The sequence below is a fragment of the Burkholderia arboris genome, from assembly GCF_902499125.1.
Lineage (GTDB): Bacteria > Pseudomonadota > Gammaproteobacteria > Burkholderiales > Burkholderiaceae > Burkholderia > Burkholderia arboris.
This window is the reverse complement of record NZ_CABVPX010000005.1, coordinates 111,646-169,316: the sequence shown is the minus strand read 5'-3', so window position 1 is coordinate 169,316 and position 57,671 is coordinate 111,646. Positions and strand designations below refer to the sequence as shown.

The following is a 57,671-nucleotide window of genomic DNA, read 5'->3' as shown; positions in this document are numbered from 1 at the left end:
GCACCGGCACCGTGAGGCCACCGTCCGTCTGCGTGGCAACCCCCATGTGCACCGCGCCGTAGCGCGTGACGACGCCCGCTTCGTCGTCGAAGCGCGCGTTGATCTGCGGGAAGTCGCGCAGCGCGATCACCATCGCGCGGATCAGCAGCGGCAGCGGCGTGAGCTTGCCGCGCGTATCGCCGTAGCGGCGATTCAGTTCCGTGCGCAACGATTCGAGCTCGGTGACGTCGATTTCCTCGACGTAACTGAAGTGCGGAATGCGGCGCTTCGCTTCCTGCATCTTGCGCGCGATCGCACGCCGCAAGCCGATCACCGGCACTTCGGTTTCGTCGTTGCGTTCGTCGTAGCCGTGGGCGTGCGACGGTCGCGCCGCGCCGCCACCCGTGCCCGCATACGCATCGAGATCCGCATGCAGGATCCGCCCTGCTTCACCGGTGCCCCGCACATAGCGCAGCTCGATGCCCATGTCCCACGCGCGCTGACGCACGGCCGGCGACGCAAGCGGCCGTTCGCCCGGCGCGAGCGCCGCGCGCGGCTGCGTCGCAGGTTCCGCACGGCTCGGCTTCGCCGGAGCGTGACTCGCCGCCGGCCGGACAGGCGGTTCGGCCGGCACGTCGGCCACCGGCTTCGACGGCGCCGCCGCGACCGGTGCGGTTTCCACCTTTGATTCTCGCACCGGTGCACCGGCCTTCAGATTGCCGCCGCCTTCGACCTCGAGGCGAATCAGCTCGCTGCCGACCGCCATCATCTCGCCGATCCGGCCGCCCAGCTCGATCACCTTGCCCGTCACCGGCGACGGAATCTCGACCGCCGCCTTGTCGGTCATCACGTCGGCGAGCGGCTGGTCTTCCTTGATCATCTGCCCGACTTCCACGTGCCAGGCCACCAGCTCGACCTCGGCAATCCCTTCGCCGATATCCGGCATCTTGATGACATGAATCCCCATCTCACGCCTCCATCACGCGTCGCAACGCTTCACCGACCCGGGCCGGGCCCGGAAAGTACGCCCATTCCTGCGCATGCGGATAGGGCGTGTCCCAGCCCGTCGTGCGCTCGACCGGCGCTTCGAGGTGGTAGAAGCAGTGTTCCTGAACCAGCGAAACGAGTTCCGCGCCATAGCCGCAAGTGCGCGTCGCCTCGTGCACCACGACGCAGCGCCCGGTCTTGCGGACCGATGCGACGATCGTGTCGAGATCGAGCGGCCACAGTGTGCGCAGGTCGATCACCTCCGCATCGATGCCCGTCTCCTCGGCCGCGGCGAGCGACACATGCACGGTCGTGCCGTACGTCAGCACCGTCACGTCGTTGCCGGGCCGCACGATGGCGGCCGTATCGAGCGGCACCGTGTAGTAGCCCTCGGGCACCGCGCTTGCCGGATGCTTGAGCCACGACGTGACGGGCCGCTCGTGATGGCCGTCGAACGGCCCGTTGTACAGCCGCTTCGGCTCGAGGAAGATCACCGGATCGTCGTTCTCGATCGACGCGATCAAGAGCCCTTTCGCGTCGTACGGATTCGACGGCATCACCGTGCGCAGCCCGCACACCTGCGTGAACATCGCCTCCGGGCTCTGGCTGTGGGTCTGGCCGCCGTAGATGCCGCCGCCGCACGGCATCCGGATCGTCATCGGCGCGATGAACTGGCCGGCCGAGCGATAGCGCAGCCGCGCGCCTTCCGACACGATCTGGTCGGACGCCGGGTAGAAATAGTCGGCAAACTGGATCTCGCACACGGGGCGCAGCCCGTACGCGCCCATCCCGACCGCCGCGCCGACGATCCCGCCTTCGGAGATCGGCGCATCGAACACGCGCGACTTGCCGTATTTGTTCTGCAAGCCTTCGGTACAGCGGAACACGCCGCCGAAGTAACCGACGTCCTGCCCGAACACGACCACGTCGCTGTCGCGCCCGAGCATCACGTCCATCGCGGAACGCAGCGCCTGGATCATCGTCATCGGCTGCGTCGCCGTATCTGTCTCGTGTTGCGCCATGATCACGCTCCCAGTTCCTGGCGCTGACGGCGCAGGTGCGCGGGCAGCTCCTTGTACACGTCGTCGAACATCGAAGCCGGCGACGGAATCCGGTCGTCGGCCAGCGTGCCGTATTTCTCCGCTTCCTTCTGCGCGGCGATCACCTCGGCTTCGAGCTCGGCCGTCAGCGCGTCATGGGCGCTGTCCGACCAGATGCCCTTCACGATCAGGTGGCGCTTGAAGCGCTCGATCGGGTCGCCGAGCGGGAAATGGGACCAGTCGTCGCTCGGCCGGTACTTGGTCGGATCGTCCGACGTCGAATGCGCACCCGCGCGGTACGTCACCCACTCGATCAGCGTCGGGCCCAGATTGCGGCGCGCGCGTTCGGCCGCCCAGCTCGACGCCGCGTAGATCGCGAGGAAGTCATTGCCGTCGACGCGCAGCGACGCGATCCCGCAGCCGACGCCGCGCCCGGCGAAGGTCGTGCCTTCGCCGCCCGCGATCGCCTGGAACGTCGAGATCGCCCACTGGTTGTTGACGACGTTCAGCACGACCGGCGCGCGATACACGTGCGCAAACGTGAGCGCTGTGTGGAAGTCGGCTTCTGCCGTCGCGCCGTCGCCGATCCACGCGGACGCGATCTTCGTGTCGCCCTTGATCGCGGACGCCATCGCCCAGCCGACCGCCTGGATGAACTGCGTCGCGAGGTTGCCGGAAATGGAGAAGAAGCCGGCTTCGCGGTCCGAGTACATCACCGGAAGCTGGCGGCCCTTCAGCGGATCGCCTTCGTTCGACATCAGCTGGCAGATCATCCGCTCGAGCGACACGTCGCGCGCGATCAGGATGCTCTGCTGCCGGTAGGTCGGGAAGCACATGTCGCCGTCGCGCAGCGCCATCGCGTGCGCGGTGCCGATCGCCTCCTCGCCGAGGCTCAACATGTAGAAGGAGATTTTCTTCTGGCGCTGCGCGATCATCATGCGCGCGTCGAAAATGCGGGTCTTGAGCATGGCGCGCAACCCGGCGATCAGCCGCGCATCGTCAAGATCGGGGGCCCACGGGCCGACGGCCTTGCCGTTGTCGTCGAGCACGCGCACGAGGCTGCGGGCGAGATCGGCGGTGTCCGCCGCGGCTACGTCGATCGGTGGGCGGCGGACTGCGCCGGCCGGCGATAGATGCAGATAGGAAAAGTCCGTCTTGCAGCCCGGGCGCCCAGTGGGCTCCGGCACATGCAGACGCAATGGCTCTGACAGGCTCATCGTGTCGTCTCCACGCTCGATTGTGTCTCACGCTGTTTGGGAACGCGCGACCGGTTGCCGGCCTGCGCGCGGGCTGACGCGCGGATAGGCGCGTCAACCTTGGAAATCTATGCCTTGCCGCGCCGGACGTCGATGCCCAAGCCGCTCGATTGCGGTGAGCAGATTTGCCATGGCGGGTACGGGAGGGCCAGCGGGCCGGGTTGCCGCGGCGGGCGGACACGCGTTGCCGTGCGGCTTCGAGCCGGGTCCGGGCGGGAATGCGCGGGCGGCCGCGGTCGCTACCGGATGCGTCGGACGAAATCGGCGGCCGGCCCCGCAGCGGGACACAGCCGGTCCCGGGCTGGATGCCGCGCCCGGAGGATCGCGATCGATCGGGCCCGCGTCATGCCGGTCACGCGCGGAGGCGCTTCACGTGAACGCAACCCGCGCTGGCCGGGGGCATGCGTCCCCGCATCCCCCGGCGCCTGTCGGCTTTCAGTGGTGCCCAGCGGGCGTGAACACGCCGCGAAAGCGCATCTTCCCCGACGCAAGACGGTCGTACGCTTCGGTGGCCTGGTCGAGCGCAAACGTCTCGACGATCGGCTTGACCTTGCCCCTGGCGGCAAGCTCGAGCACCTCGCTCAGGTAGCGCAAGCCGCCGTGCGTCGACCCGATGACCTGCTGACGCATCATGTGGAACGGTTTGCGCTGCGACGCGATCGAGAATGGCTTGCTGAAGTCGAGCCCGCAGAGGATCACCCGGCCGTCGACCCGCAATCCGGCCATCGCTTCCTCTGCAGTACTGAACTCGTTGGTCGTGACAAGCAGCACGTCCGCACCGCCCGCCTCGCGAAGTTCCGCGCCGTTTGCGACGACCTGGTCGGCGCCCAGCCGGATCGCCAGGTCGCGCTTGTCCGCCGAGTGCGTGATCGCGATGGTCTCGAAGCCGCACGCGCGTGACAGTTGCAGCGCCACGTGCCCCAGTCCGCCGATGCCGAGCACGGCGACCTTCTCGTGCGGTTGCGGCGCCGCATCGCGCAAGCCGCTCCACGTCGTATAGCCGGCGCACATCATCGGCGCGGCATCGACGTACGTCAGCCCGTCGGGCAACAGCACCGTCCCTTCCGCCGCCACGGCGATGTACTCGGCATGTCCGCCCTGCGACGCAAACCCGGTGGTCCGCGGCGTGTCGCAGTTCACGGCCGTCTGGCCGGAGAGCGGGCGATTCTCGCGACAGTACGCGCAACGACCGCATGCGGACTGCACCCATGTCGTGCCGATCCGGTCACCCACCCTGCGCGCATGCACGCCCGCGCCCACTTCGACGATTTCGCCGACGACCTCGTGGCCGGGCGTCTGCGGGTAAATGTCGCCGCCGAAGCCTTGCGTGGCCCAGACGTCCGTGTAGCACATCCCGGACGCATGAACCTTCACCAGCACCTGCCCCGGCCCGGCTACCGGAACCGGCACTTCCTGCACTTCCCAGGGCCGATTGGCGCCAGTCATCACGACCGCCTTCATCTTCATTGCTTGCTCCTTGTTCAACCGAACGTCGGGTTCATTGCGCAGTCCGTCAGCCCGCGCAGCCGCTGCGTCGCCGCGACCGCGGCCGGCCGTTGCAATGACGAACGCCCTAGTCTAGAAAAGGCGCATTATCATGACAATCTCGCCAATCTTTACGCCCAGATGAATTCAGCTCATCAATTGAAAAGCGGCGATCTGTTCTCGCTCAACGTGTTCCTTGTCGCGGCAACGCACCTCAGCTTTCGCGCGGCATCGATCGAGCTCGACGTCACGCCGTCGGCGATCAGCCATTCGATCAAGAGCCTCGAGCAGCGCCTGGGGGTTCGCCTGTTCAACCGCACGACCCGCAGCGTGTCGCTGACGGATGCCGGCGAGCGGCTCGTCGAGAAGCTCCGCCCCGCGATTTCGTCGGTTGCCGACGCGATGCTCGCGGTCGACGGAATGCGCGACACGCCCAGCGGCACCGTGCGCATCAACGCCAGCGAAGGCGCGATCCGCATGGTGCTGAAGCCGGTGCTCGCGCGCTTCCTGCGCGACTATCCGCAGGTCCATCTCGACATCGTGACCGACGGGACACTCGGCGACATCGTCGCCGGCGGATTCGATGCGGGGATCCGGCTGGCCGAGGCCGTGCCGCAAGACATGATCGCGGTGCGCGTGTCCGAACCGGTGCAGTTCGCCGCCGTCGCGTCACCGGCCTATTTCGCCGCACGCGGGCGCCCCGCCGTGCCGCAGGATCTGCATCGGCACGACTGCATCCGATTTCGCTTCGACAGCGGCGCGATCTACCGCTGGGAGTTCGAGCGGCGCGGTGTCGTCGAAACGGTGAATGTCGGCGGCCCGCTCACGCTGACCGATCAACCGTTGATGGTCGACGCCGCGATCGACGGCATCGGGATCGCGTTCGTACCCGATCATCTCGTCCGCGCTGCGCTCGACGACGGACGGCTCGAACGCGTATTGACCGACTGGTGTCCGGTCATGCCGGGACTGTGCCTGTACTACCCCGGGCATCGTCATGTTTCCGGCGGGCTGCGTGCGCTGATCGAGACGTTGCGGGTTCGATCGGCGGGCGCCGATCCGGCACTTGCGCGGTCGGGGCAATGAACCGCATGCACACCTAACGATGCCCCACATCCAGCATGTAGCCTTCCCCGCGAATCGTGCGAATCAGGCGCGGCTCCTTGATGTCCTCGCGCAACTTCTGACGCAAGCGTGATATCTGCACGTCGATGCTGCGGTCGAACGTGTCGATCGACTTGCCGCGAGCGGTATCCATCAGGTATTCGCGGCTCAGCACACGCCCCGGCGCGGCAAGGAAGGCGTTGAGCAGGCGAAACTCCGCGTTCGACAACGGAATGACCGTATTGTCGGCAGCAATCAGGTGACGGCCGATTTGATGCAGCCGCCATCCGGCGAAGCGGCTTTCCTCCTGCGCCCGCGTCCGGCCTTGCGTTTGCGCGCGTACGCGGCGCAGGATCGTCTGGATGCGCGCGACCAGTTCACGCGGCTCGAACGGCTTGACGATGTAGTCGTCGGCCCCCAGTTCCAGCCCCACGATCCGGTCGGTCATCTCGCCGCGCGCGGTCAGGATGATCAATGGAATCTCCGAAGTCGCACGAATCTCGCGGCAGAGATTGAGGCCGTCGTCGTCCGGCAGCATCAGGTCGAGCACCACGAGATCGAAGCCGCCCTCGCCGAGCGCGAGATGCATTTCCGCGCCGGTGCCGGCTTGCGCGGTCGTCATGCCGAAGTCTGCAAGGCAGTCGCACAACAGGCTGCGAATCTGCGAGTCGTCGTCGACGACGAGAATACGAATCGCTTTGTTCACGGCGTCTTGTCTCCGATGTTGCGGCGGTGAGGTGTGCCCCGCACTCATTATTGCCCGCCAATATAAGGGCTATTTGCACGAATTGTTGCGGCCTTGAAATAATTGCCCCCGCACCTTGCCCCGCAAGGTCATGCGGAGAAATCGGGACGCCTGACGAGGATTCACGTCATGGATAACCCGCCCGGTATTTTCCCGGAGACGCGCTCCCGCGCGTCGTCCGCCTGTGCCGCCCCGTCTGGTTTTGCGCGTCGTGCCGCGATATTGCCCAACCGGAAAGACTTTGTGTCAGCGCGGATACAAAGCCGATATGAAACAGAAATGCCCGGGTTTTAACGTGGCTCCCAAGTCATCTCGACGCAGGAGACACGCGGGACATGAACTACGCACAACCCAAGCCACCGGTCCGGCGCATTGGCGGCATCGCCTTCGTGGTCGGATTGCACGCGGCGATCGTCTACGCATTGCTCACCGGTCTCGCGACGAAAGTCGTGGACGTGATTCGTCAGCCGATCGAGACGCGAATCATCGAAGAGATCAAGCCGCCGCCCCCACCACCGCCACCGAAGCGGATCGCGCCGCCACCGCCGAAGCACGTCGCACCGCCGCCGCCGTTCGCGCCGCCGCCCGACGTGCATGTCGCCGCGCCTCCATCGCCGAACGCGATCGCCACGCAGTCGGCCACGCCTGCGCCGTCAGCCCCCGTCGCGCCGCCGGCGCCGCCCGCCGCTGCCGCGCCGGTGTCGACGAGCGTCGGCGTGGTGTGTCCCAACTCGACACAAGTCCGCGCCGCGATTCGCTATCCGCGTGAAGCGCTCAAGGACAACCTGACCGGCGACGTCGTCGTGACGTTCGTGGTCGGCACCGACGGCAACGTCAAGGACCTGAGCGTGACCCAGTCAGCCGCGCCCGTTCTCGACAGGGCAGCAGAAAACGCCGTTCGACAGTTCCACTGCGTCGCTCAGGGCGAGGAAGTCCGCGTGCAAGTGCCCTTCTCTTTCAAGCTCGATTGAAGGCGCCCGCGACCGCCGTTCCTTTTTTCATGCCAACGCATTTCAGGAGACATTCATGATCAACCGTACCCGCAAGGCCGCCTTGGTGACGGCCCTGTTCCTCGCGGCCAGCGCCGCCCACGCCGCCACCGATACGGTGACGAACCCCTACGGCCTCGATGCGCTCTGGAAAGGCGGGGACTTCATCGCGCGCGGCACGCTGCTCATTCTGGTCGTCATGTCGATGGGCAGTTGGTACATCATCGTCGCGAAACTGCTCGAGCAAACGCGGGTGCTGCGCCGCGCGAAGGCGGCAGAGAAGGGTTTCTGGAAGGCGGCCAATCTCGGCGAAGGCACGCGTCAACTGGACACCGGCAGTCCGTTCCGCTTCATCGCCGAAACAGGCCTCGCAGCATTCGACCACCACGAAGGCGCGCTGCTCGAACAGGTCGACCTCAACCATTGGGTCGCGGCCGCCATCGAGCGAGCGACCACGTCAGTCTCGAGCCGCTTGCAGGACGGCCTCGCGTTTCTCGGCACCGTCGGTTCGACCGCGCCGTTCATCGGCCTGTTCGGCACGGTGTGGGGCATTTATCACGCGCTGACTGCCATCGGCATCGCGGGCCAGGCCTCCATCGACAAGGTCGCGGGGCCGGTCGGCGAAGCGCTGATCATGACCGCGATCGGCCTGGCCGTCGCCGTGCCTGCCGTGCTCGGCTACAACTGGCTCGTGCGCCGCAACAAGGCCGTGATGGAACGCGTGCGCGGGTTTTCGACGGAACTGCACATCGTCATCCTGACCGGCACGACCACGGCCGGGGCCGCCGCCGCGACCAAGGCCGCTGCCCTCTCCCGCGTGGGGTGAACCATGGCCATGACCACAGGATCCCGCGACGGCGACGATCACGACGAGACCATGTCGTCCATCAACACGACGCCACTGGTCGACGTGATGCTGGTGCTGTTGATCATCTTCCTCATCACGATTCCGGTGGTATCGCACACCGTGCCGGTCACGTTGCCCAAGGAGACCGTGCAGCCGCTGCAAACGACCCCGCAGAACGTGATTCTCGCGGTGACGAAGGAAGGCGACGTGTTCTGGGACGAACGGCGCGTGCCCGACGCGGCAACGCTCGTCGAGAAACTCAAGGTGGTCGCGGTGCAATCGCCGCAACCCGAAGTCCACATCCGCGGCGATCTCGACGCGCGCTACGCCGCCATCGGCCGGGTCGTGTTTGCCTGCCAGCGGGCGGGCATCGTCAAGGTCGACTTCATCACCGAACCGCCGCCGCGCCAATGATCCATCCACACCGACAAGGAGTCCCGAGATGGCAATGACGATGCCCACCGGCAGCGCCGACGAAGCCGACGTGATGATCGAGATCAACACCACGCCGCTCATCGACGTGATGCTCGTCCTGCTCATCATGCTGATCCTCACCATTCCCGTTCAGACGAACGCGGTCAAGCTGGACATGCCGTCCGGCACCCCGCCGTCGCAACGGCAGACACCGCCCGTGGTGCAGATCGATATCGCGGCCGACGGCGCCATCGCATGGAATGGCGAGACGCTGGGTTCGCGCGAGCAACTGGAAACGCGATTGCGCGACGTGGCCGCCAACCCCGCGCCGACCGAACTGCATTTGCGGCCCGACAAGGCGGCGCCTTATCGCGCTGTCGCAATGGTCATGGCGTCCGCGCAGCGGCTCGGCGCGACCCGCATCGGGCTCGTGGGTAACGAGCAGTTCATGCAGTAACCGCTTCCTCATCACAGAGCCCTCATGTTCGACTCCAACCTCGACGTGCCCGCCCCCGTGGCGGGCCAACACCCGCCGTCGGATTCACCCGCCGGGCCGCTCGCGTGGTTCGGTCTGGCGATTCTCGTGATCGTGGCGTTCTTCGCCTTCGTCGACCGTCAGATGCTGATCCTGCTGACCGAGCCTATCCGCCACGATTTCGGGTTGACCGACACGCAAATCGGCCTGATGCAAGGCGCGGGCATCGCGCTGTTCGCGGGCGTCGCTTCGTTGCCGATCGGCTGGGTCGCCGATCGCGTGGACCGCCGTGCGGTGCTGGCAGCATGTGTTCTCGTCTGGACCGCTGCCACCGCAATCTGCGGCATGACCACCCACTTCTGGCAGTTGTTCATCGCCACCGTCGGGCTGGGGATCGGCGAAGCCGGACTGGTGCCGGTGATCTACGGCCTGATTCCCGATCTTTTCCCTGCCCGCCAGCGGGTGCTCGCCAATGCAATCTTCGCGCTCGCCAACCTGTTGGGCGCAGGGGCGGGGATGGCGCTCGGCGGCGCACTGATGCACGGCATCGCGGCGGTGCACGGCGCGTTACCGGCCGGGCTCGCCGATCTCGCGCCGTGGCGGCTCGCGTTTTTTGCCGTTGCGTTGCCTGCCCCCGTACTGGTCGTGCTGATTCTGCTGATTCGACCCGGAAGGCATGGCGACACGGAAGCATCCGCCGGTCGTCATCGGCCTTCCGCGCCGCTGCCGTCCGCACCGGTCTACTTCCGGCGTGAAGCCATCATGATGCTCAAGTTCTTCGGCGCCATCGGACTGGTCAATCTGTCGTTCGGCGGCGTGGCGACGTGGATGCCGGTCGTGGCGGTGCGAACCTTCGGCGCGACGCCGGCCGAAGCCGGCGGCGGCATGGGCGTGGCGGCGATGGTCGGCGGTATCGCGGGTTGCGTGCTCGGCGGCCTCGTTGCCGGCCGCATGAAAGCGCGCTTCGGCGTGCTCGCGCCACTGCGTGTCTGCGAATGTGGCGCGCTGGTCGCCGGTGGCCTGTCGTTCCTCTATCTGGCCGTGGGCTCCCTCACGCCGGTCTACGCGCTCTTCGGCGTGCAGCTCGCCTGCATGGTCGCAGGCATGGTGCTGTTTCCCACCATCATGCAGAACATCTGCCCCGCGCACCTGCGCTCGCGCGTGGCGGCGATTGGCGCGCTGACGTCGATCGTCGTGCAATCCGGCAGCCCCGTGTTTATCGGTTTCATGTCGGATCGTCTGCATGCGTTCAGCCAGGGCTTGCTGTGGTCGATCGTCTGTGTCGCGGCGTTCGGCTTCTTTGCCGCCTGCATCCTGATGCGCGCAGCCGGCCGCGGTGTCCGCGAGGCAATCGAACGCTATGCGTAACGCTCATCTTTCTCCCGCTCCCATGCCGCCCCGCACGCTCTCCCTCTCGCTGCGCATCGAACGTTGGCCGTTGGCTGCGCCGTTCCATATCACCGGCCACGTCATCGACGCCGCCCGCCTCGTGAACGTGACCATCGACGACGGACGCCACGCCGGCAACGGCGAAGCCTCCGGGGTCTTTTATCTTGGCGAGACACCCGAATCCATCGTCGCGCAAATCGAAAGCGTCCGAATGTCGATCGAAGCGGGCATCACGCGCACGCAGTTGCTCGACGTATTGCCGAACGGCGGCGCGCGCAATGCGATCGATGCGGCCTTGTGGGCGCTCGAATCGCGCCAGCACGCCATGCCGGTCTGGCGCATGGCCGGCCTCGCCGCGCCTCGCCCGTTGCTGACCACGATGACGATCGGCGTGGACAAGCCGGACGCAATGGCCGCGGCCGCGCAGCGACTGCCCCACGCCAGGGCGCTGAAGGTCAAGCTGGACGGCAGCGCCGCCGACGCCGCGCGCCTCGCGGCAATCCGTGAGGTGCGCCCGGACGTACCGCTCGCCGTCGACGCGAATCAGGGCTGGTCGCACGCGCACTTCGACGCGATGATCCCCGTGTTGCAACAGCTTGATGTTCGCATGCTCGAACAGCCGTTTTCGATCGGTGCGGACGCCTGTCTCGAGCAGATCGATTGTCCGATCCCGCTCGCGGCCGACGAATCGTTTCAGGATCTCGGCGACCTGCCCGCCGTCGCGCGCCGCTACGACATCGTCAACCTCAAGCTCGACAAATGCGGCGGCCTGACGCGCGCGCTCGACCTGGCCGCGCGGGTACGCGAAGCGGGCTTGTCCGTGATGGTCGGTTGCATGGCCGGCACCTCGCTGGCAGTCGCTCCCGCCTTTCTGCTCGGGCAACAGTGCGATCACGTCGATCTCGACGGACCGATCTTCCTCGCGCGCGATCGCGAGCCAGGTGTCGCGTACATCGACGGCCTGCTGCACTGTCCGCCCCAGGTCTGGGAGCACGCGAGCGTCACGGATTCCTCACGCTGAGCCATCGACATGACCTCGGATTCACTCACCACGACGATGCAGCTCGACGCGCTGTTCACGCGTTATCGTCGCGCCGATGCCCCCGGATTGATCGCCGGCATCGTCCATCGCGGCCAGTTGCTGTATCGACGCGGTTTCGGCATGGCCAGCCTCGAACACGGCATCGCCAACACACCGGCCACGCGCATGCGTATCGGCTCGGTCAGCAAGCATTTCACTTGCCTCGCCGTGCTGCTCCTGTGCGAGCACGGCGTTCTCGACGCCGACACCCCCATCGGCGCGTATCTGCCCGAGCTGCCGCCGGCCGCCGGCCTGCCGACGCTGCGGCAGTTGATGTCGCATCGCGGCGGGCAGCGATGCGCACTGGATCTCGCACTGCTGACGCAAGGTCTCGCCATGTCGCCGCATGGCGCACTCCTGGCCTCGCAGCAACGTCAACGCGACGAAAACTTCCCGCCGGGGGAACGCATGATGTATTCGAACGGCGGCTATCACCTGCTTTCGCTTGCCGTCGAACGTGCGAGCGGGATGCCGTTCGACGCCTTCCTCACGACGCATGTCTTCAACCCCATGCTCATGCGCGACACCGCGTGCGTGCCCAACGACATGACGATCGGGCACGGTATCGCGACCATGCATGTTCCGGACGGCAACGGCGGCTTCCGGCGCGGCATCTTTCCGTCATGGGACGTGCTCGGTGAAGGCTCGATCGTGTCGACCGTCGATGACATGCTGCGATGGACTGCCCACCTGCGATGCAGCAACAAGATTGTCGGCAACGCCGATACGTGGATCCAGATGCTGGCGTTGCCCGTATTCTCCAGCGGTCAGCGCAGCCAATACTCGCTGGGTCTCACGCAGAGCCGCTATCGCGGTGTCGAGCTGATCCACCATTCCGGCGGTGTCGTCGGCGGGACTTGCCAGATGCTCGTGTCGGCGGCGCACGGGCTCGACGTCATACTGCTCGGCAACGGCGCGCTCGACGCGCCGCTCGAACTGTCGAAGCGTGTCGTCGACATCGTGCTCGCGGATGAGCTTGGCAGCGATGGCCCACCTGTCGCGGCGCGCGCCGCCGACCATGTCGCGCGCCTCGGCAGCTACCGGTCGTCCAGCACCAGCGCCGTGTATGCACTGGAAGATCGTGAAGGCGCCCTGGTATTGACGGGACCGCTTTGCCCCAGGCCGTCGATGACGCTCTACGATAGCGCCGATGCGCTGAACGACGTCCAGGTCGAAGCGGGCGGAGACGGGCCGTTGGCAGTGCGTTGGGGATCGTCTTGCACGCCGGACGATCCCGCCAGCCTGCGCATTGTGCATTGCGGCCATGTCGAGACGTTCGTACGACTCGACGAAGCGCCGGAGGTGTCGCCGTCGCTCGTCGCCGCGATGTCCGGCACATTCGCAAGCCACGACGCCAATGCCCGCGCGGTCATTCGACTCGACAACAACGCACTCTTCCTTCGCATGCACGGCGCGGTGGGCCGTTGCGACTACCGCCTCACGCCGGTCGCCCACGATGTGTTCGGGCTGGTACCGGCCGATCCCATGGACATCATGACCGGGATCGTCACGCTGACGCGCGACCCGACGCGCGCAGACATCACCGGCCTGCGCGTCGATACTCCGCGTACCCGGCATCTGGCCTTCACACGGCTGCACGCCGACGCCTGATGCGTGCCGGCGCCGAACGGCGCCGGCCAGGTTTCACATCCCCGTCGCAAACGGATTCGACACGCGCGGCCAGTAGTTGAGATCACGATGCCGATAGTCCAGTCCGGCAAAATCCGTCGAGAGCGCGCCTGGCGCAGCGATATGAAATACGGCCTTCGCGCGCGGCGCGAAATCGGTTTGAAAATGCTGCGTCGATTTCACGATCACCAGCTTCTTGCCGGCGAAGTCGATGCCAAGGCCAGTGAATGCGTCCACGCCCAGCACCTGGGTGCGAACCGATATCAGCGCGATGTCGAGCCCGTTGTCGGCCTCTACCCACACCGCGCGGCCAAGCGGCTGCTCGAGACCCATGATGCTTTGCGCATGATGCTCGACCACACCGCGCACGGTGACGCGCAGGTCCACCGGGTCCCCGGAGTACACACTGCATTTACCGCCGATGCGCAGAGTCAGCGTTGCCCCGACACCGGCGTCCCTGCAAATCTGAATGGCACCGAGATCCCAGAAGCACCCGATCGCGACATCGGCAATCCGTCGCTCGACCACGCGACGCAGGATGAACGTGCTGTCGCACGGCGCGCCACCGCCGGGATTGTCCGCGACATCCGCCAGCACGACCGGGCCGCCCTCGACGGCCAGCGCACGATCCAGTCCGGAATCGATATCGAGCCATGCGGGGGCGGTCGCGTCGCGCAGTTCCCAGAACTCGCGCGCCAGTTGCGCCGCCAGCGCCTCGGCCTTGACAGGATCGTTGTCCGTCACCACCCAGAGTTTCGCGCCGGCTTCCGGCACGTCGCCCCACGGGAACCCGTGGCCGAGCGACACCGACAGCACGCCGTCGTGCCCTTCGAGCGACTGCATGCGCCGGACGAACCCCGCCATCGGTTCGCTCGTCGTGTGCCAGGCGCCGACCATCCGGCAGTCGGACACGCCGATCGTCGGACGGATGCGTCCTGCCGCCATATCGAGCGCCAACCGGTAGGCGTCGCGCGCCCGGTCGATGGCGTCGATATGCGGATACTCCTTGTAAGCAATCAGGACATCTGCCGATGCCTTCATCCGTTGCGTGAAATGACAGTGCGGGTCGAGCGTGACCAGCACTGGAACGTCCGGTCCGACAACGGCGCGAACGCCGGCAAGCAGTTCACCCTCGCAATCGTCGTAACCCTCGGCCACCATCGCTCCGTGCAGCAGCAGGATCACGGCATCCAACGGCAACGCGGCCTTTACGCCACCGAGAATTTCGTCCCTCAGGGACTCGTAGACCGCACGAATCGTGCGGCCGGACGGCTGGGCTTCGGCACACAGACCTTCAACGATTTCATGGCCGTCACCCTCCGCGAGGCGCCGCACTTCCGCGAGCACGTGACCCATGCCGTCAGGCTCGCGCAAACTCGCGTCGCCGTGAAAGACGGTGCTCTCTTCGAAGCCGCCCCAACCGGTGGGGCACGGTGCGAACGTATTGGTTTCGGTCGAAAGCTGGGCCGTATATAGCTTCATGGTGAAGTCTGCCGAATAGGATTGAAGGACGTGAAACGACTATAAGCACGCGCTGTTTCCGCTTTGTGAGCAATCTGTATCAAGCGTGAAACAGAGCTGCGCCGACGGCCGCCCCGGCCGCCCGCCCTATCGACGCGGCAACGTGACCTGTGCCACCAGCCCGCCTTCCGTCCCGTTGCGCAACACCAGTTCCCCGCCGTGACGTTTCACGACGTCGTTCGCGATGGCAAGGCCCAGCCCCGTCCCGCCCGTGTTCCTGTTGCGAGAACTTTCCACCCGGTAGAACGGCTCCAGGGCCCGCTCCAGTTGCGACTCCGGTATGCCCGGGCCGTGATCGGCTATCTGGATGCGCACACACGACGGCGCGTCGAACAGACGGATGTGCGCGTCCTCGCCGTATCGGATCGCATTGGCAACCAGATTCGTCAGGCAGCGTTTGAGGCCGAGCGGTTGAGCGGATATCGGCGGCACCTCGCCGCTGATCGTCACCTTTTGACCGTGTTCGGCCGCATCCTCCGCGATTGCATCGACCAGTGCATTGATGTCGACCGGACTGAACGCCTCGACCACTTCTTCATTGCGCAGAAACGACAGGGTCGCCTCCAGAAGCTGCGTCATCTCGTCGATGTCGTCTCTGAGCCGCTCACTCAATTCGGTATCCTGAGCGGATCGAAGACGCAGCTTCATGCGTGTCAGCGGGGTACGCAGATCGTGCGACACGGCGGCAAGAAAGCGGTTGCGCTCACTCATTTGCCGCCGCAGCGACGCCTGCATCGTGTTGAACACGCTGGCGGCCTGACGCGCCTCGACAGGGCCGATTTCCTCGATGGGCGGCGCATCGATATTCCTCGACAACTCGGCGGCCCCTACGGCCAGCGAGCGGAACGGAGCGGCCAGCATGCGCGCGCCGATCCATGACGAGATCAGTGCCGGCATGACCTGGATCATCACGGCGGCGCCCCACTGCAACGATGCGCTCATCCCGGGAGGCGGTTTGAACGGAGCGGTGCTGTAGAGCTTGAAGAGCAGCAGGCCGGCACTGATCTGCATCACGAGGATGATCGAGATCATCACGAAAAACAGGCGGTAGAAGGCTGAATCGAAGCGGGGTCTGTGCATGGTCCTGGCCGACAGCGAGCGATAGTTTCAATTATTACCCGTGAATGTAGGCGCCATGTGTGCCCTTTATTGCAAACCCGAAACAAGTCGTCGTCCCGGGTCCGCCCCGTCTGCCTGCCTGTCCGCTCTTCGCCCTCCCCGATCGTTTGTATCAGCGACGATACAAACGCCACATGAACCAGAAATAACCGGCACTTACCGTTCACCCTGAGTTGCGCGACGCGGCACCGCGTTCAGTAGATCGCAAAATCAGGAGGAGACAATGGTGAAGATGAAAAACCGGACGAAGCACACGGCGGTTTCGGCAACGCTACCGCTGCGGCACGGCGGGCGTTACGCCCCCCTCTTCGTCGGACCGGTATTCGGGTTGGTATCGTTGGGCGTCCACGCGCAGGAACAGGCGCAAACGCCCATGCAGGCTCAACAGATCGCCGCGCCCGATGCGGCGTCCGCTGCGACGCCTGCCACTGCGTCCGGCACCGCGGTGCCGAATGCCCCTGCAGCCGAGCTGTCGAAGGCGCAAGGCAAAGGTGGCGCGACGCTCAATACCGTCGTGGTTACCGCGACACGCCGACGTGAGCCGGCTCGCGAAGTACCGATGCAGGTCAATGTGCTTTCGGCCGACGAACTGCAGAAGAGCGGCGCGAAAACGATGTCCGACTATCTGTCCTCGGAGCCGGGTGTCGACTTGAACGCCAGTGGCGGCAGCGGTTCCGGTCAGGTCAGTATCCGCGGCGTGACGACAGGCATTCAGACAGGGCCGACGGTCGGCATGTATATCGACGACGTCGCGTTCGGCGGCAGCACCTTGTTCTCCCAGAGTGCAACGTTCGCGCTCGACATGAGCCTGCTCGACCTCAATCACGTTGAAATCCTGCGGGGTCCGCAGGGCACGTTGTATGGCGCGGGTGCGATGGGCGGCCTGCTGAAATACGTGACCAACGAACCGGACTCGGGGCAATTTTCCGGGCAAGTCGGCACCGGCGTGTCGGGAACCGCGCATGGCGGTGTGAGCGGAACGGCCAACGCAGCGTTGAATATCCCGCTGAAGACCGACGTTGCTGCGCTGCGCGTTTCCGTCTTCGGGCAGCACGACGGCGGTTATGTCGACGCAGTGGGCCCCGTGGCCGGCTCCCACATCGATCGTGGCGACACCTACGGCGCCCGCGCGTCGTTGCTACTGACGCCGACCAGGGATTTGACGGTCCGGTTGACCGCGGTCTCGCAAAACATCAACCGCAACGATCCGAACTACGTTGAATACGGCCCCGACGGGCAGCCGGTCCGCGGTGACCTGACAACGCAACAGTTCGCCCCGCAACCCTTTCACCAGAACATTCAACTCTATTCGGCCGGGGTGGAATACGAACTCGGCTGGGCGCGCCTGAACTCGATCACGTCGTATCAAAGAATCAACTCGAGCGCGCCGCAAGACCTGACCGGCGTCTATGGGCCGCTGTTTGCCGCTCAGGGGCTGAACCTGGGCTCGGTGGTGGCGAAGGATGTCGCCACCACGAACAAGGTTACCCAGGAGTTTCGCCTGACCTCCCCGGGCAACCGGCGGCTCGAGTGGCTGGCCGGACTCTTCTATACGCACGAGCGCAGCACGTTGAACGAGGGCTTTCTGACGACGTTGCCGGACGGCACGCCCGGCCCCAACCTGTCGGAGATCCAGGCGCCCAGCACGTACAACGAGTACGCGGCATACGGCGACCTGACTTATCACCTCACGCCGCGTCTTTCGCTGACCGGCGGCGTCCGGATCGCGCACAACACCCAGACCTATGACCAGACGACCTCCGGTACGCTTGCCGGCCCGACACAGACCGTCTCGGCGCCGTCGTCGGACACCAGCAAGACCTACATGTTCACCGCGCGCTATGCGCTGACTTCCAACAGCAATGCGTATGTCCGCATCGCCAGCGGATACCGGCCCGGTGGCCCGAATGCACTGCTGATCGATCCCCTCACCGGCGTACGCGCGGCGGGTAGCCCGACCTTCGCGCCCGACACGCTGTGGAGCTATGAGGCCGGCTACAAGGCCGATCTGTTCGACAAGCGGCTATCGCTGGAGACGTCTGTCTACGACATCGAGTGGAAGAATATCCAGCAGCTCGGCACCGTCGACGGCGTCAACCAGGTCATCAACGCCGGCAACGCGCGAATCAAGGGCCTGGAGTTCTCCGGCACGTTCCGCCCCGGCCCGCATTGGAACTTCAGTGCGAACCTGTCGCTCATCGACGCCAGCTTGACGACAGGCAATGCCAGCGCGGGTACGACCGCGGGCGCACCATTGCCGAACTCGGCCAAGTTCGCCGCGACACTCTCGGGCACCTATCTGTTCACCGCACACGGGTATCCGTCGTATGCGGGTATTACCCAGCGCTTCGTCGGTCGGCGCCATAGCGGGTTCGACGCCAGCTCCGGCCGGCCGGACTACCCGTTGCCCGGCTATGCAATCACGGATCTGCAAGCGGGTGTGGACTTCAAGAAGTTCAGCCTGGCGTTCTATGTTCGCAACCTGCTCGACCGTCGCGCGTTGATCGCGGCCGGTACGTCGCTGATGCCGCTCGGCGGCCCGGCGCTCGTCAGCGTGATTCAGCCCCGCACGATCGGCGCGGCGCTTACCGTTCCGTTCTAATTCATATGGATAACTTACAATGAAACAAGAATCGCGCGACATCGTGAAGCAACTGGATGCCCTGTTCGAACGTTTCAACAAGTGCGACGAACCCGGCCTCGTCGTGGCCGTGGCCCATCGCGGCGAAGTCCTCTACCGGCGAGGCTTCGGCATGGCAAGCCTGGAGCACGGCGTCGCCAATACACCGGCCACACGCTTGCGCATCGGCTCGACGAGCAAGCACTTCACCTGCCTCGCCGCACTCCTGCTAGCCGAAGACGGCAAGCTCGACATCGACGCCGGAATTCGCACGTACGTGCCCGAGCTGCCGCCGCTGTCAGGCGCCCCCAGCTTGCGCCAACTGATGACGCATACCGGCGGCTACCGCTGCTATCTCGACCTCACGCTGCTCGCGCAAGGCGTGGCGACGCTGCCGCGCGGTGGCGCGCTGGCGGCGGAAGTCCGGCAACGCGACGTCAATTTCCCGCCGGGCGAACGGATGATCTACTGCAACGGCGGATATCACCTGCTGTCGCTCGCGATCGAACGGGTCAGCGGCATCCCCTTCGAGACGTTTCTGAAGGAACGCATCTTCAATGTGATCGGCATGGCCGATACGGAGTCGGTCGCCGATGACATGCAAATCCGCCCGCGCATGGCGACCCAGCATGTGCCGGATGGAAACGGCGGCTTCATGCGCGGCCTCTTTCCGACATGGGAAGTGCTCGGCGAAGGCGGGATCGTGTCGACGGTCGACGACATGCTGCTCTGGCTCGCGCATTTGCGCAGCCCCAAGCGTCTCGGCAGCGAAGCAAGCTGGCGCCAGATGCTGGCCAAACCGCACTATTCGAGCGGTGCGGAAGGCGTCTATGCCCTCGGGCTGATGCGCACGCCCCATCGCGGCGTGGAGCTGCTGCATCATGCCGGCGGTGTGTTCGGTGGCGCCTGTCAGATGTTGACCGTGGCCAGCCACGCACTGGATGTCATCGTGCTCACCAACGGCGCCGCGGCCAATCCGGTTGAACTGGCTACGCAGATCGTCGATATCGTTCTGGGCGATGCGATCCTTGGCGCGAAGCTTGCCGCGCCCCTGCAAACTGCCGGGCACGAAACCTTGCTCGGCAAGTACCACTCGCGCGCGTCCGGGACGTATTGCGTGATCGGCGATCACGACGGGCAGGTCATCGCGAGCTTCCATCACGTCAAGCAGATGCCCCAGCCGCTCATCGAGACGGAGGCCGGGTTGCGGGTTGACGACGGGGCCGGCGGCGCGCTGCTGATCAAACCTAGCGCGTCGACGGCAGCGGCACGCGTGACGGCGCTCGAATTGGTGGACTGCGGCCACGCGGAGACGCTCGAGCGCTTGCCCGATCACGCACCGCCATTCGCCGATGCGTCGGCAGGCCTGGCCGGTACGTATCGCAGTCACGATGCTGCGGCACGTGCGACGATCGCCGTGACGAACGGCGAACTCACCATGACCATGAACGGCGTCGCTGGCAGTGTCGGTTACCGGCTGGAGCCCGTCGCCGACGACATTTTCACGTTCGACCCGGCCGGTCAGCTGGCCGTCATGCACGGCGTCTTGACGGTGGAACGCTCGGGAAACGAGGTGACGCGCTTTCGCATCGACACGGCGCGCACGCGCAATCTGAACTTCATGCGCGAGCGGTGTGATTCATAGACATCGCGCCGCATCCCGGCGTGCCGTTTTCGTTGAGCGGTGGGACTCGCGGCCCCGTCAGGAGGCGCAAGTTCCACCACGTGCCGGTAGTGTTCGCCGAGGGTGGTGCCGACGCGCCATTCGCGTTGCCGGCTCCGCTCCCTCGTTTCGCCGCAAGCCATCCCCACCTCGTCCGCAAGAGACGTGATTTCGCGCGGCTCCGCAATACGATCGACAGGCGTCTTGCCATCGAGTGCGCGATGAAGGCCCAGGCCAGCGCTGCGCGCTGCACACCTGTGAGTCCCGCACGCCCCCGACCTACACCGGGTAATCGATGCCATGCGCAACCCCGTGCGCAATGCTGGGGAGCTTGGAGAAAGCGTTGTGCGGAAACCGGAAGGCACAGCCCGCCGATAGTTGTTGAATCCTTGATGGACAAGGATCTCGACGCTCGATGTCGATGCGCGTGGATAGTCGTGGTGCCGGGGACCGGACTTGAACCGGCAAGCCAGTTAAGGCGGCGGATTTTCGTCACACTGCTTCTTTCAAAGCCGGCGTCGCGTAAGCGTAACCGTTCGTGCGCTGGACTATGCCTTCACCGTCGCGCGCGGGCGTGACCGCTGCCCGTGCGCCTTAGGCGCCCCCCGTCTAGTCTCTACACCTTCCTCGCGTGTGCCGCGAGGCTTGGCTCGGCGTTGCCTCGATGCGCGCATCAGGGGTTTCACCGAATTTGAAGGGTTCTGCACCGACCGTTTCCGACCGGGCACTCAATCGTTTAAGTCCGCTATGTTTACCAATTTCATCACCCCGGCAAGAGGGCGGAGGCGATTCTACCATTGCTTGCGCATGCGTTCCCTTATTCTGCGCCGCCGCATCGCGACACCGGCCGCCGTCGCACGGATTCCGCCCGCGGATTCGACACCGATACGACACCGCCAGCGATTTCCTCCCGCGCCGCACCATCCCCGATACAATCGAGTCCGCGTCGTCCGGCGGCCCCAACCGTCAGACGTTTGTGTCGTGCTTTTTGCGAAACAAGCGTCGCGTGCGTCATCGCGAAGTCACAAACGTTTTCGATAATTTTCCAGCCGAAAACGTTTACATCGCGTTATTTCATGACCTCGACCATCAAGGATGTCGCTGCCCTCGCGGGCTTCTCGATCGCCACCGTTTCACGTGCGATCAATGCACCGCATACCGTCAGCCCCGCCACGCTGCAAACGATCCGCACCGCGATCGACACGCTGCAGTTCCGCCCGAGCCCGCTCGGCCGCCAACTGCGCGGCGAGCGTACGCGGCTCGTCGGCGTCGTCGTGCCGACGCTGTCGAACCCGGTGTTCGCCGACTGCCTGCAAGGCATCGACGAGCTCGCGACCGCGGCCGGCTTCAAGCTGATCCTGATGACGACCGAGTACGACGCGGCGCGCGAACGCCACGCGATCGAGACGCTGCGCGAGCAGCGCGTCGAAGGGCTGATCCTCACCGTCGCCGATGCGGATACGCACCCGCTGCTCGACATGCTCGACCACGACGGCCCGCACTACGTGCTGATGCACAACGACACGCAGCGCCGTCCGTCGGTATCGGTCGACAACCGCCGCGCCGCCTACGACGGCGTGCGGCTGCTGACCGCGCGCGGTCACCGTCGCGTGCTGATGCTGGCCGGCTCGCTCGCCGCGTCGGATCGCGCGCGCCAGCGCCATCTCGGCTATGCGCAGGCACTCGAGGAAAGCGGCGTGGCCACGCTGCCGCCGGTCGAAGTCGACTTCAACGCACCTGAACTGCCCGACGCGGTGCTCGCGCATCTCACCGCACATGCAACGCGCCCGACCGCCCTCTTCTGCAGCAACGACCTGCTCGCGATGGTCGTGATGCGCGGCCTGCGCCGCGCGGGTTTCTCGATCCCGGACGACCTGTCGGTGCTCGGCTTCGACGGCATCGCGATCGGCGAACTGCTCGCGCCGCCGCTCGCGAGCGTCGCGACGCCGAACCGCGACATCGGCCGCCACGCATGGCAGCGTCTCGTCGAATGCATCGGCGGAACGGCGATCGAACGCACGTCGATGATCCTGCCGCATGCGGTGCGCGACGGCGCGACGGTCGCGCCGCCGGCCGCCGAGCTGCACCTGCGCGAGGCCTGAACGCCGGTCGCGCCGCTACGCACACGAACAACCACGCCACCACACCAGCGCTACACCCACTCGCCCGGAGACCCACCGTGTCCCTTCGCCTGACCTCGCTGCTGCGCGCGCTCGCCGCGCCGCTCGCCTGCGCCGCGCTCATCGCCGGCGCACCCGCCGCCCACGCCGACGAAACGGCGATCTGCTACAACTGCCCGCCCGAATGGGCCGACTGGGCCGCGCAGATCGCCGCGATCAAGCAGAAGACCGGCATCCGCGTGCCGTTCGACAACAAGAACTCCGGCCAGTCGATCGCGCAACTGATCGCCGAGCAGAAGAGCCCGGTCGCCGACGTCGTCTACCTCGGCGTGTCGTCGGCGTTCCAGGCGAAGGACAAGGGCGTGATCGCGCCGTACAAGCCCGCGCACTGGAACGACATTCCCGCGAACCTGAAGGATCCGCAAGGCTACTGGTTCGCGATCCACTCGGGCACGCTCGGCTTCTTCGTGAACAAGGACGCACTCGACGGCAAGCCGGTGCCGCGCTCGTGGGCCGATCTGCTGAAGCCCGAATACAAGGGCATGGTCGGCTATCTCGATCCGTCGAGCGCGTTCGTCGGCTATGCCGGCGCGGTCGCCGTCAACCAGGCGCTCGGCGGCAGCCTCGACAACTTCAAGCCGGCGCTCGACTGGTTCCGCAAGCTGAAGGCAAATGCGCCGATCGTGCCGAAGCAAACGGCGTATGCGCGCGTGTTGTCCGGCGAGATTCCGATCCTGCTCGACTACGACTTCGATGCGTATCGCGCGAAATACAAGGACAACGCGAACGTCGAGTTCGTGATTCCGAAGGAAGGCACGATCGCCGTGCCATACGTGATGAGCCTCGTGAAGGGTGCGCCGCACGACGCGAACGGCAAGAAGGTGCTCGACTTCGTGCTGTCCGACGAAGGCCAGAAGCTGTGGGCCAACGCGTACCTGCGTCCGGTGCGCGCGCAGACGCTCGGCGCCGACATCGCCGCGAAGTTCCTGCCGGCAAGCGAATACGCGCGGGCGAAGTCGGTCGACTTCGGCAAGATGGCGGCCGGCCAGCAGGCATTCGGCCAGCAATACCTGCAAGTGATGCAGTAAGCGGCAGGACGCAACCGATGCTCGACCTGACTTTCCCGCTGCGCTGGCGCGTCGCGCTCGTCGCGCCGGCGCTTGCGGTGTTCGCCGCATTCTGGCTGCTGCCGATGGCGGCGCTCGTGCAGGTATCCGCCGACGGCGCGTTCTTCCCGCGCTATGCGGCGCTGCTCGGCAATGCACGCTACATGAAGAGTCTCGGCGAGACGGTCGCGCTGTCAGCGGGCGTCACGCTCGCGACGCTCGCGCTGTCGACGATCTCCGGCCTGCTTCTCGCGCGCCGCGAGTTCGCAGGCAAGCGCGTGCTGCTCGCGCTGCTCACGTTTCCGCTCGCGTTTCCGGGCGTCGTCGTCGGCTTCATGGTGATCATGCTCGCCGGGCGCCAGGGGCTGATCGGGATGCTGTCGGCGAAACTCACCGGCGACAAGTGGGTCTTCGCGTACTCCGTTGCGGGCCTGTTCATCGGCTACCTGTACTTCTCGATTCCGCGCGTGATCGTCACCGTGATCGCGGCCGCGTCGAAGCTCGACGCGTCGCTCGAGGAAGCCGCCCGTTCGCTCGGCGCCTCGCCGTGGCGCATCTTCATCGATATCGTGCTGCCCGCGCTCGCGCCGGGCCTGATCGCGGCCGGCGCGATCTGCTTCGCGACCGCGATGGGCGCATTCGGCACCGCGTTCACGCTCGCCACCGACCTGAACGTGCTGCCGATGACGATCTATACCGAGTTCACGCTGAACGCGAACATCGCGACGGCGGCCGGCCTGTCGATCGTGCTCGGCATCGTCACCTGGGCCGTGCTCGCGCTCGCGCGCCGCTTCACCGGCCACACCGCCGCCGCCGCGGCCTGAGGATTCCCGCATGCCATCGCTTTCCGGCTCTTCCGCGCCGTCACCGGCGCCCGCTCCCGCGCAGGCACGCGGCGCCGCACGTCGTGCGCCGCGCGTCACGGGCGCGCGCGCGATCGCCGCGCTGCAATGGGGCGTCACGCTGCTGCTGTGCGCGTTCCTGATCGTGCCCGTCGTGATGTCCGTGCTCGCGGGCCTGACCGTCAACTACTTCCGCGGCGTGTCGAGCGGCCTCACGCTGCGCTGGCTCGAACAGGTGTGGCAGCAGTATCACGGCTCGGTCGCGCTGTCGCTCTACGTCGCGTTCGCGACGCTCGCGATCGTGCTCGTCACCGGCGTGCCGGCCGGCTATGCGCTCGCGCGCAGCAAAAGCCGCGTCGCGCGTGCGATCGAGGAAGCGCTCGTGCTGCCGGTCGCGCTGCCCGGCCTCGCTTCGGCGCTCGCGCTGCTGGTCGTGTACGGCGGCTTCACCGCGTTCCGGATGAGCCTGTGGTTCATCGTCGTCGGCCACGTCGTGTTCACGCAGCCGTTCATGGTGCGCGCGGTCGCAGCCGTCGCGGCCGGCGCCGACCTGCGCACGCTCGAGGAAGGCGCGGCGAGCCTCGGCGCATCGTTCGTCACGCGCTTCGTCACGATCGTGCTGCCGAACCTGCGGCCCGGCATCGTCGCCGGTGCGCTCGCCGTGCTCACGCTGTCGATCGGCGAATTCAACCTCACGTGGATGCTGCATACGCCCGACACCAAGACGCTGCCGGTCGGGCTCGCCGATACCTACGCTTCGCTACGCCTCGAAGTCGGCAGCGCCTACACGATCCTGTTCCTGCTGATGACGCTGCCGCTGCTCGTCGCAATGCAGTGGCTCGGCGTCGACCCGTCCGGCACGCGCGCGCTCAAGAAGCGCTCGCGCTGAACTTTTCGCAGACATGAAACTCGATTCCACCCCCATCACCCTGACCGGCTGCGCGAAGACGTTCCGCGGCACACGCGTGCTCGAACCGCTCGACCTGTCGATCGGCGCCGGGGAAACGCTCGTGCTGCTCGGGCCGTCGGGCTGCGGCAAGACGACCACGCTGCGCCTGATCGCGGGCCTCGACACGCCGGATGCCGGCGGTACGATCGCGTTCGGCAACGACGACGTCACCGCGCTGCCGATCGAGCGCCGGCAGGTCGGCATGGTGTTCCAGAACTACGCGCTGTTTCCGAACCTGACGGTGCGCGGCAACGTCGGATACGGGCTGAAGATCCGCAAGACCGAGCCACGCGCGTTGCGCGAACGCGTCGACGAGCTGCTCGCAATGATTCGGCTCGATGCGCATGCGGACAAACCGGTCGATCAGTTGTCGGGCGGCCAGCGTCAGCGTGTCGCGCTGGCGCGCGCGCTCGCGGTGCGCCCGCGCGTGCTGCTGCTCGACGAACCGCTGACCGCGCTCGACGCAAAGCTGCGCGACGTGCTGCGCCGCGAGATGAACGCGCTGCTGCGCGAACTCGGCGTGACGACCGTCTACGTGACGCACGACCAGGCCGAAGCGATGGAGCTCGGCGATCGCATCGTCGTGATGGGTGCGGGCCGCATCGAGCAGATCGGCACGCCGCGCGACATCTACTACCACCCGGCGAACCGCACGGTCGCGCAGTTCATCGGCACGCTGAACCGGCTGGCGGGACAGTGGCGCAATGGCGCGCTCGAAACGACGGGCGGCGCGATCGTCACGCCGCATGCGGCCGACGAATGGTTCTTCCGCCCCGAGGACGCACAGCTCGCCGATCCCGCGCATGCGCCGCTGCGCGGCGCGGTCGGCGCATGCGCATTCCTCGGCGAACGCACGCGGCTCACGATCGAGCATGCGGCGCCCGACGCACTCGTGATCGACGTGCCGGGCCGCGTCGCGCTCGCGCGCGGCACGGCGGTCGGCCTCACGATCGCCCCGGAAGGCCTGATCGCGCTCGGCGCGTAATCCGTCGTTCGGGCATCATTCATGCAGACCCCACCGCGGCGCACGACGACGCCGCGACAACAACCAGACAATTCCGAGGAACGACGATGCTGCTTGCTCAAATCAGCGATCTCCACATCAAGCGTCCGGGCCAGCTCGCGTACCGGCGCGTCGACACGGCGGCCGCGCTCGCGCGCTGCATCGCGAAGCTGAACGCGCTCGCGCCGCGTCCCGACGCCGTGCTCGTCACGGGCGACCTGACCGACTTCGGCCACGATGAAGAGTACGGCAACCTGCGCGGGCTGCTCGAGGCGCTCGAGATCCCGTACTACCTGATGATCGGCAATCACGACGACCGTGCCGGGCTGCGCCGCGCGTTTGCCGAGCGCGCCGAGCTGCAGAACGGCGAATTCATCCAGTACGCGCTCGACGTCGGCGCGGTGCGCGTCCTCGCGCTCGACTCCCAGGTGCCGGGCGCAAGCCACGGCGACCTGTGCGACGCACGGCTCGCGTGGCTCGCCGCGCAGCTCGACGCCGCGCGCGACCGGCCCGTGATCGTCGCGCTGCATCATCCGCCGTTCGTGGCGGGCATCGGCCATATGGACAAGCTGCGTCTCGCGCCCGCCGCCGCCGAGAAACTCGATGCGCTGCTGCGCGGGCATCCGAACGTCGAGCGCGTACTGTGCGGTCACGTGCACCGCACGATGTTCGCGCGCTTCGGCGGCACGCTCGCGTCGGCGGTGCCTTCGCCTGCGCACCAGGTCGCGTTCGACCTGCGGACCGACGCGCCGTCCGCATTCCGGCTCGAACCGCCGGCGTTCGCGGTTCATCGTTACACCCCCGATACGGGGATGACGTCGCATCACGTATATGTCGATGAAGGCGCCGGCCCGTATCCGTTCTACGAACCGACGGGCGAGCTGGTCGACTGACGGCTTGCGGCTTGCGGCTCGCGGCTTGCGGCTTGCGGCTTGCGGCTTGTGACTTGAGGCTTGTGACTTGAGGCTTGAGGCTTGTGACTTGCGACTTGCGGCTCGCGGCTCGCGGCTTGCGGCTTGCGGCTCGCGGCTCGCGGCTCGCGGCTCGCGGCTCACACGATGACGGGCGGCGGCCGGTTCGCCGCACGCCCGGCAGGATTCACGTCGCTCCGGTATGATCGGCAGCCTCGACCGGCGCCCGGCCCGCCTGCGCCTCCCGGCGCGTGCGCCGCTTGCCACGCCGTCCCACTTCGTCCGCGCAGCCATGTCCACCGCCTCCACCGACCGTCCGACCGACGCCGCCTCGCCCCACTACTCGCGCAGCCTGTTGTTGCTGCTCGCGACGATCGCAGGCGTGTCGGTCGCGAACATCTACTACAACCAGCCGCTGCTCGACAGCTTCCGCGCGGCCTTTCCCGACGGCGCATCATGGATCGGCGCGGTACCAACCGCGACGCAGCTCGGCTATGCGGCCGGCATGTTCCTGCTCGCGCCGCTCGGCGACCGCTTCGATCGCCGCGGGCTGATCCTGCTGCAGATCGCCGGCCTGTCGGTCGCGCTGATCGTGGCGGCCACCGCGCCGTCGCTTGCCGTGCTCGCCTGCGCTAGCCTCGCGATCGGCATCCTCGCGACCATCGCGCAGCAGGCCGTGCCGTTCGCCGCCGAAATCGCGCCGCCGGCCGAACGCGGGCATGCGGTCGGCACCGTGATGAGCGGCCTGCTGCTCGGCATCCTGCTCGCGCGCACGGCCGCCGGCTTCGTCGCCGAGTATTTCGGCTGGCGCGCGGTGTTCGGCGCATCCGTCGCGGCGCTCGTCGCGCTCGCCGCCGTGATCGTGATGCGGCTGCCGCGCAGCACGCCCACGTCGACGCTGCCGTACGGCAAGCTGCTTGGCTCGATGTGGCACCTGGCCGTCGAACTGCGCGGGCTGCGCGAGGCGTCGCTGACGGGGGCCGCGCTGTTCGCCGCGTTCAGCGCGTTCTGGCCGGTGCTCACGCTGCTGCTCGCCGGTGCGCCGTTCCATCTCGGCCCGCAGGCAGCCGGCCTGTTCGGGATCGTCGGTGCGGCGGGCGCGCTCGCGGCGCCATACGCGGGCCGCTTCGCGGACACGCGCGGCCCGCGCGCGATCATCTCGCTCGCGATCGCGCTGCTCGCGCTGTCGTTCGTGATCTTTGCGTTGTCGGGTTCGAGCATCGTCGGGCTCGTGATCGGCGTGATCGTGCTGGATGTCGGCGTGCAGGCCGCGCAGATTTCGAACCAGTCGCGCATCTACGCGCTGAAGCCCGAGGCGCGCAGCCGCGTGAACACGGTGTACATGGTGTGCTATTTCATCGGCGGCGCGCTCGGCTCGTCGGCCGGTGTCGCCGCATGGCATGCGTTCGGCTGGATCGGCATGTGCACGGCCGGGCTGCTGTTTACCGCGCTCGCGGGCTGGTTCCACCATCGCGGCGGCCGGCGCGGCTGAGCGCGTCCGGCCACGGCGGCGTCACGCGTCGGTGCGCGACGCGGCCGGTTGTTCGACGGGCGGCGGCGCAAAGGCCGGTGCCGGGTCGATCACCGCGGCGGGATCCATCACGGCCGCCGGCGTCGGCACCGCCAGCGGAACGGCGGACGGCGCGAGGATCGGCGCCGCTTCGGGAATCGCAATCTGCTCGGGTGCGGACGCAACGTCCGCCGTCTGCGCCGGCTCGGCCGCCACTGCCGCCGCACGCGCCGCCGGTCGACGCGCCGGATCGAATACGAACGACAATCCGACGCTGCCGAGAATCGCGACGGTCGCGACCACGGTCGCCATCGTCACCGGCTCGCCGAGCAGCAGCGCACCGAGCGCAACCGCGACGATCGGGTTCACGTACATGCAGCTGCTCGCGATGATCGGGCTCGTGTGGCGGATCAGATAGCCGTACGCGACATACGCGGCCATCGTGCAGAACACCATCAGGTACAGGAACGCGAATACCGGCCCCGCCATCACGTGTTCGATGCGTTCGCCGATCAGCCAGGCGACGAGCGTCGACATCAGGCCGCCGAGGCCGATCTGGAGCGACGTCGACAGGAACAGGTCCGACGGCAGCTTGAGCCGCGTCGCGAGGTGCGCGCCGCCTGCCCAGAACAGCGCGCCGGCCAGCACGCAGATCGTGCCGAGCGCCGAATTCTGGGCGGCCGCGCCCCCCGAGTTCAGCACGACGATACCGACCATCCCGAGCGCGACGGCCGCCCACTCGCCCTTCGTCACCGGCCGGCCGGCCACCGCCGCGATCACCGTCGCGAACAGCGGCACCGTGGCCACCATCACCGCGGCCGAGCCACTGCTGACCGAGCTGATCCCGAGCGCGATCGTGCCGGACGACAGCGCGACGAGCATCGTGCCGACGATCCCCGCGTTGCGGATCTCCAGCAGCGTCGGCCATTCGGGCTTGCGGCGCAGCGCGAAGATGAACAGGCCGATCCCGCCGAGCAGGTTGCGCAGCCCCGACAGCAACAGCGGCGGGAACGACTGCAGCGCGAAATGCAGGCCGCTGTAGGTCGAACCCCAGACGAAATAGATGAACACGAGCGCCAGCGCGACGCGGCCGCCGCGGCTTTGCGGCAGGCGGATCCGGAACGAAAAGCGGGCGAGGAAATCGAGGAGGCGGTCGAGCGGGGTCATCGTGCAACCCGCCCGCACGTCGCGCCACGTGCTCCGCTGAGAGACGCCGGCGATGCCGGCAAACGGTCCTGGCGGGACCGGGAAGGCAGAGCGAACGTGCGGAACGACATGGCAGTGCGAACGGCGACGAAAGAGAACCGGCAAGCGGCGGCAGAGGGACAAAAAAAATGCGCGCAACCGCTTCGGCTGCACACGCTCGGCATTATGGCATCAAGGATTCGAAAGCATCGTCAGACCTGTCTGAAAGGATAGCGACTGACGTTTCGGCGCGACATTTTTCGGCCGGCGGGCTTCCGGTCGGCGGGCCGGTGAAATCCGGGGCCGGATTCACAATGCGCGCGCGTTGCCGGCGTCGGTGCAGCTTCCACACGCAATCCATCGCATTCCATCGCAATCCGCCCCGACCGAACCAACCATCGGCCGGACGGCCAATCAAGCGCGCCGGCCGCTGCTTCGCGCTTATCGTGACGGGCGACACGCCCTCTTCTAGCGGTCCACAGCCGCCCTTCGAAACCCGTACCACCCATACAAAATTTTGTATGATTCAACCCTCCTTCCGCCGAAGCCGGTTGTTTTCGTCGGCAGCGCACCTGACGATCTTCGTGGCTTTCCGCTGCCCGCGCGGCGCGACACCGGCCACCAGATCGACCAGGTACAGCGCGGCCTTGCGCCCGACGACTGGAAGCCGATGCGCACCATCGGCGTCGGCGTGCGGGAAATTCGCCTGCGCGATGCGAGCGGCGCGTTCCGGATCGTCTACGTCGCGACATTCGCCGATGCCGCCTACGTGCTTCACTGCTTCCGGAAACAATCGGCACGCACGAGCAAACCCGATATCGGCCTGGCCGCCCGGCGTTATCGCACGCTGATGATGGAGTTGAAACGATGACCGATGAACGCTACACCAACGTCTGGGACGCAATCGAAGGCCAGCCGGCCGAAGCCGAGAACATGAGGCTGCGCTCCGAACTGATGATCGCGCTCAAGCAGCGCATCGCGCAGCTCGAGCTCAGCCAGGCCCAGGCAGCGCAACGGCTGGGTGTCACGCAGCCGCGCGTCTCCGACCTGCTGCGCGGCAAGATCAATCTGTTCGGGCTCGACGCGCTCGTGAACATGGCGGCGGCCGTGGGCCTGCGCGTCGATCTCCAGGTGCGCGAATCGGCGTGACGCGTGAGCGCGTCACGCGCGCCGCTTACGATCCGCCGAACCAGTTGTACCCCTGATCGACCCAGTAGCCGCCCGGATACGTATCGGTCACGAAGATTTCCATGATGTGCTTCGGGTTCTTGTAGCCGAGCTTGGTCGGCATCCGCAGCTTCATCGGGAAGCCGAATTCCGGCGGCAACCGGCGGCCGTCGTACTCGAGCGCGAGCAGCGTCTGCGGATGCAGCGCGGTCGGCATGTCGATGCTCTCGTAGTAATCGTCCGCGCACTTGAAGCCGACGTATTTCGCCCGCGTGTCGGCGCCGGCACGCGCGAGGAACGCGCCGAACGGCGTGCCGCCCCAGCGGCCGATCGCACTCCACCCTTCCACGCAGATATGCCGCGTGATCTGTTCCGCATGCGGCAGCGCGCGCAGTTCGTCGAGCGTCCACACGCGCTTGCCCGTTACGCGGCCGGACAGCACGAGGCGGTACGTCGACTCGTCGACGTGCGGCACGTCGTCGATCCCGTAGTACGCGTTGAACGGGAACGGGCGTGTGATGTCGGCTTCGGTGTAGGTCGGCGCGAGCCGGTCGGAACTGAACAGCCAGGCCTGCACGCGATCGTTCATGCGCGACACTTTCTCGAGGAACGTGTTGACCGACGCGTCGTCCTGCAGCGTGCAGCCGGTCAGCATCGCGAGGCCGCCGAGCGTCAGCACGCGCCGGTTGAAGAGGCGCCGAGACGGCATCTCGAGCTCGCGGCGCACATCGAGTTCGAGCGACTTCCGGTCGAGCGTCCAGCGCGGCTCGCCGCGCCTGTTTTCGGATTCCGACATGATGATTTCCTTCGCCCGCGGCTTGCGGGTCAGCGGCCGCGCAGCATCGCGAGCAACGAGCGCGGCACCAGCAGCGCCATCGCGACATGAACGACAAAGAATGCGACGAGCAGCGACATCGCCCAGAAATGCACGACGCGCGCGTTGTCGTAGCCGCCGAACAGTTCGCGCAGCAACGGGAATTGCACGGACTTCCAGATCGTGAGTCCCGACAGCACCAGCACGACGAGATCGACGATCGCGGTCAGGTACGCGGCACGCTGCACCGCGTTGTAGACGCTCAGGTCGTTGTGCGACAACCGCCCGCCCAGCGCGGCGCGCACGTCGCGCCACACGGACGCCGGCGTGACGGGCAGCATCTTGCGCGCGAAGCGCCCCGTCGCGATCGACATCGCGAGGTAGAACAGCCCGTTGACGACCAGCAGCCACATCGCCGCGAAATGCCATTGCAGCGCACCGCCGAGCCAGCCGCCGATCGTGATGCCGTGCGCGAACGTGAATGACGGATAGATCGGCGACGCGTCGTAGATGCGCCAGCCGGACAGCGCCATCAGGATCGCCGCGAGCGCGTTGAGCCAGTGGCTCACGCGCACCCATGGCGGATGGATCGGGCGTGCCGGTGGCGTCGCAGGCGCGCGATCCGTTGCAGGAACGGTTTGCATGATGAAGACTCCGGGGTGATGCGACGGGACGCGATGCGCGCGTGCAGCCGGCTGGCCGCGCCCCGCACGCATCCGTCAGTTCGACGGGCTCATTGCGTCCTTCTTCATCGCGTCGCCCTTCGACATCGCGTCGTGGCCCATCGCGTCTTTCTTCATGGCGTCTTTCTTCATCGCGTGCTTCTTCATGCCGTCCTTCTTCATCGCGCCATCCTTCGCCATCGCGTCGTGGCCCATCGCGTCCTTCGACATCGACGTGCCGTCCTTCGACATCGCATCGTTCTGCGCATAGGCGCCCGTTGCGATCGTGGCAAGAGCGGCGACGCAAGCGGCAATCAGTACGTTTTTCATGACATCTCTCCGAAACATGGGTTTGAGGAGCCGAATAGACGGACGACGTCGCGGGAAATGACAGCCGCTCTGAAAATATTTTTTATGCAGGCCGGACAACCCGTCATGCTGCACCGCTCGGCCGCCGCCGACCGGGCTGCCGGACCGATCGGCAAAGGCATGTGCTGCGGTGCACCCGGCCTGCCGCGCCGCCCGCCATGTTGCGGCTGCACCGGGATAACCACTCTACGCCCGGTTGAAACCGCCGCAAACCCGGTGTATCGTGTGCCCTTGCTAACGCGGGGGTCCTGCAATGCGTTCGGTCAAACAACCGGCATTGCGGGTGAGAAATACCCTTTGAACCTGATCTGGATAATGCCAGCGCAGGGAAGCGTACGGATTTCGCCGCCATCCTTCTGACGAAATCCGCCGCCTCACCAAGCCTCGTCTCCTGCTTAGCTCGAGCCCCACATACGTCAAGGGCTCCGGGCAAGCGCCGACGCGCCTGTCCGGCGCTCACACAGGAGATTGCATGAACGCCAATCCGAAGTTTCTGTCCGCCGACGCTCACGTCGACGCCGCCGCTGTCGCGCCGCTGCCGAATTCGCGCAAGGTTTATGTCACCGGCTCGCAGCCCGACATCCGCGTGCCGATGCGCGAAATCACGCAGGCAGACACGCCGACCGGCTTCGGCGGCGAAAAGAATCCGCCGATCTACGTGTACGACACGTCGGGCCCCTACACCGATCCGGAAGCCAAGATCGACATCCGCGCGGGCCTGCCCGCGCTGCGCCAGGGCTGGATCGAAGCGCGCGGCGACACCGAAGTGCTCTCCGGCCTGTCGAGCCGCTACGGCCTCGAACGCGCGGCCGACCCGGCCACCGCCGACCTGCGTTTCCCGGGCCTGCACCGCAACCCGCGCCGCGCGCAGGCCGGCAGGAACGTCACGCAGATGCACTACGCGCGCCAGGGCATCATCACGCCGGAAATGGAATACATCGCGATCCGCGAGAACCAGCGCCGCGCCGAATACCTCGAGAGCCTGAAGTCGAGCGGCCCGAACGGCGCGAAGCTCGCCGCGATGATGGGCCGCCAGCACCCGGGCCAGGCGTTCGGCGCCGCGGCCTTCGGCGCAAACGCGCTGGCCGAGATCACGCCCGAATTCGTGCGCGACGAAATCGCGCGCGGCCGCGCGATCATCCCCGCGAACATCAACCACCCGGAATCCGAGCCGATGATCATCGGCCGCAACTTCCTCGTGAAGATCAACGCGAACATCGGCAACTCCGCCGTCACGTCGTCGATCGGCGAGGAAGTCGACAAGATGACGTGGGCGATCCGCTGGGGCGGCGACACGGTGATGGATCTGTCGACCGGCAAGCACATCCATGAAACGCGCGAGTGGATCATCCGCAACAGCCCGGTGCCGATCGGCACGGTGCCGATCTACCAGGCGCTGGAAAAGGTCAACGGCAAGGCCGAGGACCTGACCTGGGAGATCTTCCGCGACACGCTGATCGAGCAGGCCGAGCAAGGCGTCGACTACTTCACGATCCATGCGGGCGTGCGCCTGCAGTACGTGCCGCTCACCGCGAACCGGATGACCGGCATCGTGTCGCGCGGCGGCTCGATCATGGCGAAGTGGTGCCTCGCGCATCACAAGGAAAGCTTCCTGTACGAACACTTCGAAGAGATCTGCGAGATCATGAAGGCGTACGACGTGAGCTTCTCGCTCGGCGACGGCCTGCGTCCCGGCTCGATCTACGACGCGAACGACGAAGCGCAGCTCGGCGAACTGAAGACGCTCGGCGAACTCACGCAGATCGCGTGGAAGCACGACGTGCAGGTGATGATCGAAGGCCCCGGCCACGTGCCGATGCAGTTGATCAAGGAGAACATGGATCTCCAGCTCGACTGGTGCAAGGAAGCGCCGTTCTACACGCTCGGGCCGCTGACGACCGACATCGCGCCGGGCTACGACCACATCACGTCGGGCATCGGCGCCGCGATGATCGGCTGGTTCGGCACCGCGATGCTGTGCTACGTGACGCCGAAGGAGCACCTCGGCCTGCCGAACAAGGACGACGTGAAGGAAGGCATCATCACGTACAAGCTGGCCGCGCACGCCGCCGACCTCGCGAAGGGTCACCCGGGCGCGCAGGTTCGCGACAACGCGCTGTCGAAGGCACGCTTCGAGTTCCGCTGGGAAGACCAGTTCAACATCGGTCTCGATCCGGACAAGGCGCGCGAATTCCACGACGAGACGCTGCCGAAGGATTCGGCGAAGGTCGCGCACTTCTGCTCGATGTGCGGCCCGCACTTCTGCTCGATGAAGATCACGCAGGACGTGCGCGAGTTCGCGGCGCAGCAAGGCGTGTCGGAAACCGAAGCGCTGAAGAAGGGGATGGAAGTGAAGGCGGTCGAGTTCGTGAAGACCGGCGCCGAGATCTATCACCGTCAGTAAGCACCCGCGGCGATCCGCACCGGAATCGCCTCGCGATGCACGAAGCCCGCTTTCGAGCGGGCTTTTTTGCGCATGTCGTGTGCCTGCCGATGCACGGGAAACAATTGATTACGAAACCGCGCGAGCCTTAACAAGTCCTTACAGCAGCCCCGCCAGGCGGCGCGTAGATTGGGGGCATGCGTGGCCGCCAGCCGGTCACGCGCCCTCCATTCACTACCACAAGGACAACGATCATGATTTCGATTCGGCGTATTGGGGTATGCGCTCTCCTCGTCACGACGGTGGCCAGTCTGTCGGCCTGCGATTCGATGACGAGGCGTCAGCGCGACACGGCAATCGGCGCGGGTGTCGGCGGCGTCGCCGGCGCAGCGATCGGCGGCAGCGCGCTGTCGACGCTGGGCGGCGCGGCAGCCGGCGGCATCATCGGTAACCAGGTCGGCAAGTAAGCCGCCGGTCACGGCCCGCCGCGCAATGCGCGGCGGCAGCCTGGCCGGTCCAACGGCGTTTCCGCGATGCGGAAGCGCCGTTTTCGCATGCGGCACCGCAATATGCCCGCCCGCGCCCGGAAATGATCCGTTACCGTTTTGCACACCGTGTCATCGGCGCGCGGCCTAAGCTTAAGCATCTGCCGATTGCCGGCTCCGCCGGAGAGACATCATGAACAGGACCCTCGTCGCCGCGGCGCTCGCCTGCACGACGCTCGCCGGCTGCTACTACCCGTACGGCTACTATCCTGGCGGCTATTACACGGCCGCACCGGTGCCGGTGCAGCCGGCGCCCGTGTACGTCGACCCCGGCCCCGCCTACTACTATCCGGCCCCCGCGTATGCACCCGCGTGGGGCGGTTATTGGGGACCGGCGCTGTCGCTCAATTTCGGCTTTGGCGGGCGCGGCGGCTGGCGCCATCACTGACCGGGCACGGCCGTCGACGGACGGCCGCCCGGCCCCCGCAACCGGCCCCATTCCCGTTTCTTGTCGTTTCATCCCATTGTGAAACGACGGCGTGGTAACGCGGTGTAAGATTCTTCGCATCCCGTCCCCGCCCTCGCCAAACGATGTCGCCCAAGAATGCTTTCCTGCTGACCGTGCTCGCTGCCCTGTGGGGCGCATCATTCCTGTTCATCCGGATCGGCGTGGTCGATTTCGGCGTCGCGCCGCTGATGGCCCTGCGCGTGGGCATCGGTGCGCTGTTTCTCACCGGCTTCGCGCTCACGCGCTTCAAACCCGCCGACCTCGGCACCCGGTTGCGCCGTCACGCGTGGCCGCTGTTCGTCGTCGGCGCGCTGAATTCTGGCATCCCGTTCTGCCTGTTCGCGTTCGCCGAACTGACGCTGTCGGCCGGCCTGACGTCGGTGATCAACGCGACGACGCCGCTGTGGGGCGCGCTCGTCGCGTACCTGTGGCTGAAGGACAAGCTGTCGCTGCCGCGCGCACTCGGCCTCGTGATCGGGTTTGCCGGCGTGCTCACGCTCGTGTGGAACCAGATCGCGAACGCGCACGGCGACACGGGCGCCAGCGCGACCGCGCTCGCCGCCGCCGCGGCGCTCGGCGCGACACTGCTGTACGGCATCGCGGCCAATTACACGAAGCGCAAGCTCAGCGGCGTCGATCCGCTCGTCAATGCAGCCGGCAGCATGATCGGCTCGTCCGTCCTGCTGCTGCCGTTCGCGATCGCCACCTGGCCGTCCGCGCCGGTCGGCGTGCACGCATGGGGCTCGGTACTTGCCCTCGGCATCGCGTGCACGGGCATCGCGTATTTCATCTTCTTCTACCTGATCGCGCATGTCGGCCCCGCCCGCGCGATTACCGTGACGTTCGTGATCCCCGTATTCGGGCTGCTGTGGGGCGCGCTGTTCCTGGGCGAACACGTGTCGGCCGTGATGATCGAAGGCTGCGCGATCGTACTCGTCGGCACCGCGCTCGCGACCGGCGTGATCAAGCGGATTCCGGGGATCCGGCCGCGCGGCGGCGAAGCGACCTGACGGTCCGCGTGCGCGCATCGTCGCCCGGCGTGCAGCGACGGCGATGCGGCACCGGTCTGCCGACGCGCCGCGAATGGCACCGCAGCGCATCGGCATTCGTCTGACGGCGACGCCCGGCCGCCGGGATTTCCCGCATCACCCGCACATCCAGCGCCCGCAGCGCCCGCAGCGCACGGTCACGCCACCGGCATTGCGCGGGATTGTCATCGGCCGCTGCAGCGCACTTCGCTTCGTGGCGGTCATGCAAGGCGCGCACGCGTGCGGCGCGGATCGCCGCTGCGCACGGGCCGGGATGGCGCGGTGTACCGTTTGCGTCTGGAGTTTCCCTGATACGCGCGCCGCCGCAATGCCGTTACACTCGGGAAACCTATCCGCAGAAGGCGGTCTCGATGCCTCACGTTCTCTCGCGCCCGCCTGCGCATGCGACTGCATCAGCGTGGTGGGGCGCCGCCGCTCGCTCCCGGGCACCGTTGACATGAAGCCCGCCCGCGACCTATCGCTCGACTCCCTGCTCGAACGCCTCACGCCGACGCCCGGCGGCTGGGTCGCCACCTATCGCACGACGACGCTGCGCAGCGTATTCCAGCCCGTGCTGTCGATCACGCACAAGCGCGTCGTCGGTTACGAGGCGCTGCTGCGCGTCGTCGACGCGAACGGCGCGCTGATATCGCCCACCGCCCTCTTCGACCGGACGCGCGCCGACGCCGACGCGCTGCTGCTCGACCGGCTCGCGCGCTGCCTGCACACGGCCAACTTCGTTGCACAGGGCATCGGCGACGGCTGGCTGTTCCTGAACGTGACGCCACGCGTGCTCGATACGGGCCTCGTGCAGCGCGAGTTCGTCGAGGCGCTGTGCCGGCATTTCGCGCTGCCGCCGAACCGCATCGTGCTGGAAGTCGTCGAACAGCCGGCGCGCGACGAAGCCGCGCTCGCCCGCACGATCGACATGATCCAGCATCGCGACTTCCTGATCGCGATCGACGATTTCGGCACCGGTTTCTCGAACTTCGACCGCGTGTGGCGGGCACGGCCCGACATCGTCAAGCTCGACCGCTCGCTCGTCGAGCGTTCGACCGGCTCGGCCGACGACCGCCGCATCATGCATCACCTCGTGTCGATGCTGCACCAGGCCGGCGCGATGGTGCTGGCCGAAGGCGTCGAAAGCGATGACGCGCTGCAGGCGCTGATGGAAGCCGACATCGATTTCGTGCAGGGTTTCCAGTTCGGCCAGCCCGATGCATCGATCGCGCACGCGAGCGCGGCAGCGCCCGCGATGCTCGACGCCGCGTGGCGGCGCTTCATCGCCCGCCGGCACACGCCCGTCGTCGCCGAGCAGCCGGGCTTCGACGCAATCGAACGGCTGGTACTCACCGGTGCGGCCGCGTTTTCGGCGAGCGGCAACCTGCAGGATGCCGCGCAACGCGTGTTCGCGGTGCCGGCCGCGCGTCGCGTGTTCGTCACCGACGAGATCGGCGAGCAGTTCCTGCCGTCGATCGGCGCACCTGCCGACGACAACCAGGCGAGCGTCACCCGCCTCGCGCCGCTGTTTCCGGAAACCCACAGCAACTGGTCGCGCCGCCCATACTTCCAGCGCGCGATCGCCGCACCCGGGCGCGTCGCGCTGATGGGCCCGCACTTCTCGCTGACGGAAGGCCGCGACTGCTATACGGCCGCCGTCGCGATCCGCGCACAGCGCCGGCTCGTCGTGTTCTGCGTCGACTTCGTGCTCGACAGCGCGGGGACCGTGATGCGCTAGCCGCGCAGGCGGTGGACGCCGGCCTGCGAGGGCCGCCGGCCATTCGCTCGTCAGTCGACCACTTTCCCTCGTCCCGACTTCACCACGCTACGGCGCGACTTGTGCTCGAGCCGCCGCTCCTTCGACGCACGCGTCGGCCGCGTCGCCACCCGTGCGCGCGGCGTATACGCGACGCCGCCGATCAGCGCATCGAGCCGCGCGAGCGCGGCCTCGCGGTTCTTCTCCTGCGTGCGATATTCCTGCGACTTGATCACGACGATGCCGTCGCGCGTGATGCGCTGGTCCGACAACGCGAGAAGCCGCTCCTTGATGACCGGCGGCAGCGACGACGCGCGGATGTCGAAGCGCAGATGAATCGCACTCGACACCTTGTTCACGTTCTGCCCGCCCGCACCCTGCGCGCGCACGGCCGTCCATTCGACGTCGGCCGGATCGAGCGTGTAGCGGATCATCATCGCGATGCCTCCTTGCGGCGCCGTGCGAGCGCCTCGTCGACGCGTGCCGCCAGCCCCGAATCGCGCTGCGTGCGCGTCGCGACCGCCTGCGCCAGCACACGCCGCGGCCCGATCACCTGCACGCGCGTGCGGGCGCGCGTGACGGCCGTATAGACGAGCTCGCGCGTGAGCACCCGGCCGAACGATGCCGGCAGCACGAGCGCGGCTTCGTCGAATTCCGAGCCCTGCGATTTGTGCACCGTCAGCGCAAATGCCGTTTCGTGCGGCGGCAACGCAGCGGGCGACACCGCGCGCGCGGTGCCGTCCGCGCGCCGGAACCACACGCGCAGCACACCGTGCGCGTCGGGCAACGCGATGCCGATGTCGCCATTGAACAGCCCCAGCGCATAGTCGTTGCGCGTCACCATGATCGGCCGCCCGGTGAACCAGTGCGCCCCGACCGCGAGCGGCACGCGCGCCGCATGCCGCACGTGCGCGGCCACCAGCGCATTGACGTGTTCGGCGCCGCGCGAGCCGCTGCGGGTCGCGCACAGGATCCGGAACCGGTTGAGCGCATCGAACAGCGGCAGCGGATCGGGCACCGGCGCGGCCAGCGCGTCGCGCAATGCGTCGAGGTATGCGCTGAATCGCCGTGCAAGCCGCTCGACCGTCGACGACGCAAGCGTATCGCCCGCATCGTCGTGGAAGGACGCCGCGGCTGCGTCGTCCGCGGGCAGTGCATCGAGTGCGGCCTGCACGTCGCCGCTGCGGATCGCCAGCGACAGCCGCCCGATCGGCGAATCGAGACCGAAGCGGTAATTGCGCTCGAGCCACACGACGCAGTCGGCGAGCGGCGCCGGAGCGAGCACGATGCCGGACGCGGCGGCGGCTTCGTCGGTCGATGCCGATGTGGCTGCCGTGACCGACGCAAGCGCCATATCACCCGCGTCGAACGGCGGCAGTTCGACGTCATCGAGCCAGGCGAGTTCGTCGACCTCGATCCATGCGGGTGTGCCGCCTGCTGAAACGGCGCCGCCGATATCAGCCGGCGCCGTTACGGCGAGCGGTGGCGATACCGTCCCGGCCGACGAACCTTCGTCATCCTGCGGTTCGTCGTCGAACAGAGATGCCTGTCGCGGATCGGCTTTCGGCCGGGACGCCGGCATGCGTGAAACGGAAGCGGACGCCGATGGCAACGCCGGCGCGCGCACGGCTGCGGCAGCCGGACTCGCAGCGGGCGCCATCGCCGGCGCAGCTTCGTCCGGCACCGGCAACGCCGCGGCGAACGACGCGTCGTCGATGCCGAGTGCCTGCGCGATGCGCGCGCGCGCCGCAGCGGTGAACGTCGGTCGCGCGCTCAGCTCCGCAAATACGGCGCCGGCCTCGACCGCGGCCAGCTGATCCTTGTCCCCAAGCAACACGAGCCGCGCGCCCGGCGCGAGCGCGTCGAGCAGATGCGCGGCGAGCGCGACGTCGATCATCGACGCCTCGTCGACGACGATCAGATCGTACGGCAACGGATTGTCGCGATGATGCCGGAAGCCGGCCGCCCCGCCACCGCCCAGCAGCCGATGCAGCGTGTACGACGTGTCGGGCAGGCGCGCCGCGAGTTCGGGCGGCAGATCGCCGGCGCGCGCATGCAGCGCCTCCTGCATCCGCTGTGCGGCCTTGCCGGTCGGCGCGGCCAGCGCGACGCGCAGCCCCGGATGTGCGTCGAGCAGACAAGCCAGCACGCCGACGACGGTCGTCGTCTTGCCCGTGCCGGGACCGCCGCTGACGATCGTCACGCGCCCCGTCAGCGCGACGATCGCCGCCACGCGCTGCCAGTCGACTTCGCCGGTGGCCGGCCCGAAGTATCGTGAGAGGCTGTCGCGCAACCGGTCGGGCGACAGGCCTTCGTCGGGCGCGGCAACGCCGGCCTGCGCGACGAGCGCATCGGCCAGACGCCGTTCGTAATCGAAATAGCGCGACAGGTACAGGTGATCGTGCCGGTCGACGATCAGCGGCCGCTCGTCGCCGCGCGCGAGCGTGCCGAACGCAACCACGCCGCTTGCCGCGAGCGCGGCACGCACCTCGTCGAGCGGCGCTTCGTAGCGCTGCGCGAGTGCGCCGAGCGCGACGCATACGTGGCCGCCCGCGGTCGCGCGGCTCGTCGCGAACGCGGCGCGCGCCGCCCAGCGTGCCGACGCGGACGGCGCACCGGCACGCCGCGCAAGATCGCCGATGCGCCGTGCAAACCCTTCCGCGAGCGCGATGCCGAAATCGGCCGGCTCGGGCAGCCGTGCGACGAGGCCGCCGGTGAATTCGAGCATGTCGTCGGACGCATTCATGCGCGGCCCCCTTCCATCATCCGGTCGAGTGCGTCGACGAGCGCGCGCGCGGGCCGCCGCGCATGCACGCCGGCCGGCTCGCCGCTGCTGCGCCAGCCCGGCCGCACGCCGCGCACGAACAGGTACAGATAGCCCGCGATGTGTGTGTCGTAGTCGTAATCGGGCAGCCGCCCGCGCAGGTAGCGATGCAGCGCGACCGTGTAGAGCAGCGCCTGCAGGTGATACGCGTGATCGGCCATCGCGACGTCGAGCGCGCGCGGGCCGTAGGCATCCGGCGTCGTGCCGAGATGGTTCGACTTCCAGTCGACGATCCAGAAACGGCCGTCGTGTTCGACGATCATGTCGATGAAACCCTTGATGAAACCGGCGAGCATGCCCGCCTCCAGTGCAACGTCCGGATAACCGTGCGCGACCAGCAGCCGGCGCAGCGCCGTCAGGTCGAGCGACGGCGCCGGGAACAGGAAACCCATTTCGTCGAGCCGCTTCGCCGGATCGAGATCGACGAGCCGCATGCCCGGCACGAGCTCGGTGTGCACGACATCGTCGACGAGCTGCGCCATCATCGCCGGCAGGCGCGTCGCGAGTTCCGGTTCGGCCTCGACCGGCCGGTCGTGCAACGCGCCGAGCGCGGCCTTGTGCCACGATTCGGGTTCCGTGAACCGGCTGAGTTCGAACAGGCGGTGCAGGCATTCGCCGGCGGCCGCTCCTCGCGGGAACACGAGGATGTCGTCGTCCGGCGGCTCGGCCACGACCGGATCGGCGAACAGCCATTCGCCGTCCGGCGTCACCTCGGCAAGCGCATCGTGATCGGGCCGCAGCTCGTCGTCGGGTACCGCCGCAACACCCGCCTCCTCGCGCGCCATCGACGCGGTCAGCGAGCTGAAACTCGCCATCCGCCACGCATCGCGCAGCACGCGCGTCGCATGGCGCGCCGCGAGCGTCTGCGAGGCGTCGTGCCCGGCCGCGAGACGCTCGCGGCGCGCGGGCGCCGGCAGCGGCGCGACGCACACGGGGCCGCCCGCGAGCGCCTGCCACGCCGCGTCGAGCGCAGCTTCGTCGGGCGGTTCGTCGAGCCACGCATCGAACGACTGGCCGGCGCCGGCGACAAGCCAGTTGAGCACGCTGCGCCGCGCTTCGCGCGTCGAACGCGACGACAGGTACGGCCCCGCGACCACGTAGCAGCGATAGACCGCGCGCGTGAGCGCCACGTAGACGAGCCGTGCACGTTCCGCGGCCTGCTCGCGCAATGCCTGCCGCGCCGCATGCGCGGCCGCCTCGTCGTCGCATCCGTAATGCAGCACCGCGTCGCCCGCATCGTCGTGATACTCGCGCGCATCGGGCAGCGCGGACGAAGGCGGCTCGCGCAACCCGCCGTCGTTCAGGAACGGACAGAACACGACCGCGTATTCGAGGCCCTTCGATTTGTGCACGGTCACGATCTGCACGAGGTTGCGATCCGATTCGAGCCGCAACTGCGCCTCCTCGCCGCCACCGTCGAGCCGTTGCGCGGCGAGCCAGCGCAGCGTCGGCGCGATACCCGGCTGCGCGGATGCGCGCGCTTGCGTCAGCTCGGCCAGATGGTTGATGTCCGTCACGCGACGCTCGCCGTCCGCACCGGCCATCAGCCGTTCGGCGATCCGCAGCTCGCGCGTGAACGTGCGCCACATCACCGCGAAACCGCGTTCGCGCCACAACAGCCGATACCGCGAGAAGCGCTCGACCCAGCTCATCGCATCGGCGCCGTCGGCCGCCGACGCGTCGCGGGAGGCATCGCCGTCGCCCTGCTCCATGCGCCACAATGCGCCGGCATCGAGGCCGAACCAGTCGGACGCGAGCGCCGCGCGCAGACGCCGCAGGTCGCCCGGCGCATCGATCGCCGCCAGCACGCGCTCGAGCTGCTCGGCGTCGCCGGTGGAAAACACCGACGCCTGTGCCAGTTCGACGCTGCCGATGCCCCACGTGGCAAGCACGCGCTTCACGAGACTGCCCTGCCGGTGCGTTTGCACGAGCACCGCGATGTCGCCCGGCGACAGCGGCTTGTCGCCGAGCCGCACGCGCCCTTCGCGCGCACCGCGCATCAGCCGCGCAATTTCGGCCGCGCAGGCCTGCGCGGCCTGCGCCTGGGCGTCGCGCTTGAGCAGCGTGCGTTCGCCGCCGGGCAGGGCCCACACGCGGAAATCGCCGGCCGGGCCCGGATCGGTTTCGTCGAAGAACGGTGCGCGCGCGCGCGTGCCGGCGCGCACCGCGTAATAGTCGAGCCCGTCGAGCACGAAGGCGCGCGGATTCGACATGAAGAAGCGGTTGCACGCATCGACGATCGCGGGCGTCGAACGCTGGTTGACCGCGAGCGTGTAGCACGCGCTCGCGCTCGCGCGCGCCGCAAGATAAGTATGCAGATCGGCCGCGCGGAAGCTGTAGATCGCCTGCTTCGGATCGCCGACGAGAAACAGCGGGCCGCCCGGCGCGAAGATCCGGTCGAAGATCGCGAACTGCAGCGGGTCGGTATCCTGGAACTCGTCGATCAGCGCGGCCGGATAGCGCGCGCGCAGCGTCTCGGCCAGCCACGGATGCGCATGCAGCGCGTGATACAGGTTCGCAAGCAGATCGTCGAACGACACGACGCGACGCGTGCGCTTGCGCTCGGCCAGTTCGCCGGGCGCCATGTCGAGCCATTCGGCGATCAGCGCGAGCCAGCGCGCGCGCTGCGCGGCCTCGGCGGCGGCCACTGCGGCGTCGAGCGCGTCCGCGACATCGAAAAACGCATGCGCGGGCGTTGACCCGCCCTTTTTCGTCGCCTTCGTCAGCGCGGTTTGCGTGAGCTTCAGTGCGGCTTTCGGCAGTGCGGCCGTCGCATTGCCCTGCGCCAAATGCGCCGTCCATGCAGCCAGCGCATCGGCGACCGCGTCGGGCTTGTGCGAACGCTGATTGAGCACGGGCTGCGCGGAGCGCAGCAGCGCATCGATCGCATCGCGCTCGGCCGCCCACATCCGCGCCGCCTCGGCGAAGCATTCGGCCGCGGCCGCTTCGGCCGATTCGTCAGGCTCGGTCACGCCGTCCCAGCGCAGCGCGGCGAGCGGCTTCTTCAGCCGGCGCGCGAGCTGCGCATCGAGCGCGGCCGGGCCGGCCCCCGATTCGACGAGCCAAGTGGCGAAGCCCGGCCAGCGTGCGGCCGCCGGTTCGACACGCGTGCGCCAGAAATCCGCCGCGAGTTCGAAGCGCAGCGACGCGTCGTCGGCCTCCATGTCGAACGCGAACGGCATCGCCGCCGCGAACGGCGCTTCCTGCAGCGCACGCTGGCAGAACGCGTGGATCGTATGGATCGCGGCCTGGTCGAACGCACGCAGCGCGCGCCGGATCCGCTTCGCGGCCGTCTCGGGATCGAGCGCGCCTTCGTCGCCAAGCGTGGTCTCGAGCAGGCGCGCGATGAACGGATCGCCGCCGTCGTCGCCCGTGTCGAGTGCATGCGCAAGCTGCGCGAGCCGGCTGCGAATCCGCTCGTGCAGTTCGGCCGTCGCTGCTTTCGTGAAGGTCACGACGAGGATTTCGTCCGCGCCGAGATCTTTTTCGAGCAGCAGGCGCACATACAGCGCGCAGATGTTCCAGGTCTTGCCGGTGCCGGCCGACGCCTCGATCTGGTTGACGCCGTCGAGCGGGCACGCGAACACGTCGAGTTCGAGCGCCTGCTGCGGCTGCGACACGGCGCTCATGCGACCTCCTTCAGATGCGCGATCAGCGGTTCGAACACGAGCCGCGCAAGGGTGCCGAACGGCTCGTCGAGCGACGGGTGCGCACCGCGCCATGCGATCGCGATGGCCGGATCGTCGGCTTCGCTCACGACGCGTTCATTGATCCACACGCTCGCGGCTTTGGCCTCGCCGTCGGATACCCTCGCCCACGCGCTGCGCGGAAAGAACCGCAGCGGCATGCGCCGCCCCGCGCGAAACAGCGCGGCAAGCGGTGCAAGCTGCTCGAGCGGCGCCGCGACGGGCGTCAGCTCGAACGCGCCGCCGCTGCCGAACCACAGCGTGCGGCGCGGGCCGTCGGGCTCGACCGCGCAGTAGACGAGATGCGCGAGCCACGCGGACAGATAGTCGCGCGCGCTCGGCCGTGCATAGCGATAGATGATCTGACCGGCCGGCGTCAACCGGTTCAGCGTGCCGTGCAGTTCGAGCGGCGCGCTCACCGCGTCGGCCGACAGCATCGCGTCATCGGTGCCGAACAGGGCCTGCCCGGTGTCGGGCCACGCCGGCACGACGGTGAGCGAGAATGCCCGCCGCTCGATGCCGTCGGCCAGCGCGCGGCGCACGTTCGACGCCAACTGCGTCATCGAGCCGAGCGCCTGGTCGCGCCACACGGCGCCCGTCGCACCGCCCGGCAGCTCGGGGCTCGCGTCTGCAATGCGCAGCGCGTGATCGTGCACGCCGCCCTCGTCCGCTTCGATCAACAGCGGCAACACACGTTCGGCGAGCGCATCGCTGCCGGCAAAGTCGAGCGAAAACGGCTCGGTGTCGCGCAGTTCGGCCTGCGCGTCGGCCAGCACGATGCCGAGCCGGCCGCGCAGCAATGCACGCGCCGGATGCCGCCAGAAGCGCTCGAATTCGCTGAACGCGACGGGCTCGACCGGCTCCGCCGGCAGCGGCTGCGCGAAGAACGGCTGCTCGCGCGGCCCGTCACGCGACGCTTCGGCGGCGAGCAGCGACGCGAGCGTCGCCCGCTCGGCGTCATACGAAACGAGCGCGCTGCCGGGCTGGAAATACGCGGCAGCGAACGGTTGCAGCGGATGCTCGACGATGAACGCGCGCCGCGCGGCATCGACTGCGTCCGGCGCCGCATCGGGCCCGGCGGTGACGATCGCCAGATGATCGAGCAGTTCGTCGACGAGCGCCGCGGGCGGCAACGGCGCGTTGTCGCGAATGCTGCGGCCCGTATAGGCAATCAGCAACCGGTCACGCGCGGCGAGCAGCAGGTCGAGAAACAGGTTGCGCTCGTCGTCGCGGCGCTGCCGGTCGCCAAGCTTCGGCAGCACGGCCATCAGGTCGAATTCGTCCGCGCGCGCGAGGCTCGGCAGCACGCCGTCGTCCATCCCGAGCAGGCAGACGACGCGATACGGCAGGCCGCGCAAGCTCGTCAGCGACGAGAACGTGACACCGCCCCACGGCACGCCGCCCCGTGCCGGATCGTCGAGCGCCGCGGCCAGCCCGGCGCGGACGACCGCCGCCGGCAATGCCTCGTCGGGCGCGCCTTCCGCCATCGCGGCCAGCATCGCGTCGAGCGCATCGCGCACGCCAGCCAGCGCGTCGGCATACACGGCGCCCGAATCGAAGAAGCGCGCGAGCGTGTCGGCAAACAGTTCGCTCCAGCCGCGCGGCGTGTGCGACTCGGCAAGCCGCCGCGCGAAACCGTCGAGATCGTCGGTGAAACGCGCGAGCCGGCCGAGCAGTTCGGCCTCGCTGCCCGTGGCCGCCTCGATCGGCAGCCACGCGCCGATCGGCGCCGCGCCTTCGGGCATCGCATAGCCGAGAAAGAGCCGCGCGAGCGCATCGGAGAACGTATGGCGCGGCGCGGGCACGGCCGCGTCGTCGCTCACGAGCGGCGACAGCCCGCGCCGTGCGCCGGCCGCCGCGAGCCAGGTCTGCACGGTCTCGAGCGCGGCCGCGTCGATGTCGTAGCGCGCCGCCACCGCATCGACGCGCAGCCATTCGACCAGCTCCGGCGCGCCGACCTGCCGCTCCGGCAGCGCGAGCCAGTCGAGCAGTACGCGTGCAACCGGGTTCGCCTGCGACGGCGGCAGGCCGGTGATCCGGTAAGGCACGCGCGAACCGCCTGCGCCGGCCGTGCCGAACACCGCGTCGATCAGCGGCCCGGCCGCGGCGAGATCGGCCACCGCGACGAGCACGTCGGACGGCTGCAGGCTTGCGTCCGCGTCGAACCAAGCAAGCAACCGGTCGTGCAGCACCTCGAGCTGGCGCGCGAGGCTGTGGCACACATGCACCTCGATCCCGCGCTCGGCTGGCGTGTCGCCGGTTTCGGCCTCCGGCTGCAATGCGAGGATCGCGTTCTGCACCCGCGCGAGCCACGTGGGCGCGGGATTCTCGACGAAACGCGACGCATCGCCTGACGCAGCGCTTTCAGTCAGCTCATGCAGCATGTGCAGTTGCGCCTGCGTCTGCCGGCCCCATTCGGCGAGCAGCGGATGGCCAACTTCCTGGTAGTCGAGGCGCCCGGCGGCGTCGAGCGCCTCGGCATGCGCGGCGGTCACGATGTCGAACCAGAATTCGCGGCACGGGTTCAATGCATAGACGCGCACGTCGATCCAGCGCGACAGTTCGCGCAACAACGCGACATGCAGCGGCGGCATCGTCGGCAGCGCGAACACGCTGACCGATTCGGGCCAGTCGGCGCGCGCGAGCGCGTCGGCATCGAGATGGCGCGCTTCGACGAGGAAGCGGTGTGCGGGCGGCGTGCCGCTGTCGCTCAGTTCAGCGAGCAGCGCGCGCCACAGCGCGGCCTGCCAGCGCTCGTCGTCGCGTGCGGCATCGCTGATTCCGCGCGGCGCGCCATCGCCCGCGAGCACGGATTCGCCGGCCTGCCACGCGGCCAGCCATTCGGGGCGATAGGTCAGGTAGTGATCGAGCACGGCCGCGACGCGCTGCGCAAGCTCGTAGCGCATCGCATCGTCGGACGCGGACAGGTAAGCGGCGAGCCGCGGCGACGCGAGCCACGGCGCGCCGTCGGCCGCCTGCGCGAACAGCCGGTAGCAGCGCCACACGAGCCGGTCGGGTGCGAACGGCGAGCGCGCGGGCACCGTCAGCACGCGGCCGATCTGCGCCCACAGCCACTGCGCGAGATACGTGAACTCGACGTTCGCACACACGCCGTTGCGCGCGGCGATGTCGAGCTCGAGACGACGACGCAGCGCAGCGCTCGGCACGATGACCTGCTGCTGCGCCCACGGGCCGTTGCGGGCCGGAAACGCGGCCAGATCCTCGAGCAGCGCGTCGGCCAGCGTTTCGTGACGGTTCGAATAGAAGAGATGGAGCATGAAGCGGGCGTCGGAACCTCGCACCGGCCGGGCCGGGCGAACAAGATCACCAAGGATAGCAAATGGACCGCCGCCGCGAAGCTCTGCCGGAAAGCCAGGTTTTGCGGACCGCGAAATACGATAGACTCGTCGCCAGTCAATACGCCGCTCCCGGGCGTCTTCGTCTGCCATTCAGCCCATCGATGCGCTATTCGGTCGAAATCAGAAAGTTTTTCTACAGCCAGTACTTTTTCGGCGGCTTGCGGATCGCCGTCGGCGTATCGCTGCCGGCCGTGCTCTGCCTGATCGTGTTTCACAACCGCGAGCTCGGCTTCACGATCTCGACGGGCGCGCTGGGCGCCTGCGTCGTCGACATGCCGGGCCCGCTCAAGTACAAGCACAACGAAATGCTCGCGTGCAGCGTGATCGGCTTCCTGGCCGCGCTCGCCACCGGCCTCGCGACACCGAACATCTTCGCGCTGTGGCTCACGATCGTGCCGCTCACGTTCGTGCTGTCGCTGATCGTCGTCTACGGCAACCGCTGGCCGCAGATCAGCTTCGCGACGCTGTTCATGATGGTGATGACGCTCGAGGAGAAGTTCACGCCGCTGCAGGCGTTCATCAACGCCGGCTGGATTCTCGCGGGCGGCCTCTGGTACACGTACTGGGCCACGCTCGTGTCGCAATGGCAGGCACGCCGGATCGAGCAGCAGGCGCTGGCCGAGAGCCTGTTCGCCTGTGCCGACTACCTGCTCGCGCGCGCGCAGTTCTACGATCTCGATGCCGACCTCGACGAGTGCTACCGCAACCTCGTCGCCCGGCAGATCACCGCGGTCGAAACGCAGGAAACCGCGCGCGACATCGTGCTGCGCAACCTGCCGAAGCTGCGGCGCGGCAAGCTCGACCCCGGCCGCACGACGATGTACAACCTGTTCATCAACAGCGTCGATCTTCACGAGCTGTTCGTCGGCGCGCATACCGACTACCCGCTCGTGCGCAACACGTTCGGCGGCTCGGATCTGATCATTTTCTACCGCGACCTGATCCGCAAGGCCGCCGCCGATCTCGAGGAGATCGGCCTCGCGGTGCTCGAGAACCGTGCGCCGCATTCCCGGATCAGCGTGAAGGCCGAGCTGCGCGCGATCGAGTACGAGATCGAGCTGATGCGCAAGAAGAACTTCGCGGCCACCAACGCGGAAGCGTATGCGGCCGTGCTCGCGACGTTCCGGCGCATCTGGAGCGCGACGCGCCTGATCGACCGGATGCGCCGCAACCTGTCGGGCCATGCCGATCCGCAGCAAACCGAACTGAAGATCGACAAGGCGCTCACCCGCTTCCTGCAGCGCCGCCGCATGTCGCCGCTGCTGATCTTCTCGAACCTGAACATGCGCTCGCCGAGCTTCCGCCACGCGCTGCGCGTGACGATCGCCGTGGCGGTCGGTTTCTGGATCGGCCGGCTGCTGCCGCTCACGAACGCGTACTGGATCGTGATGACGACCATCATCATCCTGAAGCCCGGCTACTCGCTGACCAAACAGCGCAACGCGCAGCGGATCATCGGCACGCTGATCGGCTGCGCGGCCAGCATCGCGCTGATCTACACGGTGAAGGAGCCGCACCTGCTGATCGCGATCATGTTCGGGTCGATGGTGATGAGCTACAGCCTGCTGCTGTTCAACTACGCGGCCAGCGTCGTGTTCACGTCGTCGTACGTGCTGCTGATGTTCCACCTGCTCGCACCGGGCAGCATGCGGATCATCGGCGAGCGCGCGATCGACACGGTAGTGGGCTGCATGATCGCGATCGCCGCGAGCCGGCTGTTCCCGTACTGGGAATACCGGCTGATGGGCAAGCTCGTCACCGACATGCTGACGTCCACCCGCAAGTATTTCGAAGCCGTGTGGCGCGCCGGGCGCGGCCTGTCGCCGCCGCCAGTGCCGGCCGCCGACGGCGCGGCCGTCGTCCCGGGCGTGGCGGCGGTCGTCGAATCGCCCGCCGCGAGCCTCGACGACGACTACCGCTACCGCCTTGCACGCAAGGACGTGCACATCGCATTCGCGAACCTCGGGCAGGCGTTCCAGCGGATGATGATCGAGCCGAAGGCGCACCAGCGCTTCGTGCCCGAGCTGAACGACCTGCTCGTGCAGACGCACGTGCTCGGCGCGCAGATCACGGCCGCCGCGCCGCTGATCCGCAACGCATGCGCAGCCGACGGCGGCCTCGAGCACGACGACGCGCTGCGGCGCGGCCTCGCCGCCGTGCTCGACAATCTCGAGAAGGCCGAGGCCGGCGAGCCGCCGCCTGCCGACCAGCTCGAAGCGTCGAAGCAGATCACGCGCGACCTCGACGCGATGGTCGTGTCCGCGGAAAAATCCGAGGCGGTCGGCGCCGAACTCACGCACGACCTGAAAGTGCTCGCGCACCAGTGCAAGCAGATGCTCGCGTCGTCGCTGCTGATCCGCAAAGATGCGAGCGTGATCCGCCTGCCCGCCTGACCCCGAATGTTCCTGCCGGCGGGCCGGCCCGCGTACGCCGCGGATCGGCCACCGGCGCGCCCGATTCAACGATCACCCGCAGCATGACCCGCCTGCCTCACGCGGCCCGCTCGCCCGCCGCGCGACCGCCCCACGCCCTATTCCGCTCGCCGCGCCAGTCAGGGAATACCCGATTCCGGTCACCGGGCCTGGCTTGTTATCATTCGTTCACATTCAAGTTGTATAGACAACTTGAGCCAATCGGACCGGCCCCGCTCGCCCGGTCCGTCGCATAACGATATCGGAGACTCGATGAAAAACTTGCAGCGCCACCTGAGCGCGCGGCACATCCGCTTTCTCGCGCTCGGCTCGGCGATCGGCACGGGCCTGTTCTACGGCTCGGCGTCCGCGATCCAGCTCGCGGGCCCGGCCGTGATCCTGGCGTACATCCTGGGCGGTGCGGCCGTCTACATGGTGATGCGCGCGCTCGGCGAGATGGCCGTGCGCGAACCCGTCGCCGGTTCGTTCGGCCATTACGCGACCGAGAACCTTGGCCCGTTCGCGGGATTCGTCACCGGCTGGACCTACACGCTCGAAATGGTGATCGTCGCGATCGCCGACATCACGGCATTCGGCATCTACATGGGCTTCTGGTTTCCGGATGTCCCCCAATGGATCTGGGTGCTCGGCGTCGTCGCGATCATCTGCGGGCTGAACCTGTGCCACGTGAAGGTGTTCGGCGAGCTCGAGTTCTGGCTGTCGATCATCAAGGTCGGCGCGATCGTCGCGATGATCGGCGGCGGCGTCGCGATCCTGCTGACCGGCATGCACTTCGGCCATTCGGCCGACGTGCCGACGTTCGCGAACCTGTGGAACCATGGCGGCTTCTTGCCGAACGGCGTCGGCGGGCTGATCGCATCGCTGTCGGTCGTGATCTTCGCGTACGGCGGAATCGAGGTGATCGGGATGAGCGCCGGCGAGGCGAAGGACCCGGAGCGCGTCATTCCGCGCGCGATCAACGCGGTGCCCGCGCGCATCCTGCTGTTCTACGTGCTGACGATGGTCGTGTTGATGTCGATCAGCCCGTGGACGGGCGTCGGCGGCGACGGCAGCCCGTTCGTGCAGATCTTCTCGGCGCTCGGCGTGAAGTCGGCCGCGACGATCCTCAACCTGGTCGTGATCAGCGCGGCGATCTCGGCGATCAACAGCGACATCTTCGGCGCGGGCCGCATGATGTTCGGGATGGCGCGTCAGGGCCAGGCGCCGCGCGTGCTGATGACGACGTCGCGGCACGGCGTGCCGTGGGTCACGGTGCTCGTGATGGCCGGCGCGCTGCTCGTCGGCGTGGTGCTGAACTACCTGATGCCGAAGGACGTGTTCCTGATGGTCGCCGCGATCGCGACGTTCGCGACCGTGTGGGTCTGGCTGATGATCCTGCTGTCGCAGGTTGCGATGCGCCGCCGCCTGTCGAGCGCCGAAGTCGCGACGCTGAAGTTCAAGGTGCCGCTGTGGCCGGTCGCGCCGGCGCTGACGATCGCGTTCATGGGCTTCGTGATCGTGATGCTCGGCTGGTTCGAGGACACGCGCGTCGCGCTGTATGTCGGCGCAGCGTGGCTCGCGCTGCTCGCGGTCGTGTTCTACGCCCGGATACGTCCGAAATTCGCCGCTGCGTCACGTTGACGCACGGCTGACCTGCCTGCGCGGCGCGCCTGCTTCGGCGCCCGCTACCGTCCCGGTTCCGCGCGGCATCTGTCGCGCCGGAAACCGCGGAATCTCCCCCTGCATCTGCCCCGCAAGCGCGGCCCGACCGGGCCACGCACCGGCACGTCAGTGCGACGCCGCGCTCGCGGCCTCGGCCGGATGGGCCTCGTCGTACGCGCGCTTCTGCGAAATCGCGTTGTACAGGATCGTCCCGATCACGAGCAGCACGGCCACGACGATCAGGATGCTCACGTTGCGGACAGGGTTCTTCTTGCGCTGATCGTTCATGGTCGGTGCGTCTCCGTCAAATTCGTCGAAGCGGGCATTCTACGCGCTTGCGCCCGCACTGCGACGTCCCGTTTCCCGATCCCCGCCTGCACCTTCGCCGCGGCTTTCCGCAAGCTTTCATTTGGTAATCGTTCCCATTTCGATCTAGAATCCGGAGTCTTTCATTTTGTAATGTTCCGGATGCTCGGGCGGCAGGCGCGCCCCGGAACGCCCCCTCGTCCACCTGCCCCACCGGAGTCTTCATGTCGAATCCGCGCACCCGCCTGCTGCCGCTCGCCGGCGCCCTCGCCCTGGCCGCGGCCGCCTTCGCGCCGCTCGCCCACGCGGCCGAGGAAGTGAGCCTGTACACCACCCGCGAGCCGAAGCTGATCCAGCCGCTCATCGACGCGTTCACGAAGCAGAGCGGCGTCAAGGTCAACACGGTATTCGTGAAGGACGGCCTGCTTGAGCGCGTGAAGGCGGAAGGCGCGCAATCGCCGGCCGACGTGCTGATGACGGTCGACGTCGGCAACCTGCTCGACCTCGTCGATGGCGGTGTCACGCAACCGGTGCGCTCGAAGGCGCTCGACGACGCGATTCCCGCGAACCTGCGCGGCGCGAACGGCGACTGGTACGCACTGTCGCTGCGCGATCGAGTGCTGTACGTCGAAAAGGACCTGAAGGTCGATGCGTTCCGCTATGAAGATCTCGCCGATCCGAAATGGAAGGGCAAGGTCTGCATCCGCTCGGGCCAGCATCCGTACAACACGGCGCTCGTCGCGGCGATGATCGCGCACGACGGCGAAGCCGCGACCGAGAAGTGGCTGCGCGGCGTGAAGGCGAACCTCGCTCGCAAGGCGACCGGCGGCGACCGCGACGTCGCGCGCGACATCCTCGGCGGCATCTGCGACGTCGGCCTCGCGAACGCCTACTACGTCGGCCACATGAAGAATGCGGAGCCGGGCAGCGACGCGCGCAAATGGGGCGACGCGATCAAGGTCGTGCGGCCGACGTTCGCGAACGCGAAGAGCGGCGGCACGCACGTGAACATCAGCGGCGCGACGGTGGCGAAGCACGCGCCGCACAAGGCCAACGCGGTGAAGCTGCTCGAATACCTGGTGTCGCCGGAAGCGCAGTCGCTGTATGCGCAGGCCAACTACGAATACCCGGTGCGCGCGAACGTGAAGCTCGATCCGGTAATCGCGAGCTTCGGCGCGCTGAAGGTCGATCCGTTGTCGCTGACGGACATCGCAAAGTATCGCAAGCAGGCCAGCCAGCTCGTCGACAAGGTCGGCTTTGACAACTGACGCATCGTCCGCCGGCGCGCGCCGCGAACCCTCCCGGCCGCGCCTGCGGCCACGCGCGGGCAGCCTGTGGCTGCTCGCGGCGCTGGCGATCGCTGCGGCGGTCGCTGCGCCGCTCGCGGTGCTCGTCGCCGCCGCGTTCGATGCCGATCTCGCGCACTGGGCGCATCTCGCTGAATTCGTGCTGCCGCAGGCGCTCGTCAATACGTTGCTGCTGCTTGCGGGCGTCGGCACGATCGTGTCGATCATCGGCACCGGCTGCGCGTGGCTCGTCACCGCCTACGATTTTCCCGGCCGCCGGATGCTGACGTGGGCGCTGCTGCTGCCGCTGGCCGTCCCCACCTACATCGTCGCGTTCGCGTATCTCGACCTGCTGCACCCGATCGGCCCGGTCCAGAGCGCGATCCGCTGGCTGCTCGGCTTCGACAGCCCGCGCCAGTTCCGCCTGCCCGACCTGCGCTCGCTGCCCGGCGCGATCTTCGTGCTCGGCTTCGTGCTGTATCCGTATGTGTATCTGAGCACGCGCGCGATGTTCGTCATGCAGTCCGCAAGCCTGCTCGAAGCCGCGCGCACGCTCGGCGCCGGGCGCATCGCGACGTTCTGGCGCGTCGTCGTGCCGCTCGCGCGGCCCGCGATCGCGGTCGGCATGAGCCTCGCCCTGCTCGAAACGCTGAACGACATCGGCGCATCGGAATTCCTCGGCGTGCAGACGCTGACCGTGTCGGTCTACACGACGTGGATCACGCGCTCCGATCTTGCCGGCGCCGCGCAGATCGCGCTCGCGATGCTCGCGATCGTTGTCGGCATGATTGGGCTCGAGCGCTACGGGCGCCGCCGCCAGCGCTACGCGCACGGCCGGCGCATGCGGCCGATCGCGCCGCGCCGCCTGACGGGCGCGGCCGCACTGGGCGCCGCCGTGCTCGGCTGGCTGCCCGTCCTGATCGGCTTCGGCGCACCGGCCGCGTACCTCGCGGTCGAGACCGGCAAGCGGCTGCATCTCGTCGGCGGCGTGTCCGCGCAACTGATGACGGGGCTGGCGAACACGCTGACGATCGCGACCGCCGCCACTGCTGCAACGCTCGCGTGCGGGCTCGTCGTCGCATGGGCCGCGCGTGCGCAACGCGACAGTGCCCGTGCGGGCCCGGCCCGCCTGTGCGCGCGGATCGCGAGCCTCGGCTATGCGGTGCCGGGCACCGTGCTCGCGATCGGCCTGCTGATCCCGTTCGCCGCGGCCGACCGGCTGTTCGGCGCGGCGCTCGGCCGCGACGGGCTACTGCTGATGGGCTCGGCGACCGCACTCGTGATCGCCTATACCGTGCGCTTTCTCGCGATCCCGGCCGGCGGCATCGAGGCCGGCCTCGCCCGCATTCCGCCGTCGCTCGAACAGGCTGCGCGTTCGCTCGGCGAAACGGCCGGCGGCACGCTGCGCCGCGTTCACCTGCCGCTGCTGCGGCCCGCGCTCACGACGAGCGCGCTGCTGGTGTTCGTCGACGCGATGAAGGAGTTGCCGGCCACGCTGCTGCTGCGCCCGCTGAATTTCGACACGCTCGCGACCTGGCTGTATGCGGAAGCCGCGCGCGGTACCTATGAAGAAGGCGCGGTCGCCGCGCTCGCGATCGTGCTGGCCGGGCTCGTGCCCGTGATCCTGCTCGCGCGCACCCGCCACAAGATCGGAGCCTGACACCGTGAACCTGCTCGAACTCGACGACCTCTGCATCGCCTACGACATGCCGCAAGGCCGCCGCACGGTGGTCGACGGGCTGAGCCTCGCGCTGCCGCGCGGCGAGATCGGCTGCCTGCTCGGCGCGTCCGGCTGCGGCAAGACCACCGTGCTGCGCGCGATCGCCGGCTTCGAGCCCGTGCGCATGGGGCGCATCGTGCTCGACGGCGCGCCCGTCGCGGCACCGTCGCTCGACGTGCCGCCCGAGCGGCGGCGCATCGGCATGATGTTCCAGGACTACGCGCTGTTCCCGCACCTGAGCGCGGCCGACAACGTCGCGTTCGGCTTGCGGCGCATGGCGAAAACCGAACGGCGCATGCGCGTCGCGGAAATGCTCGAACTCGTCGGCCTCGCCGATTCAGGCGACGCGTTTCCGCACGAACTGTCGGGCGGCCAGCAGCAGCGCGTCGCCCTCGCGCGCGCGCTCGCGCCGTCACCGGAATTGCTGCTGCTCGACGAGCCGTTCTCGAATCTCGACGTCGATACGCGCGAGCGGCTCGCGTTCGAGCTGCGCGACATCCTGAAGCACACGGATCACACCGCGATCCTCGTCACGCACAATCAGGCGGAAGCGTTCGCGATCGCCGACCGGATCGGCGTGATGAAGGACGGCCAGCTCGCGCAATGGGATACGCCATATGCGCTGCATCACCATCCGGCCAGCCCGTTCGTCGCGGATTTCGTGCGTCGCGACGCACTGGCCGACGAACGCGCGCGCGCACTGGCGCGCGGCCGCTGACCCACGCCGCCGGCAGGGCCGGCGCGCCGGCCCTGCCCGTCAGGTCGGCTCGGCAAGATCGCGCACGGGCAGCGCGGTCGAATACTTGATCTGCTCCATCGCGAACGACGAACTGACGTCGAACAGCGGCACCGCGCGAATCAGCTGCTTGTACACGCGGTCGTAGTCGTCGATGCCGGCCACCACGACGCGCAGCAGGTAGTCGGTCTCGCCGCTCATCCGGTAGACCTCGACCACTTCCGGCATGTCGCGCACGGCCTGCGTGAAGCGCTGCGCCCACTCCTCGGTGTGCTGGTTCGTGCGGATCGCGACGAACACGGTCGTGCCGACCCCGAGCTTGCGCGGATCGCACAGCGCAACCTGCGCGCGAATCGCGCCGGTTTCCTTGAGCCGCTGCACGCGCTTCCAGCACGGCGTCTGCGACAGGTTCACGCGCTGTGCCAGTTCCGCGATCGGCAGCGTGGCATCCGCCTGCAGCAGCTCCAGCAGCTTGCGATCGATGGCGTCCATTTCTCCATTCCCTCGTCGATAGAAATTTATTCTATTCATCCTGCACAA

The 57,671-nt window shown here is 67.6% G+C and carries 46 protein-coding genes and 1 riboswitch (1 of these 47 running past the window's edge); of the genes, 29 read left to right on the top strand and 17 right to left on the bottom strand.

The window, feature by feature from the left end:
* The 4 genes from BLA15945_RS08390 to BLA15945_RS08375 all read right to left on the bottom strand — a co-directional run.
* A protein-coding gene (locus tag BLA15945_RS08390; protein WP_059235133.1) for a dihydrolipoamide acetyltransferase family protein crosses the window boundary here: on the bottom strand, positions 1 to 946 show its 5' portion. Its footprint begins 365 nt before the window's first position; 946 of the gene's 1,311 nt are visible here — the first part of the coding sequence; it begins with the start codon at positions 944 to 946; its stop codon lies off the left edge, out of view.
* A gap of 1 nt (position 947) precedes the next feature.
* Positions 948 to 1,988, bottom strand: coding sequence for an alpha-ketoacid dehydrogenase subunit beta (locus BLA15945_RS08385; protein ID WP_059235136.1), 1,041 nt, complete (start codon positions 1,986 to 1,988; stop codon positions 948 to 950).
* A gap of 2 nt (positions 1,989 to 1,990) precedes the next feature.
* Positions 1,991 to 3,223 carry a 3-methyl-2-oxobutanoate dehydrogenase (2-methylpropanoyl-transferring) subunit alpha gene (locus BLA15945_RS08380; RefSeq protein WP_059235138.1) on the bottom strand — a complete coding sequence of 411 codons (1,233 nt, stop codon included), beginning with the start codon at positions 3,221 to 3,223 and terminating at the stop codon, positions 1,991 to 1,993.
* 474 nt (positions 3,224 to 3,697) lie between these two features.
* Positions 3,698 to 4,615: an alcohol dehydrogenase catalytic domain-containing protein gene (locus BLA15945_RS08375; RefSeq protein ID WP_233464153.1), complete on the bottom strand. Its 918-nt coding sequence runs from the start codon at positions 4,613 to 4,615 to the stop codon at positions 3,698 to 3,700.
* Here BLA15945_RS08375 and BLA15945_RS08370 point away from each other — a divergent pair.
* Positions 4,505 to 5,833, top strand: coding sequence for a LysR family transcriptional regulator (locus tag BLA15945_RS08370; RefSeq protein ID WP_226196711.1), 1,329 nt, complete (start codon positions 4,505 to 4,507; stop codon positions 5,831 to 5,833). The genes BLA15945_RS08375 and BLA15945_RS08370 overlap by 111 nt on opposite strands.
* 13 nt (positions 5,834 to 5,846) lie before the next feature.
* On the opposite strand, the gene BLA15945_RS08365 is transcribed toward BLA15945_RS08370, so the two are convergent.
* Positions 5,847 to 6,605 carry a response regulator gene (locus BLA15945_RS08365; RefSeq protein WP_059235141.1) on the bottom strand — a complete coding sequence of 253 codons (759 nt, stop codon included), beginning with the start codon at positions 6,603 to 6,605 and terminating at the stop codon, positions 5,847 to 5,849.
* A 326-nt stretch (positions 6,606 to 6,931) separates the two neighbouring features.
* On the opposite strand from BLA15945_RS08365, the gene BLA15945_RS08360 reads away from it, so the two are divergent.
* The 7 genes from BLA15945_RS08360 to BLA15945_RS08330 all read left to right on the top strand — a co-directional run bounded on the left by BLA15945_RS08360 (position 6,932) and on the right by BLA15945_RS08330 (position 13,402).
* Positions 6,932 to 7,567: an energy transducer TonB gene (locus BLA15945_RS08360; protein WP_059235143.1), complete on the top strand. Its 636-nt coding sequence runs from the start codon at positions 6,932 to 6,934 to the stop codon at positions 7,565 to 7,567.
* 55 nt (positions 7,568 to 7,622) lie between these two features.
* Complete coding sequence (locus tag BLA15945_RS08355) at positions 7,623 to 8,411, top strand: MotA/TolQ/ExbB proton channel family protein (RefSeq protein ID WP_059235145.1); 789 nt, start codon at positions 7,623 to 7,625, stop codon at positions 8,409 to 8,411.
* A gap of 3 nt (positions 8,412 to 8,414) precedes the next feature.
* Complete coding sequence (locus BLA15945_RS08350; RefSeq protein WP_174992035.1) at positions 8,415 to 8,846, top strand: ExbD/TolR family protein; 432 nt, start codon at positions 8,415 to 8,417, stop codon at positions 8,844 to 8,846.
* A gap of 28 nt (positions 8,847 to 8,874) precedes the next feature.
* The gene (locus BLA15945_RS08345; RefSeq protein WP_059235150.1) at positions 8,875 to 9,303 is read left to right on the top strand and encodes an ExbD/TolR family protein; all 429 of its coding nucleotides are present in this window, start codon (positions 8,875 to 8,877) and stop codon (positions 9,301 to 9,303) included.
* 126 nt (positions 9,304 to 9,429) lie between these two features.
* The gene (locus BLA15945_RS08340) at positions 9,430 to 10,689 is read left to right on the top strand and encodes an MFS transporter (RefSeq protein ID WP_233464151.1); all 1,260 of its coding nucleotides are present in this window, start codon (positions 9,430 to 9,432) and stop codon (positions 10,687 to 10,689) included.
* 22 nt (positions 10,690 to 10,711) lie between these two features.
* Positions 10,712 to 11,731 carry a dipeptide epimerase gene (locus BLA15945_RS08335; protein ID WP_233464150.1) on the top strand — a complete coding sequence of 340 codons (1,020 nt, stop codon included), beginning with the start codon at positions 10,712 to 10,714 and terminating at the stop codon, positions 11,729 to 11,731.
* 9 nt (positions 11,732 to 11,740) lie between these two features.
* Positions 11,741 to 13,402: a serine hydrolase domain-containing protein gene (locus tag BLA15945_RS08330; RefSeq protein WP_174992032.1), complete on the top strand. Its 1,662-nt coding sequence runs from the start codon at positions 11,741 to 11,743 to the stop codon at positions 13,400 to 13,402.
* A gap of 33 nt (positions 13,403 to 13,435) precedes the next feature.
* Here the strand turns inward: BLA15945_RS08330 and BLA15945_RS08325 are convergent, their stop codons facing one another.
* Both BLA15945_RS08325 and BLA15945_RS08320 read right to left on the bottom strand, forming a co-directional pair.
* Entirely contained in the window at positions 13,436 to 14,902 is a 1,467-nt protein-coding gene (locus BLA15945_RS08325; RefSeq protein WP_059235158.1) for a M81 family metallopeptidase, read from the bottom strand.
* 126 nt (positions 14,903 to 15,028) lie between these two features.
* Complete coding sequence (locus BLA15945_RS08320; protein WP_059235160.1) at positions 15,029 to 16,021, bottom strand: ATP-binding protein; 993 nt, start codon at positions 16,019 to 16,021, stop codon at positions 15,029 to 15,031.
* A gap of 262 nt (positions 16,022 to 16,283) precedes the next feature.
* On the opposite strand from BLA15945_RS08320, the gene BLA15945_RS08315 reads away from it, so the two are divergent.
* The 9 genes from BLA15945_RS08315 (at position 16,284) to BLA15945_RS08275 (ending at position 28,766) form a co-directional block, all read left to right on the top strand.
* Positions 16,284 to 18,662 carry a TonB-dependent receptor gene (locus tag BLA15945_RS08315; RefSeq protein ID WP_174992031.1) on the top strand — a complete coding sequence of 793 codons (2,379 nt, stop codon included), beginning with the start codon at positions 16,284 to 16,286 and terminating at the stop codon, positions 18,660 to 18,662.
* A 19-nt stretch (positions 18,663 to 18,681) separates the two neighbouring features.
* Positions 18,682 to 20,325: a serine hydrolase domain-containing protein gene (locus BLA15945_RS08310; RefSeq protein WP_174992030.1), complete on the top strand. Its 1,644-nt coding sequence runs from the start codon at positions 18,682 to 18,684 to the stop codon at positions 20,323 to 20,325.
* 1,094 nt (positions 20,326 to 21,419) lie between these two features.
* Complete coding sequence (locus BLA15945_RS08305; RefSeq protein ID WP_059235187.1) at positions 21,420 to 22,445, top strand: LacI family DNA-binding transcriptional regulator; 1,026 nt, start codon at positions 21,420 to 21,422, stop codon at positions 22,443 to 22,445.
* A 77-nt stretch (positions 22,446 to 22,522) separates the two neighbouring features.
* Positions 22,523 to 23,551 (top strand): ABC transporter substrate-binding protein, encoded by a 1,029-nt coding sequence (locus BLA15945_RS08300; RefSeq protein WP_174992029.1) that lies wholly within the window; start codon positions 22,523 to 22,525, stop codon positions 23,549 to 23,551.
* 17 nt (positions 23,552 to 23,568) lie between these two features.
* Complete coding sequence (locus BLA15945_RS08295) at positions 23,569 to 24,393, top strand: ABC transporter permease (RefSeq protein WP_174992028.1); 825 nt, start codon at positions 23,569 to 23,571, stop codon at positions 24,391 to 24,393.
* A gap of 10 nt (positions 24,394 to 24,403) precedes the next feature.
* Positions 24,404 to 25,300 (top strand): ABC transporter permease, encoded by an 897-nt coding sequence (locus tag BLA15945_RS08290; RefSeq protein ID WP_174992027.1) that lies wholly within the window; start codon positions 24,404 to 24,406, stop codon positions 25,298 to 25,300.
* Between the two features lie 13 nt (positions 25,301 to 25,313).
* Positions 25,314 to 26,345, top strand: coding sequence for an ABC transporter ATP-binding protein (locus BLA15945_RS08285; RefSeq protein ID WP_174992026.1), 1,032 nt, complete (start codon positions 25,314 to 25,316; stop codon positions 26,343 to 26,345).
* Positions 26,346 to 26,431: 86 nt separating this feature from the next.
* Entirely contained in the window at positions 26,432 to 27,256 is an 825-nt protein-coding gene (locus BLA15945_RS08280) for a phosphodiesterase (protein WP_059235198.1), read from the top strand.
* 310 nt (positions 27,257 to 27,566) lie between these two features.
* Positions 27,567 to 28,766, top strand: a complete 1,200-nt coding sequence (locus tag BLA15945_RS08275) for an MFS transporter (protein WP_059236836.1) — start codon at positions 27,567 to 27,569, stop codon at positions 28,764 to 28,766.
* Between the two features lie 21 nt (positions 28,767 to 28,787).
* Here the strand turns inward: BLA15945_RS08275 and BLA15945_RS08270 are convergent, their stop codons facing one another.
* Positions 28,788 to 29,951, bottom strand: a complete 1,164-nt coding sequence (locus BLA15945_RS08270) for an EamA family transporter (RefSeq protein WP_174992025.1) — start codon at positions 29,949 to 29,951, stop codon at positions 28,788 to 28,790.
* A gap of 535 nt (positions 29,952 to 30,486) precedes the next feature.
* On the opposite strand from BLA15945_RS08270, the gene BLA15945_RS08265 reads away from it, so the two are divergent.
* Both BLA15945_RS08265 and BLA15945_RS08260 read left to right on the top strand, forming a co-directional pair.
* Positions 30,487 to 30,840 (top strand): type II toxin-antitoxin system RelE/ParE family toxin, encoded by a 354-nt coding sequence (locus tag BLA15945_RS08265; protein ID WP_174992024.1) that lies wholly within the window; start codon positions 30,487 to 30,489, stop codon positions 30,838 to 30,840.
* A complete protein-coding gene (locus BLA15945_RS08260; RefSeq protein WP_174992023.1) occupies positions 30,837 to 31,118 on the top strand; it encodes a helix-turn-helix domain-containing protein in 282 nt (93 codons plus the stop codon). Before BLA15945_RS08265 ends, BLA15945_RS08260 begins: the two co-directional genes overlap by 4 nt.
* Positions 31,119 to 31,143: 25 nt before the next feature.
* On the opposite strand, the gene BLA15945_RS08255 is transcribed toward BLA15945_RS08260, so the two are convergent.
* The 3 genes from BLA15945_RS08255 to BLA15945_RS08245 form a co-directional block, all read right to left on the bottom strand.
* Entirely contained in the window at positions 31,144 to 31,932 is a 789-nt protein-coding gene (locus BLA15945_RS08255) for a molybdopterin-dependent oxidoreductase (protein WP_059235206.1), read from the bottom strand.
* A 29-nt stretch (positions 31,933 to 31,961) separates the two neighbouring features.
* Positions 31,962 to 32,594: a cytochrome b/b6 domain-containing protein gene (locus BLA15945_RS08250; protein ID WP_059235208.1), complete on the bottom strand. Its 633-nt coding sequence runs from the start codon at positions 32,592 to 32,594 to the stop codon at positions 31,962 to 31,964.
* Between the two features lie 75 nt (positions 32,595 to 32,669).
* Positions 32,670 to 32,942, bottom strand: coding sequence for a pentapeptide MXKDX repeat protein (locus BLA15945_RS08245; RefSeq protein WP_048251308.1), 273 nt, complete (start codon positions 32,940 to 32,942; stop codon positions 32,670 to 32,672).
* A 270-nt stretch (positions 32,943 to 33,212) separates the two neighbouring features.
* Positions 33,213 to 33,329: riboswitch (TPP riboswitch) on the top strand.
* Between the two features lie 124 nt (positions 33,330 to 33,453).
* Here BLA15945_RS08245 and thiC point away from each other — a divergent pair.
* From thiC to BLA15945_RS08220, 5 genes are all read left to right on the top strand, one after another.
* On the top strand, positions 33,454 to 35,385 hold the full coding sequence (gene thiC, locus BLA15945_RS08240; RefSeq protein ID WP_059235212.1) for a phosphomethylpyrimidine synthase ThiC: 1,932 nt from the start codon (positions 33,454 to 33,456) through the stop codon (positions 35,383 to 35,385).
* Positions 35,386 to 35,618: 233 nt separating this feature from the next.
* On the top strand, positions 35,619 to 35,831 hold the full coding sequence (locus BLA15945_RS08235; protein ID WP_059235214.1) for a glycine zipper 2TM domain-containing protein: 213 nt from the start codon (positions 35,619 to 35,621) through the stop codon (positions 35,829 to 35,831).
* A 211-nt stretch (positions 35,832 to 36,042) separates the two neighbouring features.
* Positions 36,043 to 36,297 carry a hypothetical protein gene (locus BLA15945_RS08230; RefSeq protein WP_059235216.1) on the top strand — a complete coding sequence of 85 codons (255 nt, stop codon included), beginning with the start codon at positions 36,043 to 36,045 and terminating at the stop codon, positions 36,295 to 36,297.
* 143 nt (positions 36,298 to 36,440) lie between these two features.
* Complete coding sequence (locus BLA15945_RS08225) at positions 36,441 to 37,367, top strand: DMT family transporter (protein WP_059235218.1); 927 nt, start codon at positions 36,441 to 36,443, stop codon at positions 37,365 to 37,367.
* Positions 37,368 to 37,842: 475 nt separating this feature from the next.
* A complete protein-coding gene (locus BLA15945_RS08220; protein ID WP_059236838.1) occupies positions 37,843 to 39,123 on the top strand; it encodes an EAL domain-containing protein in 1,281 nt (426 codons plus the stop codon).
* A gap of 50 nt (positions 39,124 to 39,173) precedes the next feature.
* On the opposite strand, the gene arfB is transcribed toward BLA15945_RS08220, so the two are convergent.
* The 4 genes from arfB to recC are packed head-to-tail and all read right to left on the bottom strand — an operon-like array spanning position 39,174 to position 48,929.
* Positions 39,174 to 39,578, bottom strand: coding sequence for an alternative ribosome rescue aminoacyl-tRNA hydrolase ArfB (arfB, locus tag BLA15945_RS08215; RefSeq protein WP_059235220.1), 405 nt, complete (start codon positions 39,576 to 39,578; stop codon positions 39,174 to 39,176).
* Positions 39,575 to 41,887, bottom strand: coding sequence for an AAA family ATPase (locus BLA15945_RS08210; protein WP_174992022.1), 2,313 nt, complete (start codon positions 41,885 to 41,887; stop codon positions 39,575 to 39,577). Before BLA15945_RS08210 ends, arfB begins: the two co-directional genes overlap by 4 nt.
* Positions 41,884 to 45,594 carry an exodeoxyribonuclease V subunit beta gene (gene recB / locus BLA15945_RS08205; RefSeq protein WP_174992021.1) on the bottom strand — a complete coding sequence of 1,237 codons (3,711 nt, stop codon included), beginning with the start codon at positions 45,592 to 45,594 and terminating at the stop codon, positions 41,884 to 41,886. Before recB ends, BLA15945_RS08210 begins: the two co-directional genes overlap by 4 nt.
* A complete protein-coding gene (gene recC / locus BLA15945_RS08200; protein ID WP_174992020.1) occupies positions 45,591 to 48,929 on the bottom strand; it encodes an exodeoxyribonuclease V subunit gamma in 3,339 nt (1,112 codons plus the stop codon). The genes recB and recC overlap by 4 nt, the downstream gene beginning before the upstream one ends.
* 182 nt (positions 48,930 to 49,111) lie before the next feature.
* Between recC and BLA15945_RS08195 the strand changes: the two genes are divergently transcribed.
* The gene (locus BLA15945_RS08195; protein ID WP_059235227.1) at positions 49,112 to 51,403 is read left to right on the top strand and encodes an FUSC family protein; all 2,292 of its coding nucleotides are present in this window, start codon (positions 49,112 to 49,114) and stop codon (positions 51,401 to 51,403) included.
* A 291-nt stretch (positions 51,404 to 51,694) separates the two neighbouring features.
* Positions 51,695 to 53,062 carry an amino acid permease gene (locus BLA15945_RS08190; RefSeq protein ID WP_059235229.1) on the top strand — a complete coding sequence of 456 codons (1,368 nt, stop codon included), beginning with the start codon at positions 51,695 to 51,697 and terminating at the stop codon, positions 53,060 to 53,062.
* Positions 53,063 to 53,209: 147 nt separating this feature from the next.
* Here the strand turns inward: BLA15945_RS08190 and BLA15945_RS08185 are convergent, their stop codons facing one another.
* Positions 53,210 to 53,371 carry a hypothetical protein gene (locus BLA15945_RS08185; RefSeq protein WP_009688068.1) on the bottom strand — a complete coding sequence of 54 codons (162 nt, stop codon included), beginning with the start codon at positions 53,369 to 53,371 and terminating at the stop codon, positions 53,210 to 53,212.
* Positions 53,372 to 53,613: 242 nt separating this feature from the next.
* Between BLA15945_RS08185 and BLA15945_RS08180 the strand changes: the two genes are divergently transcribed.
* The 3 genes from BLA15945_RS08180 to BLA15945_RS08170 are packed head-to-tail and all read left to right on the top strand — an operon-like array spanning position 53,614 to position 57,113.
* Positions 53,614 to 54,657 (top strand): Fe(3+) ABC transporter substrate-binding protein, encoded by a 1,044-nt coding sequence (locus BLA15945_RS08180; RefSeq protein WP_059235231.1) that lies wholly within the window; start codon positions 53,614 to 53,616, stop codon positions 54,655 to 54,657.
* On the top strand, positions 54,647 to 56,335 hold the full coding sequence (locus tag BLA15945_RS08175; RefSeq protein WP_174992019.1) for an ABC transporter permease: 1,689 nt from the start codon (positions 54,647 to 54,649) through the stop codon (positions 56,333 to 56,335). Before BLA15945_RS08180 ends, BLA15945_RS08175 begins: the two co-directional genes overlap by 11 nt.
* A gap of 46 nt (positions 56,336 to 56,381) precedes the next feature.
* Positions 56,382 to 57,113 carry an ABC transporter ATP-binding protein gene (locus BLA15945_RS08170; protein ID WP_174992107.1) on the top strand — a complete coding sequence of 244 codons (732 nt, stop codon included), beginning with the start codon at positions 56,382 to 56,384 and terminating at the stop codon, positions 57,111 to 57,113.
* Between the two features lie 39 nt (positions 57,114 to 57,152).
* Here the strand turns inward: BLA15945_RS08170 and BLA15945_RS08165 are convergent, their stop codons facing one another.
* On the bottom strand, positions 57,153 to 57,623 hold the full coding sequence (locus BLA15945_RS08165) for an Lrp/AsnC family transcriptional regulator (RefSeq protein WP_059235236.1): 471 nt from the start codon (positions 57,621 to 57,623) through the stop codon (positions 57,153 to 57,155).
* Positions 57,624 to 57,671 lie beyond the last annotated feature (48 nt).

Excerpts from the sequence above, each read along its gene's own strand:
- BLA15945_RS08325 (WP_059235158.1), bottom strand. The coding sequence starts at position 14,902 with ATGAAGCTATATACGGCCCAGCTTTCGACCGAAACCAATACGTTCGCA.
- BLA15945_RS08370 (WP_226196711.1), top strand. The coding sequence starts at position 4,505 with ATGCACGCCCGCGCCCACTTCGACGATTTCGCCGACGACCTCGTGGCC.
- BLA15945_RS08320 (WP_059235160.1), bottom strand. The coding sequence starts at position 16,021 with ATGCACAGACCCCGCTTCGATTCAGCCTTCTACCGCCTGTTTTTCGTG.
- BLA15945_RS08355 (WP_059235145.1), top strand. The coding sequence starts at position 7,623 with ATGATCAACCGTACCCGCAAGGCCGCCTTGGTGACGGCCCTGTTCCTC.
- BLA15945_RS08375 (WP_233464153.1), bottom strand. The coding sequence starts at position 4,615 with ATGTGCTACACGGACGTCTGGGCCACGCAAGGCTTCGGCGGCGACATT.
- BLA15945_RS08275 (WP_059236836.1), top strand. The coding sequence starts at position 27,567 with ATGTCCACCGCCTCCACCGACCGTCCGACCGACGCCGCCTCGCCCCAC.
- BLA15945_RS08385 (WP_059235136.1), bottom strand. The coding sequence starts at position 1,988 with ATGGCGCAACACGAGACAGATACGGCGACGCAGCCGATGACGATGATC.
- BLA15945_RS08225 (WP_059235218.1), top strand. The coding sequence starts at position 36,441 with ATGTCGCCCAAGAATGCTTTCCTGCTGACCGTGCTCGCTGCCCTGTGG.
- BLA15945_RS08220 (WP_059236838.1), top strand. The coding sequence starts at position 37,843 with ATGAAGCCCGCCCGCGACCTATCGCTCGACTCCCTGCTCGAACGCCTC.
- BLA15945_RS08270 (WP_174992025.1), bottom strand. The coding sequence starts at position 29,951 with ATGACCCCGCTCGACCGCCTCCTCGATTTCCTCGCCCGCTTTTCGTTC.
- arfB (WP_059235220.1), bottom strand. The coding sequence starts at position 39,578 with ATGATGATCCGCTACACGCTCGATCCGGCCGACGTCGAATGGACGGCC.
- BLA15945_RS08165 (WP_059235236.1), bottom strand. The coding sequence starts at position 57,623 with ATGGACGCCATCGATCGCAAGCTGCTGGAGCTGCTGCAGGCGGATGCC.
- BLA15945_RS08365 (WP_059235141.1), bottom strand. The coding sequence starts at position 6,605 with ATGAGTGCGGGGCACACCTCACCGCCGCAACATCGGAGACAAGACGCC.
- BLA15945_RS08195 (WP_059235227.1), top strand. The coding sequence starts at position 49,112 with ATGCGCTATTCGGTCGAAATCAGAAAGTTTTTCTACAGCCAGTACTTT.
- BLA15945_RS08330 (WP_174992032.1), top strand. The coding sequence starts at position 11,741 with ATGACCTCGGATTCACTCACCACGACGATGCAGCTCGACGCGCTGTTC.
- BLA15945_RS08345 (WP_059235150.1), top strand. The coding sequence starts at position 8,875 with ATGGCAATGACGATGCCCACCGGCAGCGCCGACGAAGCCGACGTGATG.
- recB (WP_174992021.1), bottom strand. The coding sequence starts at position 45,594 with ATGAGCGCCGTGTCGCAGCCGCAGCAGGCGCTCGAACTCGACGTGTTC.
- BLA15945_RS08285 (WP_174992026.1), top strand. The coding sequence starts at position 25,314 with ATGAAACTCGATTCCACCCCCATCACCCTGACCGGCTGCGCGAAGACG.
- recC (WP_174992020.1), bottom strand. The coding sequence starts at position 48,929 with ATGCTCCATCTCTTCTATTCGAACCGTCACGAAACGCTGGCCGACGCG.
- BLA15945_RS08290 (WP_174992027.1), top strand. The coding sequence starts at position 24,404 with ATGCCATCGCTTTCCGGCTCTTCCGCGCCGTCACCGGCGCCCGCTCCC.
- BLA15945_RS08190 (WP_059235229.1), top strand. The coding sequence starts at position 51,695 with ATGAAAAACTTGCAGCGCCACCTGAGCGCGCGGCACATCCGCTTTCTC.
- BLA15945_RS08250 (WP_059235208.1), bottom strand. The coding sequence starts at position 32,594 with ATGCAAACCGTTCCTGCAACGGATCGCGCGCCTGCGACGCCACCGGCA.
- BLA15945_RS08315 (WP_174992031.1), top strand. The coding sequence starts at position 16,284 with ATGGTGAAGATGAAAAACCGGACGAAGCACACGGCGGTTTCGGCAACG.
- BLA15945_RS08360 (WP_059235143.1), top strand. The coding sequence starts at position 6,932 with ATGAACTACGCACAACCCAAGCCACCGGTCCGGCGCATTGGCGGCATC.
- BLA15945_RS08210 (WP_174992022.1), bottom strand. The coding sequence starts at position 41,887 with ATGAATGCGTCCGACGACATGCTCGAATTCACCGGCGGCCTCGTCGCA.
- BLA15945_RS08260 (WP_174992023.1), top strand. The coding sequence starts at position 30,837 with ATGACCGATGAACGCTACACCAACGTCTGGGACGCAATCGAAGGCCAG.
- BLA15945_RS08280 (WP_059235198.1), top strand. The coding sequence starts at position 26,432 with ATGCTGCTTGCTCAAATCAGCGATCTCCACATCAAGCGTCCGGGCCAG.
- BLA15945_RS08185 (WP_009688068.1), bottom strand. The coding sequence starts at position 53,371 with ATGAACGATCAGCGCAAGAAGAACCCTGTCCGCAACGTGAGCATCCTG.
- BLA15945_RS08180 (WP_059235231.1), top strand. The coding sequence starts at position 53,614 with ATGTCGAATCCGCGCACCCGCCTGCTGCCGCTCGCCGGCGCCCTCGCC.
- BLA15945_RS08235 (WP_059235214.1), top strand. The coding sequence starts at position 35,619 with ATGATTTCGATTCGGCGTATTGGGGTATGCGCTCTCCTCGTCACGACG.
- BLA15945_RS08255 (WP_059235206.1), bottom strand. The coding sequence starts at position 31,932 with ATGTCGGAATCCGAAAACAGGCGCGGCGAGCCGCGCTGGACGCTCGAC.
- BLA15945_RS08230 (WP_059235216.1), top strand. The coding sequence starts at position 36,043 with ATGAACAGGACCCTCGTCGCCGCGGCGCTCGCCTGCACGACGCTCGCC.
- thiC (WP_059235212.1), top strand. The coding sequence starts at position 33,454 with ATGAACGCCAATCCGAAGTTTCTGTCCGCCGACGCTCACGTCGACGCC.
- BLA15945_RS08380 (WP_059235138.1), bottom strand. The coding sequence starts at position 3,223 with ATGAGCCTGTCAGAGCCATTGCGTCTGCATGTGCCGGAGCCCACTGGG.
- BLA15945_RS08310 (WP_174992030.1), top strand. The coding sequence starts at position 18,682 with ATGAAACAAGAATCGCGCGACATCGTGAAGCAACTGGATGCCCTGTTC.
- BLA15945_RS08170 (WP_174992107.1), top strand. The coding sequence starts at position 56,382 with ATGCCGCAAGGCCGCCGCACGGTGGTCGACGGGCTGAGCCTCGCGCTG.
- BLA15945_RS08305 (WP_059235187.1), top strand. The coding sequence starts at position 21,420 with ATGACCTCGACCATCAAGGATGTCGCTGCCCTCGCGGGCTTCTCGATC.
- BLA15945_RS08245 (WP_048251308.1), bottom strand. The coding sequence starts at position 32,942 with ATGAAAAACGTACTGATTGCCGCTTGCGTCGCCGCTCTTGCCACGATC.
- BLA15945_RS08335 (WP_233464150.1), top strand. The coding sequence starts at position 10,712 with ATGCCGCCCCGCACGCTCTCCCTCTCGCTGCGCATCGAACGTTGGCCG.
- BLA15945_RS08350 (WP_174992035.1), top strand. The coding sequence starts at position 8,415 with ATGGCCATGACCACAGGATCCCGCGACGGCGACGATCACGACGAGACC.
- BLA15945_RS08295 (WP_174992028.1), top strand. The coding sequence starts at position 23,569 with ATGCTCGACCTGACTTTCCCGCTGCGCTGGCGCGTCGCGCTCGTCGCG.